This is a genomic window from Mesorhizobium sp. M7A.F.Ca.US.011.01.1.1, assembly GCF_003998295.1.
Taxonomy (GTDB): domain Bacteria; phylum Pseudomonadota; class Alphaproteobacteria; order Rhizobiales; family Rhizobiaceae; genus Mesorhizobium.
In genome coordinates this window covers 166794-224464 of the sequence record NZ_RZRT01000004.1, presented here as the reverse complement: position 1 = coordinate 224464, position 57671 = coordinate 166794, and the positions used below count along the sequence as shown (strand labels likewise).

General features: G+C 63.2%; 47 protein-coding genes and 1 riboswitch (2 of these 48 cut by a window edge). Of the genes, 19 read left to right on the top strand and 28 right to left on the bottom strand.

The genetic code is table 11. The annotated features are described in order from the left end of the window. Positions 1 to 589, bottom strand: partial view of a GntR family transcriptional regulator gene (locus EOA13_RS07900; protein WP_127291104.1) — the 5' portion only. The gene continues 110 nt to the left of window position 1, outside the view; only the first 589 of its 699 coding nucleotides appear in the window; it begins with the start codon at positions 587 to 589; its stop codon lies off the left edge, out of view. A gap of 385 nt (positions 590 to 974) precedes the next feature. On the opposite strand from EOA13_RS07900, the gene ftsZ reads away from it, so the two are divergent. The 6 genes from ftsZ (at position 975) to EOA13_RS07870 (ending at position 9620) form a co-directional block, all read left to right on the top strand. Continuing rightward, positions 975 to 2009: a cell division protein FtsZ gene (gene ftsZ / locus EOA13_RS07895; protein WP_127291102.1), complete on the top strand. Its 1035-nt coding sequence runs from the start codon at positions 975 to 977 to the stop codon at positions 2007 to 2009. Between the two features lie 218 nt (positions 2010 to 2227). Beyond that, a complete protein-coding gene (locus tag EOA13_RS07890; protein WP_245490326.1) occupies positions 2228 to 3613 on the top strand; it encodes an SWIM zinc finger family protein in 1386 nt (461 codons plus the stop codon). Then, positions 3610 to 5037, top strand: coding sequence for a DUF5691 domain-containing protein (locus EOA13_RS07885; RefSeq protein WP_127291098.1), 1428 nt, complete (start codon positions 3610 to 3612; stop codon positions 5035 to 5037). The genes EOA13_RS07890 and EOA13_RS07885 overlap by 4 nt, the downstream gene beginning before the upstream one ends. Before the next feature lie 30 nt (positions 5038 to 5067). Beyond that, positions 5068 to 6147: an AAA family ATPase gene (locus EOA13_RS07880; protein WP_127291096.1), complete on the top strand. Its 1080-nt coding sequence runs from the start codon at positions 5068 to 5070 to the stop codon at positions 6145 to 6147. Between the two features lie 4 nt (positions 6148 to 6151). Continuing rightward, positions 6152 to 8401 (top strand): DUF5682 family protein, encoded by a 2250-nt coding sequence (locus EOA13_RS07875; protein WP_127291094.1) that lies wholly within the window; start codon positions 6152 to 6154, stop codon positions 8399 to 8401. Beyond that, a complete protein-coding gene (locus EOA13_RS07870; protein ID WP_127291092.1) occupies positions 8394 to 9620 on the top strand; it encodes a VWA domain-containing protein in 1227 nt (408 codons plus the stop codon). The genes EOA13_RS07875 and EOA13_RS07870 overlap by 8 nt, the downstream gene beginning before the upstream one ends. A 60-nt stretch (positions 9621 to 9680) precedes the next feature. Here the strand turns inward: EOA13_RS07870 and fba are convergent, their stop codons facing one another. From fba to EOA13_RS07855, 3 genes are all read right to left on the bottom strand, one after another. After that, the gene (gene fba, locus EOA13_RS07865) at positions 9681 to 10745 is read right to left on the bottom strand and encodes a class II fructose-bisphosphate aldolase (RefSeq protein WP_013532928.1); all 1065 of its coding nucleotides are present in this window, start codon (positions 10743 to 10745) and stop codon (positions 9681 to 9683) included. Between the two features lie 162 nt (positions 10746 to 10907). Then, on the bottom strand, positions 10908 to 11381 hold the full coding sequence (locus EOA13_RS07860; protein ID WP_127291090.1) for a 6,7-dimethyl-8-ribityllumazine synthase: 474 nt from the start codon (positions 11379 to 11381) through the stop codon (positions 10908 to 10910). Positions 11382 to 11458: 77 nt separating this feature from the next. After that, a riboswitch (FMN riboswitch) is annotated at positions 11459 to 11603 on the bottom strand. Between the two features lie 66 nt (positions 11604 to 11669). Continuing rightward, positions 11670 to 12845, bottom strand: coding sequence for an MFS transporter (locus EOA13_RS07855; RefSeq protein WP_127291088.1), 1176 nt, complete (start codon positions 12843 to 12845; stop codon positions 11670 to 11672). Positions 12846 to 12893: 48 nt separating this feature from the next. Here EOA13_RS07855 and EOA13_RS07850 point away from each other — a divergent pair, with 48 nt between their 5' ends. Then, positions 12894 to 13433, top strand: a complete 540-nt coding sequence (locus tag EOA13_RS07850; protein ID WP_127291086.1) for an Lrp/AsnC family transcriptional regulator — start codon at positions 12894 to 12896, stop codon at positions 13431 to 13433. Between the two features lie 18 nt (positions 13434 to 13451). Here the strand turns inward: EOA13_RS07850 and mtnA are convergent, their stop codons facing one another. Together mtnA and mtnK are read right to left on the bottom strand one after the other, a co-directional pair. Next, positions 13452 to 14546, bottom strand: coding sequence for an S-methyl-5-thioribose-1-phosphate isomerase (gene mtnA, locus EOA13_RS07845; protein WP_127291084.1), 1095 nt, complete (start codon positions 14544 to 14546; stop codon positions 13452 to 13454). After that, the gene (gene mtnK, locus EOA13_RS07840) at positions 14543 to 15817 is read right to left on the bottom strand and encodes an S-methyl-5-thioribose kinase (protein WP_127291082.1); all 1275 of its coding nucleotides are present in this window, start codon (positions 15815 to 15817) and stop codon (positions 14543 to 14545) included. The genes mtnA and mtnK overlap by 4 nt, the downstream gene beginning before the upstream one ends. 135 nt (positions 15818 to 15952) lie before the next feature. On the opposite strand from mtnK, the gene EOA13_RS07835 reads away from it, so the two are divergent. From EOA13_RS07835 to EOA13_RS07825, 3 genes are all read left to right on the top strand, one after another. Further along, positions 15953 to 17464 carry a sugar ABC transporter ATP-binding protein gene (locus EOA13_RS07835; protein ID WP_127291080.1) on the top strand — a complete coding sequence of 504 codons (1512 nt, stop codon included), beginning with the start codon at positions 15953 to 15955 and terminating at the stop codon, positions 17462 to 17464. 79 nt (positions 17465 to 17543) lie between these two features. Continuing rightward, positions 17544 to 18539 (top strand): ABC transporter permease, encoded by a 996-nt coding sequence (locus EOA13_RS07830; RefSeq protein ID WP_127291078.1) that lies wholly within the window; start codon positions 17544 to 17546, stop codon positions 18537 to 18539. A 51-nt stretch (positions 18540 to 18590) separates the two neighbouring features. Further along, entirely contained in the window at positions 18591 to 19643 is a 1053-nt protein-coding gene (locus EOA13_RS07825; protein ID WP_023808755.1) for a substrate-binding domain-containing protein, read from the top strand. Between the two features lie 70 nt (positions 19644 to 19713). Here EOA13_RS07825 and EOA13_RS07820 read toward each other — a convergent pair whose 3' ends face one another. The 4 genes from EOA13_RS07820 to EOA13_RS07805 form a co-directional block, all read right to left on the bottom strand. After that, positions 19714 to 20001 carry a type II toxin-antitoxin system RelE/ParE family toxin gene (locus EOA13_RS07820; protein WP_127291076.1) on the bottom strand — a complete coding sequence of 96 codons (288 nt, stop codon included), beginning with the start codon at positions 19999 to 20001 and terminating at the stop codon, positions 19714 to 19716. Next, positions 19994 to 20269, bottom strand: coding sequence for a type II toxin-antitoxin system ParD family antitoxin (locus EOA13_RS07815; protein ID WP_127291075.1), 276 nt, complete (start codon positions 20267 to 20269; stop codon positions 19994 to 19996). Before EOA13_RS07815 ends, EOA13_RS07820 begins: the two co-directional genes overlap by 8 nt. 105 nt (positions 20270 to 20374) lie before the next feature. Then, the gene (locus EOA13_RS07810; protein ID WP_127291074.1) at positions 20375 to 22429 is read right to left on the bottom strand and encodes a bifunctional aldolase/short-chain dehydrogenase; all 2055 of its coding nucleotides are present in this window, start codon (positions 22427 to 22429) and stop codon (positions 20375 to 20377) included. A gap of 90 nt (positions 22430 to 22519) precedes the next feature. Further along, complete coding sequence (locus EOA13_RS07805) at positions 22520 to 23485, bottom strand: sugar-binding transcriptional regulator (protein ID WP_127291072.1); 966 nt, start codon at positions 23483 to 23485, stop codon at positions 22520 to 22522. 191 nt (positions 23486 to 23676) lie between these two features. Between EOA13_RS07805 and EOA13_RS07800 the strand changes: the two genes are divergently transcribed. The 4 genes from EOA13_RS07800 to EOA13_RS07785 all read left to right on the top strand — a co-directional run bounded on the left by EOA13_RS07800 (position 23677) and on the right by EOA13_RS07785 (position 30846). Next, complete coding sequence (locus tag EOA13_RS07800) at positions 23677 to 25329, top strand: acyl-CoA synthetase (protein WP_127291070.1); 1653 nt, start codon at positions 23677 to 23679, stop codon at positions 25327 to 25329. 358 nt (positions 25330 to 25687) lie between these two features. Further along, complete coding sequence (locus EOA13_RS07795) at positions 25688 to 26293, top strand: TetR family transcriptional regulator (RefSeq protein ID WP_127291068.1); 606 nt, start codon at positions 25688 to 25690, stop codon at positions 26291 to 26293. A 55-nt stretch (positions 26294 to 26348) separates the two neighbouring features. Beyond that, on the top strand, positions 26349 to 27500 hold the full coding sequence (locus EOA13_RS07790) for an efflux RND transporter periplasmic adaptor subunit (RefSeq protein ID WP_127291066.1): 1152 nt from the start codon (positions 26349 to 26351) through the stop codon (positions 27498 to 27500). Positions 27501 to 27699: 199 nt separating this feature from the next. Then, positions 27700 to 30846, top strand: coding sequence for an efflux RND transporter permease subunit (locus EOA13_RS07785; RefSeq protein WP_127291064.1), 3147 nt, complete (start codon positions 27700 to 27702; stop codon positions 30844 to 30846). Positions 30847 to 30914: 68 nt separating this feature from the next. On the opposite strand, the gene EOA13_RS07780 is transcribed toward EOA13_RS07785, so the two are convergent. The 16 genes from EOA13_RS07780 to EOA13_RS07695 all read right to left on the bottom strand — a co-directional run bounded on the left by EOA13_RS07780 (position 30915) and on the right by EOA13_RS07695 (position 48978). Next, complete coding sequence (locus tag EOA13_RS07780) at positions 30915 to 32624, bottom strand: APC family permease (RefSeq protein ID WP_127291062.1); 1710 nt, start codon at positions 32622 to 32624, stop codon at positions 30915 to 30917. Positions 32625 to 33014: 390 nt separating this feature from the next. Next, positions 33015 to 35384 (bottom strand): aminomethyltransferase family protein, encoded by a 2370-nt coding sequence (locus tag EOA13_RS07775; protein ID WP_127291060.1) that lies wholly within the window; start codon positions 35382 to 35384, stop codon positions 33015 to 33017. A gap of 330 nt (positions 35385 to 35714) precedes the next feature. Further along, a complete protein-coding gene (locus EOA13_RS07765; protein ID WP_127291058.1) occupies positions 35715 to 36341 on the bottom strand; it encodes a sarcosine oxidase subunit gamma family protein in 627 nt (208 codons plus the stop codon). Continuing rightward, the gene (locus EOA13_RS07760) at positions 36334 to 39315 is read right to left on the bottom strand and encodes a sarcosine oxidase subunit alpha (RefSeq protein WP_127291056.1); all 2982 of its coding nucleotides are present in this window, start codon (positions 39313 to 39315) and stop codon (positions 36334 to 36336) included. Before EOA13_RS07760 ends, EOA13_RS07765 begins: the two co-directional genes overlap by 8 nt. 241 nt (positions 39316 to 39556) lie before the next feature. Continuing rightward, entirely contained in the window at positions 39557 to 39832 is a 276-nt protein-coding gene (locus EOA13_RS07750) for a sarcosine oxidase subunit delta family protein (protein ID WP_127291052.1), read from the bottom strand. 17 nt (positions 39833 to 39849) lie between these two features. Continuing rightward, entirely contained in the window at positions 39850 to 41103 is a 1254-nt protein-coding gene (locus EOA13_RS07745) for a sarcosine oxidase subunit beta family protein (RefSeq protein WP_127270293.1), read from the bottom strand. A gap of 90 nt (positions 41104 to 41193) precedes the next feature. Further along, positions 41194 to 42501, bottom strand: a complete 1308-nt coding sequence (glnT, locus tag EOA13_RS07740; protein WP_023808741.1) for a type III glutamate--ammonia ligase — start codon at positions 42499 to 42501, stop codon at positions 41194 to 41196. A gap of 63 nt (positions 42502 to 42564) precedes the next feature. Continuing rightward, positions 42565 to 43893 carry an FMN-binding glutamate synthase family protein gene (locus tag EOA13_RS07735; protein ID WP_127291050.1) on the bottom strand — a complete coding sequence of 443 codons (1329 nt, stop codon included), beginning with the start codon at positions 43891 to 43893 and terminating at the stop codon, positions 42565 to 42567. A 6-nt stretch (positions 43894 to 43899) separates the two neighbouring features. Then, entirely contained in the window at positions 43900 to 44625 is a 726-nt protein-coding gene (locus EOA13_RS07730; RefSeq protein ID WP_127291048.1) for a GXGXG domain-containing protein, read from the bottom strand. A gap of 4 nt (positions 44626 to 44629) precedes the next feature. Further along, positions 44630 to 45526 (bottom strand): glutamine amidotransferase family protein, encoded by an 897-nt coding sequence (locus EOA13_RS07725; protein WP_127255241.1) that lies wholly within the window; start codon positions 45524 to 45526, stop codon positions 44630 to 44632. A 103-nt stretch (positions 45527 to 45629) separates the two neighbouring features. Then, positions 45630 to 45953, bottom strand: a complete 324-nt coding sequence (locus EOA13_RS07720) for a hypothetical protein (protein ID WP_127291046.1) — start codon at positions 45951 to 45953, stop codon at positions 45630 to 45632. Further along, entirely contained in the window at positions 45950 to 46639 is a 690-nt protein-coding gene (locus EOA13_RS07715; protein ID WP_164780011.1) for a hypothetical protein, read from the bottom strand. Before EOA13_RS07715 ends, EOA13_RS07720 begins: the two co-directional genes overlap by 4 nt. Before the next feature lie 45 nt (positions 46640 to 46684). Then, the gene (locus tag EOA13_RS07710; protein ID WP_023808735.1) at positions 46685 to 48088 is read right to left on the bottom strand and encodes an amino acid permease; all 1404 of its coding nucleotides are present in this window, start codon (positions 48086 to 48088) and stop codon (positions 46685 to 46687) included. A 14-nt stretch (positions 48089 to 48102) separates the two neighbouring features. After that, positions 48103 to 48264 carry a hypothetical protein gene (locus EOA13_RS07705; protein ID WP_013532900.1) on the bottom strand — a complete coding sequence of 54 codons (162 nt, stop codon included), beginning with the start codon at positions 48262 to 48264 and terminating at the stop codon, positions 48103 to 48105. Between the two features lie 36 nt (positions 48265 to 48300). Continuing rightward, complete coding sequence (locus EOA13_RS07700; RefSeq protein WP_013532899.1) at positions 48301 to 48678, bottom strand: hypothetical protein; 378 nt, start codon at positions 48676 to 48678, stop codon at positions 48301 to 48303. Positions 48679 to 48690: 12 nt separating this feature from the next. Beyond that, a complete protein-coding gene (locus EOA13_RS07695; protein WP_127291044.1) occupies positions 48691 to 48978 on the bottom strand; it encodes a hypothetical protein in 288 nt (95 codons plus the stop codon). A 286-nt stretch (positions 48979 to 49264) separates the two neighbouring features. On the opposite strand from EOA13_RS07695, the gene EOA13_RS07690 reads away from it, so the two are divergent. From EOA13_RS07690 to EOA13_RS07675, 4 genes are read left to right on the top strand one after another with little or no spacing between them, the layout of a single operon-like run. Further along, the gene (locus EOA13_RS07690; RefSeq protein WP_023808732.1) at positions 49265 to 50398 is read left to right on the top strand and encodes an aminomethyltransferase family protein; all 1134 of its coding nucleotides are present in this window, start codon (positions 49265 to 49267) and stop codon (positions 50396 to 50398) included. Between the two features lie 41 nt (positions 50399 to 50439). Next, on the top strand, positions 50440 to 51036 hold the full coding sequence (locus EOA13_RS07685; RefSeq protein ID WP_127291042.1) for a dimethylamine monooxygenase subunit DmmA family protein: 597 nt from the start codon (positions 50440 to 50442) through the stop codon (positions 51034 to 51036). Further along, on the top strand, positions 51033 to 51998 hold the full coding sequence (locus tag EOA13_RS07680) for a PDR/VanB family oxidoreductase (RefSeq protein WP_127291040.1): 966 nt from the start codon (positions 51033 to 51035) through the stop codon (positions 51996 to 51998). Before EOA13_RS07685 ends, EOA13_RS07680 begins: the two co-directional genes overlap by 4 nt. Positions 51999 to 52007: 9 nt before the next feature. Continuing rightward, complete coding sequence (locus EOA13_RS07675; protein ID WP_127291038.1) at positions 52008 to 53048, top strand: DUF3445 domain-containing protein; 1041 nt, start codon at positions 52008 to 52010, stop codon at positions 53046 to 53048. A 312-nt stretch (positions 53049 to 53360) separates the two neighbouring features. Here EOA13_RS07675 and EOA13_RS07670 read toward each other — a convergent pair whose 3' ends face one another. Continuing rightward, entirely contained in the window at positions 53361 to 54077 is a 717-nt protein-coding gene (locus EOA13_RS07670) for an XRE family transcriptional regulator (RefSeq protein WP_127270283.1), read from the bottom strand. Positions 54078 to 54332: 255 nt separating this feature from the next. On the opposite strand from EOA13_RS07670, the gene EOA13_RS07665 reads away from it, so the two are divergent. Further along, the gene (locus EOA13_RS07665; RefSeq protein ID WP_127291036.1) at positions 54333 to 55691 is read left to right on the top strand and encodes an NAD(P)/FAD-dependent oxidoreductase; all 1359 of its coding nucleotides are present in this window, start codon (positions 54333 to 54335) and stop codon (positions 55689 to 55691) included. Between the two features lie 11 nt (positions 55692 to 55702). Here EOA13_RS07665 and EOA13_RS07660 read toward each other — a convergent pair whose 3' ends face one another. Continuing rightward, positions 55703 to 57671, bottom strand: the 3' portion of a protein-coding gene (locus EOA13_RS07660) for an ABC transporter permease subunit (protein WP_127291034.1). It continues 14 nt past the right edge of the window; the window shows 1969 of its 1983 coding nt (coding positions 15-1983); the start codon falls outside the window, past its right edge; it ends in the stop codon at positions 55703 to 55705.

Genomic DNA, 57671 nt, shown 5'->3' with positions numbered 1-57671 from the left:
CAGCGACGACTTCCTCGTGAAAGTCGATGTCGAGGATGGAGGCGAGGTTATCCTCGAAACCCATGGCAAGGTTCCTGAGGAAAGGGCCGACCTGCATCCATACGGTTTCGATCAGGAAGATCATCTGCTCGTTGCCGCAATGGCGATAGATCGAGAATTTGAAGTCGTGGTTCTTGCGCAGATAATCGTCGATATCGCCTTTGCGGGCCGCCAAAGTCAGGTCGGTGGCGTGGCGTCGGATCGTGCGCAGATTGTTGCCATTGATGCGTTTTGTCGCCAGTTCGGTCGCCGAGCCTTCGAGGATAGTCCGCACCGCGGTCAACTGCGAAAACCGCTCGGCCGATATCGCCGGCACTTCGACGCTGCCGTTCGGCATCGGGCTGAGCGCCCGCAGCGCCTGCAGCCGCATGAAGGCGCTGCGCACCGGCATGTCGCTGGTGCCGAGTTCCCTTGCGAGTTTTCGCGACGTCAGCTTCTGGCCCGGCGTGAACTGGCCGGACATCAGCGCCCGCACAAGTTCCAGATAGACTTTTTCATGCAAGGGAACGGTGTCGACGGCGGTCAACCCGAATTGTGTTTTGTCGGCCATTGGCGGGGCGCTGCTTCATCGGTTCAGAAATCTGTGCGGCCGGCTGGTTTCACCGCTGGGAATTCTGCGTGGCCGAGCCCGGCGAGAACGCCGAAGTCAGCGACTTATCAAGCACATGATAGACGCTTCGATCGTTGCACGGCAAGCCGACGCGTCGCGCCAAGGCTCACGGCTGATTGTCAGGCATATGGCGTCTCTGCCACGCTGTGCAAAACGGTCATCACAAATCTTGACCTCGCATGCACTTGCACCTCTGGCCGCTGTCTGGCTTTTTGGGCTACCCATCGCAACGGAGTGATTCGCATCATGCCACTCGATTGCAAGGTTTCAAGGCAGTCTGCGGGTGGGTCGTGAAGCGCGCGCAATTGGCGAAGGAGACACAGGCATGGCCGAGTTCAAGAAGCCCGAAATCTCCGAGATGAGGCCCAAGATCACCGTGATCGGCGTTGGTGGCGGCGGTGGCAATGCCGTCAACAACATGATCGCGGAGCAGCTTCAGGGTACTGAATTCATCGCCGCCAACACGGACGCCCAGGCGCTGACCATGTCGAAGGCGTCCAGGCTGATCCAGCTTGGCGCCCACGTCACCGAAGGATTGGGCGCCGGATCGCTTCCCGAGATCGGCCGCGCCGCGGCCGAGGAATCGCTCGACGAGATCATGGACCATCTGGCCGGTACGCATATGTGTTTCGTCACCGCCGGAATGGGCGGCGGCACGGGAACCGGTGCGGCTCCAATCATCGCCCAGGCGGCGCGCAAGGCCGGCATCCTGACGGTTGGTGTCGTCACCAAGCCATTCGCCTTTGAAGGCCGGCGCCGCATGCAGATGGCCGAAGAGGGCATCGAGCGGCTGCGCGAGAGCGCCGACACGGTGATCGTCATCCCGAACCAGAACCTGTTTCGGATCGCCGATGCCAAGACCACCTTCGCCGATGCGTTCGTCATTGCCGACCGGGTGCTCTATGCCGGCGTCAGCTGCATCACCGATCTCATCGTCAAGGAAGGCCTGATCAATCTCGACTTTGCCGATGTCAAATCGGTGATGCGCGACATGGGCCGCGCCATGATGGGCACAGGCGAGGCCTCCGGCGAGGGTCGGGCGATGAAGGCGGCGGAAGCCGCGATCGCCAACCCGTTGCTCGACGAAGTGTCGATGAAAGGCGCCAAGGGCGTGCTGGTCTCGATATCGGGCGGCAGGGACATGACCCTGTTCGAGGTCGACGAGGCCGCCACCCGCATCCGCGAAGAGGTCTATGAGGATGCCGACATCATCGTTGGCGCCATCTTCGACAAGGGCATGGAGGGCCGCTTCAGGGTCTCGGTGGTGGCGACGGGTCTCGACCGTGCGTTTGGTGTGGAGGATGCCGAAGCCGGCATCGCGCGCGACCACGCCGGTCAGCCGGCGCGGACGCTTCAATAAGTCATATCGCGCGTTTATCCTCGCCAAGAGTAATTTCTCGGGGGAGACATCGCTGAATAGCAATTGCATTGCCGACGGATCAGATTGACTGGCGCAACTATTGTGTTCAGCTGTATCGATCTCTGGACGGTTGCTGCTACAAGAATCCGTCATAGGCGGCCATCTATACTGGCTCCCCGTATCGTTCGAGCGACGAGAGGCGCGGCTTGGAATTCGACTTGAAAACCATCGAAGCGCTTGCGCCCGATCAGGCGTCGTTGAGCGCCGCTTCCAGGTTGACCAGGCAATCGAACTGGCCACGGCTCGAGAAGAGCGATCAACTGGGGCTCTTCTGGGGGGAGTGCCAGGGTTCCGGCTCCAATCCCTATCGTGTGGTCGTCGACACCGGCGACCATGGCTACAAATGCACCTGTCCGTCGCGGAAATTTCCCTGCAAGCACACTTTGGCGCTGATGTGGATTGCAGCCACCACGCCGGCCAGTTTTGCCGCCGCAGGCTCGACCCCGGAATGGGTGAATGATTGGCTCGGCCGCCGCAGGAAGGCCTCGCCGCAGCCGGCGGCGCCAGCGCCCGGTGCGGGAGGCAAGAGCATTGGCGCTGCCTCGCGCGACGACGAAAGCGCAGACATCGAGGACGCCGCTGCGGTCGAGCGCCGCGAGGCAGCGCAGCGCAAGCGGACGCTGGATACGCAATCCGCGGTGTCGGCGGCGTTGGATGAGCTGGATCAATGGATCGCTGACCAGTTGCGGCTTGGCCTGGCCGGTTTTGTCGACAACAGCAGTGACCGTTGCCGCCGGATTGCTGCACGGCTGGTCGACATGAAGGCGACAGCGCTTGCCGGCCGCATCGACGAGATTCCGTCACGGCTGATGGGGCTGCGCAGCGAGGAGCGCCCGGACGCGGCGATCCGCGAACTCGGCAAGCTTGTGCTGGTGGCCAAGGCCTGGCGATCGACACCAGGCGACGCCGAACTGAGGCGGCTCGTATCGACGTCCGAAAGCCGTGAGCAGGTTCTGGCCAATCCCGATGCCAAACAGGTCGAAAGCGTCTGGGAGGTGCTTGGCGAGAAGATCGAGTCGCGCCGTGACGGTCTCGTCAGCCATTCGACCTGGCTCCTCGACCTGAAGAGCGCGAGCCCGCAATTTGCCCTCTTGCTCGACTATTTTCCGGCCTCGGCCGGTCGCCGGTCGAACGCCTTCACACCGGGCGACCGGTTCGATGCCAGGTTGGTCTTTTACCCGGCACGCCAGCCGCTGCGGGCCTTGGTGGCGGACCGCAAGGGCGACGTCCCGACAGGTGAGTGGCCCGATTTCGGCTTTCACACAGCCGATCCGCTCGCGGCGCATGCTGCTCACCAGAACGCAGCCCCTTGGCTCACCGATTGTCCTGTCATGCTGCCGCCCGGCGCGATCCTGCTGGACGATCGGGGTGCCGCTTGGTGGCAAGCCGCCGGCGATCCGCATGGTATCGCCTTGCCGATTGCCGACACCGTCAATCCAACGCTGCTTGGGCTGGACCTTATGGCAACGGCAGCACTTTGGAATGGCAGCCGGCTTGACCTGCTGGCGGCGCAAAGCGGTTTCGGGAGGCTTGACCTGTCGTGAACGAGATCGAGCAGACCGGCCTGGCGGCCATGCGCGACTGCTGGATCACCGGCGGGATCACCTTCGACCTGGCTCCGGGCGCGTGGAAGGAAATCGCCGGCGGTGCCAGCCCCGACGAGCGCGAACGCCGGCTGCTGGCGATCGCCGCACAAGCTCTCGACATCGCCTTGCGGCCAGCCGCGCCAAAGACGCTGAAACGCCGCCCGCAATTGCCCGAACTCGCCTTGCCGATGCTGCCGGAACGGCTGCGGCCGCTATTGCGAGCCGCGCTAAAGCATGCCGCCGACACAAGAAGCAAGTCGCGTGTGGTCACGCTCGTCGCCAGCCGCGGCTTCGTGCTGCATCCGATGGACTGGATGCCAGCCGCGTCGGATCAGAGCAGTCCGGACGTCTATGCACCCTGGATCGACTGGCAGGCAGGCGCGGACGGCGAAAAACCTGCAAGCCAGGAGCATCTGACGGTGGAAAACTGGGATGACTTCTATCCCGCCGCACGCCGCACCGCGCTCGCCGATATGCGCCGTACCGCACCGGCTTCGGCTAGGCAGCTGATCGAAACCAAGGCATCCGGCGAGCCGGCGGAGATCAGGATTGCACTCGTCGACCTGTTGCGCTTCGGCCTGGGCGCTGACGACGTGCCGTTCCTGAAGAGCCTCTCCGCCGATCGTTCCGGCAAGCTGCGCGAGCTCGCTGGCCGGTTGCTGGCAAGATTGGGAGAGCACGGCTCACCAGGCGATGGCGGGCCGGAAGATCCGACGGCCGAACTCGCTGCCTTCATCGCGGAAGGCAAATCCGGCTTCATCCGCCGCCGCACCAACTACACGCCGGCAAAACTCAAATCGCCGGCGCAGGAAAGACGTCGCGCCGAACTGTTCGAGACCTGCAACCTGGTCGACCTCGCCACGCGCTTCGGCACCACCGAATCCGAGTTTATCGGGGCGTGGCAATTCGGCGCTGAGAACAATGCCGATATCCTTGTTGCCCGAATGGTCGCCGCGTCGGGCAGCGACGCCGCGGTGACGCACATGGCGGATATGCTTGTCGCCGGAGGTGGCAAGCCCGCACTCTTCGTCCTCCACCTCATGGCGCGTCTGGACAGCCGCAGGAAGCGCGTCCTGGTCAGGTCGATCCTGAAGGACACGCAACATCTCGGCGCGCTCAATCTGGCCGAGGGCCTCGAAGCAAGCTGGCTGGAATGGGCCGACCTGACAAACGGCCAGACGCTCCCGGCGCTTCGCTCCGCTGTTGCAGGAAACGATGACGCTGTGAAGCGAGGCGTCGACCAGCTCCTGGAAACTATGGGCTTTCTCGCCACGGCGGCGACGGCGGAGAAATTGATCGGAGACGTCGTTGCGGCCGGTTTGGCGCCGGCAGCGCCGTCACTCGGTCTTCTGCGCCTCAACGCAGCGCTGGCCGAGCCTTAACCGACACATGATCAATCCGGAGAACAGCTAATGAACGCAGCCATCCGTCTTCCGGTCGAGCAGGCCTATGCCGCCGAATTGCAGGCGCTCTCGCGCAATGACGACCGGCAAAGGCCTGCCGGATGGAGCCTTTCGCCAAAGGCGGTCCTTACCTACCTGCTCGGCGGAAAGGCTGACGACGGGACAGTGATAACGCCCAAATATGTCGGCCGGCGCCGGCTGATGGAAACCGCGGTGGCGACGCTCGCCACCGATCACGCGCTGTTGCTGCTGGGTGTTCCCGGCACGGCCAAATCCTGGGTGTCGGAACATCTCGCCGCCGCCATCATGGGCGATTCGACCCTGATCGTGCAGTGCACGGCTGGTACCGACGAGAACCAGATCCGCTATGGCTGGAACTACGCACAGCTTCTGGCAAAGGGCCCAAGCCAGGACGCGCTGGTGCCGACGCCGCTCTACCGCGCCATGCAGGACGGCAAGCTTTGCCGCCTCGAGGAGCTGACGCGCATGGGCTCCGATGTGCAGGACACGCTGATCACCGTGCTGTCCGAAAAGATGATGCCGATCCCGGAACTCAACACCTCGATCTACGCGCAGCGCGGCTTCAACATCATCGCCACCGCCAACAACCGCGACAAGGGCGTCAACGAGCTGTCCTCGGCGTTGAAGCGCCGCTTTAACGTCGTCGTACTGCCCTTGCCCGAAGACATGGCGGAGGAAGTGGCGATCGTCTCCAAGCGGGTCGGCGAGATGGCCGGCGGTCTTGACCTGCCGGTGCCGAAGAATGTCGGTGAGGAGATCGCGCGCGTGCTGACCATTTTTCGCGAGTTGCGCTCCGGCGCTACAGCCGACGGCAAGGTGACGTTGAAGACGCCGTCCGGTTCGCTGTCCACGGCCGAAGCCATTGCCACCATGGTCGGCGGCCTCAGCCAGGCGGCCTGGTTCGACAGCGGCAAGCTCGGCGCCGAAGGTCTTGCCGCCAGCCTCGTCGGTGCGATCGTGAAGGATCCGGTGCAGGACAAACTGGTGCTGGAGGAGTATCTGGAAACCGTGCTCAAGAAGCGGCCAGACTATGCCGGCTACTACGCGGCCTTGGCCGCGGCGATCTGACGCTATGGCGCTTAGCGACGTTTCCTATTTCGGCATACGCCATCACGGGCCAGGCTCCGCCGACAGCCTGGTGCAGGCGTTGCAGGAGTTGAAAGCGGTCGCCGTGCTGATCGAAGGACCGGCCGACGCCAGCCCGCTGCTGCCGTTGCTGGCCCACCCCGAAATGCAGCCGCCGGTGGCGCTGCTCTGCTATCCCGAAGACGATCCGGCCTCGACAAGCTTCTGGCCCTTCGCCGAATTCTCGCCGGAGTACCAGGCGACGCTCTGGGCCGTCACCAACAATGCGGCAGTGCGCTTCATCGATTTGCCGTCTTCAGCCCGCACTGCGCCGATTGAGGTCGTGGGGGAAACCGATAGCGATGGAACGGAAGCCAACGTCGAGGCTGACTTGGCGCCGCATCTGCGGGACCCGATCGGAACGCTGGCACAAGCTGCCGGCTATGAAGATGGCGAAAGCTGGTGGGCTGATATCATCGAGCAGAACCCTGAGCCCGGCCCGATCTTCGCGGCAATAGCCGACGCGATGACGACGTTGCGCGAAGGCGAAGGTCCGCTTGCCGAATTCGAGGCAAAGCGCGAAGCGCATATGCGACTTGAAATCGCTGCCGCGCGCAAGGAATTCGAGGGGCCGATCGCTGTCGTCTGCGGCGCTTTCCACGTGCCGGCACTGCAGGCGACGCGACCGCTGAAAGAGGACCAGGCGCTACTCAAGGGGCTCGCCCGCCGCAAAAGCATGATGACCTGGGCGCCGTGGACGGGGCCGCGCCTGGCGCTGGGCTTCGGTTATGGCGCCGGCGTTGTCGCGCCCGGCTGGTGCAAGCATCTGTGGCAGACGCGCGGGCAAGGGGACTCCTCGGTCCTGTGGCTGGCGAAGATCGCGGCGGTCCTGAGGGCCAAGGGGCACATGGTCTCGACCGCCTCGCTGATCGAAGCCGAACGGCTGGCCCGCACGCTGGCTGTGATCCGTGAACGGCCAAAGCCCGGTTTCGAGGAATTGCGTGACGCCGCGATCGCCGCCCTGTTCAACGGGGAAGCGCTGCTGTGGGCGCTGGTCGAAGCCGAATTGCTGCTGGGCGCCGATGTCGGTGAAATTCCGCCGGACACGCCGCTGGCGCCGCTGATCGAGGACCTACAGCGTAACCAGAAGGCGGCACGGCTGAAGCCCGAGGCGCTGGAGCGCGAATTGTCGGTCGATCTGCGCAGCGAGAGCGGGCTGTTTCGGTCGACCTTGCTGCACCGGCTGTCCGTGCTTGGCGTGCATTGGGGCAAGCTGACCGACAGCGGCCGCAGCCGCGGCACCTTTCGCGAGCGCTGGATGCTGTCGTGGGAACCTGAATATGCCGTTCGACTGGTCGAGAACCTGGTCTACGGACCAACCATCGAAAAGGCGGCCAATGGCCGGCTGATCCAGATGATCGGCGCGGCGACGTCTCTTGATGCGATGGCCGCACTGGTCCAGGGCGCCATCACGGCAAACCTGTCGGAAGCGTCGGCGGCCGGTCTCGCGGCATTGGAGGAACGGGCGGCGCGCAGCAGCGAATGCCTGGAAATCCTGACATCGGTGCCGCCGCTCGCCGACATCATCCGCTACGGCGAGGCTCGCAAGACGGAAACCGCCCGTCTGTCCGGCCTCCTGGAGCGGCTGATCGTCGAAGGCGGGATCGCACTTGCCTATGCCGCCCGCGACCTCGATGCCCAGGCATCCACGACGCTGGTCGGCGCCATGCGCAAGGCCGACGAAGCGATCAGTCTGGTCGAGCCTGAACAGGACGTGCTGGACACCTGGCGCAATGGACTGGCTGCGGTGCTCGATGGATCGGGCTCGACGGCGCTGGTGGCAGGCTGTGCCGCGCATCTGCTCTACGAAGCCGGCCATTTGTCAGCCGACGCGGCAACCGGTCTGATCGCACGACGTCTGTCTCCAGGAACGCCGGTCACCGAGGCTGCAGGGTTCTTCGAGGGTTTTTTCAGCACTGCCGGCCAACGGCTGATCTACGACGAGGGCCTGCGCGGTGCGGTGGATGCCTGGCTCGCATCCCTCGACGAAGACGCCTTCATTGCTCATCTGCCGTTGCTGCGCCGGGTCTTTTCGCATCTGGACTCGATGGAGCGGCGGCGGTTGATCGAAGCGGTGCTCGGCCGCACCGCACGGCTGCCTGCCGGACTGACGCCGACTCCGGATGGCGGCGAAGCGTGGCGCCGGCATCTGGAACGGCTTGGACCCCTGCTGATGAGCGAGGCCAGCAATGGATGACGACGCCGAAATCAGCGAGCCAATCCAAGCCGGCGACGGACGGGAGCGCCGCTGGCGCATGGCGATCGGTGCCGATGAGGAAACCTCGTCAGCGCTGTCCGACACCGACAAGCGGCTTTCCGCGGCGCTCGATGCGCTTTACGGCGATGGTGCCGGCGATGCGGCTGCCGATCCGCGCAAGCGGCGCGGCGGCCTCGGCCGCTCGGCGCCAAGGGTGGCACAGTGGATGGGCGATATCAGGTCGTTCTTTCCCGCACAGGTCGTCCAGATCGTCCAGAAGGATGCCTTCGAACGGCTCAACCTGAAGCAGATGCTGATGGAGCCGGAATTCCTCAAAGCGATCGAGGCCGACGTCAATCTCGTCGCCGACCTGATTTCGCTCCGCTCGGACATGCCGGCCAAGACCAAGGACATTGCGCGCACGATCATCGCCGATATCGTTGCCAAGCTGATGCAGCGGCTGGAACAGAAGACAGCCGAGGCGATACGCGGCGCGGTCGACCGATCGCAGCGCACCAACCGCCCACGCCAGCGCGACATCGACTGGCCGCGTACGATCTCAGCCAACCTTCGCCATTACCAGCCCGAGCACAAGACCATCGTGCCGGAGAAGCTGGTCGGCTTCATGCGCAAACAGCGAAGGCTGGTCGACCTGGATGAGGTGGTGCTGTGCGTCGACCAGTCGGGCTCTATGGCAAGCTCGGTGATCTACGCCTCGATATTCGCGGCGGTGATGGCCTCCCTGCCGGTGGTGCGGACCAAGCTTGTCTGCTTCGACACGGCAATCGTCGATCTGACCGAGGAGCTTAGCGATCCTGTCGAAGTCCTGTTCGGCGTGCAGCTGGGCGGCGGCACCGACATCAACCAGGCCGTGGCCTATTGCGCGGACCGCATCGAACGGCCGACCAAGTCGCATATGGTGCTGATCACTGACCTTTATGAGGGCGGCAACGGGCAGGAATTGCTGCAGCGGCTTGCTGCACTCGTTCGCTCCGGCGTCAACGTCGTGGTGCTCCTGGCGCTGACCGACCAGGGCAGGCCGGGTTATGACCCGAAGATGGCAGGCTCGGTGGCCGCCCTCGGCATTCCGGTCTTTGCCTGCACGCCGGATCTGTTTCCAGACATGATGGCGGCGGCATTGCGTCGGGAAGATATCGGCGCATGGGCGGCTGGCGCAGATATCAAGCTGGTTCGTGCCGAGGCCGAGACTCCGGAGTAAAACAGCCATCGCCAGAGCTGCCAGGATGCTTCTGGCAGCTCTGGGATAAATCGCTGGAGCTCAGCCGAACTTCGGGTCGAGGCTGCCCGACTTATAGCGCTTGGCCATTTCGGCGACCGGCAGCGGCTTGATTTTCTGCGCGTTGCCGGCGGTGCCGAACTGTTCGAAGCGCTCTTTGCAGAGCTTGCGCATGGCCGCCATGGCCGGTGTCAAATATTTGCGCGGATCGAACTCGCTCGGGTTCTCGGTCAGCACCTTGCGGATCGCGCCGGTCAGCGCCATGCGGTTGTCGGTGTCGATGTTGATCTTGCGCACGCCGTGCTTGATGCCGCGCTGGATTTCCTCGACCGGCACGCCCCAGGTCGGCTTCATCTGGCCGCCATATTTGTTGATGATTTCCTGCAGGTCCTCGGGCACCGAGGACGAGCCGTGCATGACCAGATGCATGTTCGGCAGCCGGCGGTGGATCTCCTCGATGACGTTCATGGCCAGCACCGCGCCGTCGGGCTTGCGCGAGAATTTGTAGGCGCCGTGGCTGGTGCCCATGGCAACCGCCAGCGCATCGACATGGGTGTCCTTGACGAACTCGACCGCTTGTTCGGGATCGGTCAAAAGCTGGTCGTGGCTGATCGCGCCTTCGACGCCGTGGCCGTCTTCCTGCTCGCCGCCGCCGCTCTCCAGTGAGCCGAGCACGCCGATCTCGCCTTCCACGGACACGCCGCCCCAATGCGCCATGTCGACGACGCGCTTGGTGATGCCGGAATTGTAGGCGTAGTCGGCCGGCGTCTTGCCGTCTTCCTTCAGCGACCCGTCCATCATGACCGAGGTGAAGCCGTACTGGATAGCGGTGACGCAGGTGGCTTCGTTGTTGCCATGGTCGAGATGCATGCAGACCGGAATGTCGGGGTGGATTTCGACCAGCGCGTCGATCAGCTTGGCCAGCACCACGTCATTGGCATAGGCGCGGGCGCCGCGGCTTGCCTGCAGGATGACCGGTGACTTGGTCTCCTCGGCGGCCTCCATGATGGCGAGGCCCTGTTCCATGTTGTTCATGTTGAAAGCGGGCACGCCGTAGCCGTATTCGGCGGCGTGGTCGAGCAATTGTCTCAGTGTTATGCGAGCCACCCAATAGTCTCCCGTATCTGGTTTCAAGCGCAACGTCGCGGGCCGGCCGGTTGCCGGTCGGCCCTTGATGCTTCTGGCGGGATTTCAACGGAACCGCAACCTTCAGAGCTCTTCTCGATCGCAATTCTTGTTGCAGGGTTGAAATCCGGCCGTTTTGGTGACTTAAGCCGCGATCAACTCCCGCGCCGCCAGGAGTTGCACGCAGGCGTTCGCCGCTTCCTTGCCCTTGACCGTGAAGTGCTCGAAGAAGAAGCGGTGGTGCTCGGCGCTGTCGTGGTAGTTGTGTGGGGTGAGCACCGCCGACAGCACCGGCACGCCAGTCGACAGCTGCACGTTCATCATGCCGTCGATGACAGCACTTGCGACGAATTCATGCCGGTAGATGCCCCCATTGACGACAAAGGCGATGCCGAGGATCGCGGCATAGCGGCCGGTCGCGGCCAGGGTCTTGGCATGCAGGGGAATTTCATAGGCGCCGGGCACGTCGAAGACATCGACGGTGAAGCGCTCGCCTCCGATGCCGGCCAGTTCCGCCTCGAAGGCCTGTACGCACTGGTCGACGATATCGGCATGCCAGCGAGCGCGAATGACGGCGATGCGAGTCGTTTCATAGTCTTTATGGGAATGCTGATTCATGGGTCCATCCTTCCGTTTCGAACCAGAATCAGGACGCACGATACGGATTAAGCCCGCGAAAAGCGGGCCGGCTTCCGTTTCGTTCTCTTCCATCCGGACTCTAACCGTCGGCTCCGGAATCACACCGGATCTGCTGACCTTTCCGAAACCGGAAAGCGCTCGCGGGCTCAGGCCGAAACCTTTACCGCCGGTGGGGACTTTCACCCCGCCCTGAGAACATTAACGGCTTTGTATGAAAGGGCAGGGCGCTGCTGTCAACCGTGAGAAGGTTGGACCAAGTCCGTTCGATTACCGCGTGCGCCACGCCGCTGCCGAAGCGGCAACCAGCATCAGCAATGCCGCGACCATTGCGCAGGTGGCAAAACCAAAGCTGGAGTAGAGCGGCCCGAAGCTGGTGGTGCCGACGAAGACTGCGAGATAAGTCACCGCGCTGTTCAGGCCCATGATCGTGCCGCGCCGCGACGGATCGAGCGCCGACAGGCGCATCACCAGGACATTCAGGCCGAAATGATTGGCCAGTCCCCAGATCGCCACCATGGTCAAGGTCAGCCCGAAACTGCCGCTCGTCGTGGCCATTGCGACGTAGACGACGGCAACCAGAAGATAGGCGAACGGCATGACGCGCCGCGCACCCAGTCTGTCGATGACGCCGTCGAGCAGAGCAGCGGTGCCGAAGCCTATGCCGTAGGCAAGCGCCGCCAGGCCATTGGCGCTCACCGGCTGTCCGAGCCCGACATGAAGATGGTCGCCGAGATAGCCATAGACGCCGTAGAACGAAGTCATGAAGGCCGCGCATGCGACCAGCAGCGGCAGGATTCCGGGAATGCCGAGCGCTTCCAGCGGGGCGGGCGCCGGTCCGGCCTTCCTGATGTCGCTGAGCGACGTCACCGTCAGCCCCATCCATGCAAGGGCCGCAAGCACCGCGACCGCTGCGAAAACGGCGCGCCAATGCACAAGATCGGCAAGCACGGCCGAAAGCGAAACGCCGGCGACCATGCTGAGCGTCCATCCGGTCAGCACGACGCCGATCGTGCCGCTCTCTCTGCCCGGTGGAGCGATGGCCGCGGCGCTGGCATAGATCGCGGGCATGGCGATGCCGGCAGCGATGCCGGCGAGTAACTGTGCCGCGACCAGCATGATCACCGTGGGTGCGGCGGCACTCGCAACCAGCGCCAGTGCCAGCAGCAACAAAGCCCCCTGCAGCATCCGGCGTGCGCCGAGCCGGTCGATGTAGCGCGCCAGGAACAGGGCGCTTGCGGAGGTGCCGAGGCCGAACGCGGCCGCCGCAATCATCACGGCAGGCACGCTGGTTCCGAACGACGAGGCGACAGCCGGTGCAATCGGACCCAGCACAAGCGAGTTCGAACCGATGACGGCAATGCATCCGGTCAGCAGATAAGCCACCGCCGGGATCGGGGCGCGGGCGCTTGGCGCCAATGATGCAACTTGATCTGTGTTCGACATATCGTCATGATCGCCGTATTCTATTCAGCTGCAATCGAGAAATTGGCCATGGATGAAGAAACAGATGGTATTCCGCAGAACAAGGCGGCGACCCGCGACCTCGATGCGATAGACCGAAGAATATTAGGCGTCCTGGTCGACGACGCCACGATCAGCTACGCCGAACTGGGCGATCGCGTGGGCTTGTCGCCTCCTGCCGCGCACGAGCGCGTCAAACGCCTTCGGCGCAGCGGCGCCATCCGCAACACAGCGGCCATCATCGATCCCCGGGCGGTGAAAAAGCCGCTGCTGGCTTTCGTGCATATTGATACCAAAGGCTGGGGGAAGACTCCGGAACTGATGGCAGTTTCACAATATCCGGAAGTCGAGGAGATCCATTCGGTTGCCGGTGACAGCTGCATGCTGCTCAAGGTCCGCACCGAGGACACCAGGGCACTCGAAGGATTGCTGTCGCGCCTTTACGAAACGCCTGGCGTCACCTCGACACGCAGCTACGTGGTGCTGTCGACTTATCTCGAGCGGCCGGTGCAGCCCGGCACCACCACCGAGTGGCCAACGCCAAGGCATATGGCCAAGCCGCTGTATTGAGGGTTCGACGACCGGCTCCTACCCGCGCTCGGGAAACATCGCCTTCAAGCCTTCGCGCGATGCCTTGGCGACGCCGCGCTCGGTGATCAGGCCGGTGACCAGCCGCGCCGGCGTCACGTCGAAGGCCGGGTTGGCCGCAGGCGTCGTCTCCGGCGAAATGCGCACCTGGGCAATCTCGCCGGCAGCGGTCTTGCCCCAGACCAGCGAGACCTCGTCGGCCGAGCGCTGCTCGATCGGGATCTCGGCCAGTCCGTCATGCACGGTCCAGTCGATGGTCGGCGACGGCAGCGCGACATAGAACGGCACATCATTGTCGGCGGCTGCGAGTGCTTTCAGATAGGTGCCGATCTTATTGCAGACATCGCCGTCGGCCGTGGTGCGGTCGGTGCCGACGATGACCATGTCGATCTCGCCGCGCTGCATCAGATGGCCGCCGGCATTGTCGACGATCAGCGTGTGCGGCACGCCGTGCCCGGCCATCTCCCAGGCGGTCAGCTGGGCGCCCTGGTTGCGCGGCCGCGTTTCATCGACATAGACATGGACCGGAATGCCGGCTTCTGTGGCCAGGTAGATCGGCGCGGTCGCCGTGCCGTAATCGACTGTCGCCAGCCAGCCGGCATTGCAGTGGGTCAGGATGTTGACCGGCTCGCCCTTCTGCTTGCGCGCAGCGATCGCCTTGATGATGGCGAGACCGTTCTCGCCGATGGCGCGGTTGAGGCCGACATCCTCGTCGGCGATCTCACTGGCCCGCCGATAGGCGGCTGCCGCGCGTTGTTCGGGAGGCAAAGGCCGCAGGAAGCGCCGCATCTCGTCCAGCGCCCAGCGCAGATTGATCGCCGTCGGCCGCGTCTCGTGCAGGGTCTCCCACACGGCGTCGAGCGCTGCATCCGACGGATCGTCGGCCATCTGCATGGCGACGCCGTAGGCAGCGGTGACGCCGATCAGCGGCGCGCCGCGTACCCACATATCGCGGATGGCGGTGGCGATGCCGTCGACCGTGCCGATCGTTTCGATGCGGAAATCATGCGGCAGCCAGCGCTGGTCGATGATATCGACCGAACGGCCGTCGTCGCTCAGCCAGATGGTGCGATAGTGGCGGTCGCCGACGTTCAAATGCTGCTCTCCTGTTCGATCAGCGCGGCCAGTTGGTTGACCTCGTCGATGCTGTGGATCTGGCGCCGGTTGACGGCGAGGTGACGGCCGAATTTCAGCGCCTTTGCTTCACAACTGGCGCGCAGATCCTCATCGGCAATGGTCTCGAAATCGGCATTGTGGGCGAGGCCGAGGATGCGCCTGTGCACCTCGATGCCGGCAAAGCCGAGCAGGTCGGTCCACATCTGGTGCAGAACATGGTCGAGCGCCTGCTCCGCACCGAGCCTGTCGCCCTGATCCTCGAACAGGCTCCTCTGGTAGAGCATGCCGGTGCGTTCGGTCCGCCATAGATGCGAGAACTCGGCGCGGAACACCGCCCAGGTCTCGGTCGTCACCCCGAGCAGATAGGCGCGCATGGCGTCGCGCTTTCCCTCCTGCTCGTGGCCGCGCTGCGAGAAGAACGACATCCAGAAATTGGCGAGCAGCATGCCGACATCGAAGGCCATCGGGCCGTAGAAGGCAAACTCCGGATCGATCATCCGGGTTTCCGTGTCGGTGACCATGATCGAGCCGGAATGCAGATCGCCATGCAGCAGCGTTTCGGCATTGGCGGCGAAGATGTGCTTCAGCCGCTGCGCCTCGACCTTCAGGTCACGGTCGGCGCGCAGTTCGGCGACCAGGCCGTCGAGCTGCGGCGAGGTGTGCCGGTTCATCTTGGCGTCGAAATAGGGGTCGGAAAACACCAGGCTTTCGGTGATGTCGCAGAGCTCGACATTGTCGGCGAACAGCGCCAGATCGGCCTTGCGGTCCTTGGCGGCCATGTGCAGGTCGGAGCCGCGAAACAGCGTCCGGGCCATGAACAGGCCGATGTCCCGGGCAATGTTCGGCAGCTGGCGGCCATCGATCAGGGCGCGGCGCAGGATGATGTGCGGCGGCGCAAGATATTCCATGATGATCAGCGCCTGGCCTTCATCGAAATAATGGATCGCCGGCACCGAGCCTGGCGCGCGCGCCTCTTGCCTGGTCAGCGCGTGATATTCGAAGAAGGAGCGCTTCAACGGCAGCGGCCAGCTGTCGCCGACCAGGCGAACATAGGGCAGGGCCTGCTTGACGACGGCTGCACCGCTGGCGCCTTCGACGATGAACACCAGGTTGAGATTACCGTCGCCGACCTCGCGGACCTTCCAGGCGCCAGTGTCCTTGCCGATCTTCGCGCACAGCGCCTCGTTGCCGCCAAGGCGTGCAGCCAGGGTTTCGACCGATAGGGCTTCGAACGGCAATTTTTCAGTCATCGTCATCCTCCCGCTTATGCGCTCCGAACATAACGGACGCATGGCGGCCGGGCCAAGCTAAGAAGCGATCTGGCAATTGTCAATCGTGTTGACAATTGCCGATGCAGCCCATAGCGTCATGTCAGGGAGGAACGCATGGTCGGTAATGCCGTGTTCCGCGTAGAGGGACTGAGGAAATCCTTTGGCCATAACGAGGTGCTTGGCGGCGTCTCGGTCGAATTGCATGCCGGCGAAGTCACCGTGCTGATGGGCGCCAACGGCGCCGGCAAATCCACCCTCGTCAAGATCATCTCCGGTGTCTACGAACGCGGCGGCGGCACGATGGCGCTCGCCGACCAGGATTTTGCTCCGAAAACCCCGGCCGAAGCGATCCGCGCCGGCGTCGTCACCGTGCACCAGAATATCAACGACGGTGTCGTCGCCGATCTCGACGTCGCCACCAACCTGACCCTCGACCGACTGAGCGGCAGCGGTGCGCCGACTCTGTTCAATCCAATGCGCGTGCGGCGGGAGGCCAAGGCGGTTGCCGACCGCATGGGGCTGACCATCGATTTGAAGGCGCGGGTGAACGATCTTTCGCTGGCCGATCGCCAGATGGTGGCGATTGCCCGCGCGCTGGCGCACAAGCCGAAAGTGCTGATCCTCGACGAGCCGACCTCATCGCTCTCCAGCGCCGAGGCCGACCGGCTGTTCGTGCTGATCGACAGGCTACGCGAGCAGGGCGTGGCGATCCTCTACATCTCGCATCGCATGTCGGACATCAGGCGGTTGGCCGATCGCATCGTCTCGATGCGTGACGGGATCATCTCAGGCATTTTCGACAAGAAGCCGCTCGACTATGAAGGCGCGGTCAACGCCATGCTCGGCCGCAAGATCCATCTCGAGCAGATCGTCGTCAGGAATTCGGCCAAGGCCGTCCTCAAGATAGAAGGTCTGCGCATTGCACACGGCGCTCGGCCGATTTCGCTGACGCTCGGCGACGGCGAGGTCGTTGCCATCACCGGTCTCGTCGGCGTCGGCAAGACGGCGCTTGCCGAGACGCTGTTTGGCGTGCGCCAGCCGCTCGCCGGTACAATGGCACTGAACGGCAGGCCTTATGCACCTGAAACAGCCGGCGAAGCGATCGCTGCCGGCGTGTTCCTCGTCGCCAAGGACCGCGGCGAGAATGGCATCGTCCAAGGCTTCAACATCCAGGAAAATATCAGCCTGCCGTTTCACAAGCGCATGTCTCGCTTCGGCATCCTGAGGCGCCGCCTCGAACGCACCACGGCACGCCGGCAGATCGAGGAACTGAGCATCGTCTGCCGTTCCGAGAAGGACGAGATGTCGGAGCTGTCCGGCGGCAACCAGCAGAAGGTGATGGTCGCCCGCTGGATGGCGCAGGAGGCAAGACTGTTCATTCTGGATGAGCCGTTTCAGGGCGTCGATATCTCGGCCCGGCGCGACATTGCCGCCAAGCTCAGGGCCAGTGCCAACGGCCGCGCCACGCTGCTGTTCGTCACCGAGCTCGATGAGGCGCTGGAGACCGCCGACCGCATCCTGGTCATGTCGGAACAGACCATCGTCGGCGAGCACCGCAATGCCGATGTCGATCTCGACCGTCTGCTGGCCGAGGTCGCCGGCGGGCCCCTGCACAGTGCGGCCTGAGCGCGGGCGATAGGAATTGGAATGGAGAGAGCATGGGTTCGGATTGGGTAAAGACGGCAGCAGCGCGCGGGAGCGCCGGATGACATTGCGCGACCACGCCATCCGCTACGGGTTCATCGTGCTCTTGTTCGGGCTCGTCGCCTATTTCTCGATCGCCGCCGACGGTTTCGTTTCGCCGCAAAGTGCCGTCTTCATCTTCCAGTCGGTCGCCATCACCGGCGTGCTGGCGCTCGGCGTCACCGCCACGCTGGTCGTCGGCGGCTTTGATCTGTCGATCGGATCGGTCGCCACGTCAGCCATGATGGCGGCCGCCTATGTGATGGTGGTGCTGGAGCAGAACGCCCTTGTCGCGGTCGTCGTCTGCCTGCTGATCGGCGCCGTTGTCGGCCTGATCAATGGCTGGCTGATCGTCTACATGCGCGTGCCCGATCTGCTGGCGACGCTCGGCATGATGTTCCTGCTGGTCGGGCTGCAGCGCATCCCGACCGAAGGCCGCTCGATCGCCACCGGCATGACCATGCCGGACGGTTCGGTCGCCAACGGCAAATTCTCCGACGCCTTCCTGGCGCTCGGCCGCCACCGCTTCGACTTCTTCATCCCGAACCTCATTCCGGTGTCGGTAGTCGTGCTGCTCGTGCTCGCCGTGCTGATCTGGTTCTTTCTCGAATACACCCGCTTCGGGCGCATGATGTATGCCGTAGGCAGCAATGAGCGCGCCGCCGAACTCGCCGGTGCGCCTGTCAAGGCATACAAGATCTGGGCCTACGTTATTTCAGGAGTTTTTGCCTCGATCGGCGGTATTTTGCTCGCTGCCCGGCTTGGACGCGGCGACATCGCCTCGGGTAATAATCTGCTGCTCGATGCGGTTGCCGCGGCGCTGATCGGCTACGCGGTGCTTGGCGCCGCAAAGCCGAACGCCTTTGGCACCGCCATCGGCGCGCTGTTCGTCGGCATCTTGCTGCAAGGCCTGACGATGATGAACGCGCCTTACTACACGCAGGATTTCGTCAAGGGCGTGGTTCTGGTCGTCGCCCTTGTCTTCACCTTTGCGCTTTCGGGCAGGGGCAGGAGGTAGCTTTCGGCCGGAACAGGATTTTCGAGTTCAACAAGAGTGGAGGAAAACAAAGTGAGCATTACAAGAAGACTTCTGGGGAAGGTGGCGCTCGGATTGGCCGGCGCAACCATGCTGATGCAGGTCCCGGCTTTTGCCGCGGACAAGCCGGCGCCTTTCGACAAGCCCGGCGTCAAGATCGCGCTGGTGCGTTATCTCTCGACCGGTGACTTCTTCCAGGCCTATCTCTCGGGCGTCGAGGCACAGTCGAAGGCGCTCGGCATCGACCTGCGCGTCCTCGACAGCCGCCAGGATGCCGCCCTTCAGTCCGACATGGTCGATCAGGCCATCGCGCTCGGCGTGCAGGGCATCATCATCCAGCACGGCCTGACGGAATCGATGAAGGACGCCGCCCAGCGTGCGGTCGACGCCGGCATCAAGGTGGTGGCGTTCGACGTCAATGTCGAAAATCCCAAGATCCCGCAGATCGAACAGTCCGACCGCGACCTGGCGCGCCTCGCGCTCGAGCAGGCTGTCAAGGACAATGGCGAAAGCTGGAATGCCGGCTATGTCTATGTCGCCGGCATCGCGCCGCTCGACCGCCGCAACGAGACCTGGGTCGACGTCAAGAAGAAGTATGCCGGCATCAAGGAAGTCGCGATGTTCGGCACGCTCGACAATCCGATTGCCAACTCCGTCGCCAACCAGGCGCGTTCGGTGCTGACGGCGCATCCCGACATCAAGGTGATGTTCGCTCCCTATGACGAATTCGCCAAGGGCGTGAAGATCGCTGTCGACGAAGCAGGCTTGAACAAGGGCATCAAGATCTATTCGGCTGACATTTCGACCTCAGATATTGCTGCGATGCGTGAGCCCGACAGCGCCTGGGCCGCGACCGCCGCGACCAATCCGGCCGTCGTCGGCCAGGTCTCGGTGCGTGCGCTGGCGCAGCTGCTGGCCGGCGAAGATCCCGGCCACAACGTCGTCGTGCCGCCGACGCTGATCACCCAGAAGGACCTCATCGACAAGGACATCAAGAACATGGAGGACCTGTCGGCCAAGCTGCCGCAGTTCGCCCATGCCGATGTCGCGATGCCGGCCTGGATGCCGAACCCCAACGCGAAGTAAGTTGGACCTCTGACAAAGAAAGGGCGGCGCTCGTGCCGCTCTTTCCATGTGAATGCTCAACCTCTCCCGATTACAGCCAGTGTTCCGGATCGCGCATCCCGTGGACAATCGCCACCACCAAGACACCTTCCGGCTGCGGTTCGTAGATGACGATATAGCGGCCTTCGATGAGCACACGGGCCGTCGGGCTCAATTCCGGTCGGGCCGTGCCCATCTTTGGGTGCTGTGCCGTCAGTTCCAGTTTGTCAAAAATTCGCATGAGCAGCTTGTCCGCTGCCTTTTCGTTGTCGATTGCGATGGTATGCCAGATATCTCGCAGCTCCTGCGAGGCGCGTGGTGTGAGCCGATATCTAGCCACGGGCGCGGCGTTCTGCCTTCAGGCCGCGTAGAAACTCAGTGGGTTCGACTTCCAACGGCTTGCCGCTAGCCATGCCCTCGGCATAGGCCCGTTTCAAATGTTCGAGTTCCAAGGCTCGCAATTCTTCGCGCTGCTCCCACAGACGAAGGGCGTCACGAACAATCTCGCTGTTGGAGGCATATCCTCCGCCTTCGACGGCGCTTTGCAGGCGAGCAACCTGCTGAGGGGTAAGGGATATGGTAAGGGTACGCATTGGTTCGGTTTTCATTCCCAACCTGTAGCAGACCTAACAAGAATTAACAATTGTTGTTAGGGTTGCGCCTGCGCCTTGCCCCGCTGCCTCGCGGCAGCAGGGTGATCAAGGCAGGATTCCCTACCGCAACGCCGCCGCGATGTTGCCACCATCGACCGTCGTCACATCGGCGGTGGTGCGGTCGGCCAGCGCGTGATGCAGGAAGGCCTGCGCCACGTCCTGCGCCGTCACTTCCTGGCCGAGCAGATTGCCGGACATGTAGTCCTTCTCCGACACGCCGCGCGCGCCCGAACGGCTGGCGATCATGGCGTCGGTCAGAAGCCCTGAGCGGATGCGGTCGGCGTTGACGGCGTTGGAGCGGATGCCATGCGCGCCATAGTCGAGCGCGTATTGCCGGGACAGGAACAGCGTCGCTGCTTTCGGCACGCCATAGGCGCCGAACTTCGGACCTGGATTGACCGCCTGCTTGGAGGTGTTGAACAAAAGCACGCCGCCTGTGCCCTGCTCGAGCATGATGCGCACGGCATTCTGCGCCACCGATTGGTGGGCGAAGAAATTGAGCTCGAAACTCTTGCGCAGGAGTGCGTCGTCGAGCTCACCGATGCGGCCTTCCCAGGCCGCCCCGGCATTGGAAACCAGGATGTCGACACCGCCGAACACGGCGACGGCTCTGTCGAAGGCGGCACGCACCTGCGCCGGGTCGGTGATGTCGGCGGCGACGCCGATCGAATTGTTGCCGGCCTTCTTCGCCGCGTCGGCAGCCTTTTCGGCGTTGAGATCGACGACGACGGCATGGGCGCCATTGTCGGCGAACAATTTGGCTGTCGCTGCGCCGATTGCGCCGGCGCCGCCGGTGATCAGCACCACCTGGCCAGTCAGTGGCTTCGGCTTGTTGGAGGCGAGCTTGGCCTGTTCCAGCGACCAATATTCCAGCGGGAACAGATCGGCCTTGGAGAGCGGGTGGAAACGGCCGACCGCCTCGGCGCCGCGCACCGCCTCGATCCACATCTCGCCGACATCCGAGGCGATCTTCGCGTCCTTCAGCGTGCGGCCATGGCCGAACATGCCGAGGCCGGGCACCAGCGTCAGCCGCGGCATCTGGTCGAGCATGGTGCGCTTGACGTCGTCGAGCGAATCATTGGTTTCGAAATAGGCGCGATAATCGTTGGCGAACGCGTCGATATGGCTCTTGATCACCGCCTTGTAGTCGCCGGCCTTGTCCGCATCGGGCGCCGGCAGCGCCATCGGCCCGGTCTTGATGCGGATCGACAGATCGGGTGTCGACACGCCGCGCCCGGCATAGTCGGCGATCTCAGCCGAATTGATGAAATCGATAATTGCCGGCGAAGTGCGGAAATCAGAGATCATGCGGTCGAAGCGGCCTTCGCCGCGCGACACCGCCACCGCGCCACGCAGCATCGGCGCGATGGACGCCGGTGTCGCGAGCTTTGCCGGCAAGACTGCCTTTGCCGCCTTCGGCTTGCCGCTTGCGGCAATGAAGTCCTCGGCGACATTCACATAGTGGATCATCCGGTCGTAGGCCTGTTTGGCGTCGTCGCCGAAGGTGAAGATGCCGTGCTTGTCGAGGATCAGGCCCTCGACATCAGGGTCGGCATCGAAGATGTCTGCGGCCGCCTTGGCGAGGTCGAAGCCGGGCATGATATAAGGCACGTAGCCCATCTTGCTGCCGAACACCGTCTTCACCAGCGGCTTGGAGTCTTCCTGGTCGACGATGGCCAGGATGGCGGTCGAGTGCGTGTGGTCGACGAATTTGTGCGGCAGGAAGGCATGCAGCAGCGTCTCGACCGACGGGTTGGGCGAGGACGGATCGATGAGGTTGACGCGTTGCAAGGCAACCATGTCCTCGTCGGCCAGCCTGTTCAACGCGCGCGCCTTGAGCAGCGGCTTGAGCTTGACCGCCGGCAGGCCCTGCGGCTCGATGACGCCCATGTCCCAGCCGCTGCCCTTGACGCACAGCACGTCCCACTGGTCGCCGACGAGGTCGGTTGCCGTCGTCTTGCACGAGGTGTTGCCGCCGCCATGCAGGACCAGCCGTGGTTCGCCGCCGAGCAGCCGGGTCGTGTAGACGCGCAGCGCCAGGTCGCGGCCGACACCCTTTTTCGCGTAGTCGGCGACGAGTTTTTCGGCTGCTTCGTCATTCCACAAATTCTTCATGTTCGCTTCGTCCGGTTGCTGTCTTTGTTGGTGAAACAGGATTGCCGCGACGCTTTGATGACAATGCGCCGGCAGCGGAGAGGAGGATTTCTAGGAGGCCTTTTCTATGGTGGCAGCCGCATGGTCCAGGAGCCGCTGCGCCATGTGCGCGCCGACCACCAGATGTGTGCAAAGGCCGCCCGCGATCGCCGCGAGCAGCGGTTCGAACTTGCTGTCCTCCTGCACCACCACCAACCGCCTGGCGATGGCGCGCAGCGAGGCAAGCTCGGCGGAGATCACCCGCCTGTTATAACTGCAGTCGAGCACCTTGCCCTCGGCATCTATGATCTGCCCGGCAATCACGCCGGCAGCGCCTTGGCTGCGCAGATCCGCCATTTCACTGGGCGTCAGCGCGCCGCATTTGACCAGATGGCTGTCGGCGTCGACCGCGCCGACCGAGTATAATGCCAGGTCGCATTCGCTGACACCCGACAATTGTTCCCGGATCACCGGCTCGGCACGCAGCGCCCGCGCCAGTTCTTCCGTCGACAGCACCAGCGGCGCGTAGAAATTGAGCCCCTTGGCGTTGAGCCGCCGCGCGATCTCCATGGTGCATTGGTCGGGCCGATAGGAATAGGGTGCGCCGAGATTGCCGCAGAGCTGCACCACAGTGACGTCCTGCAGATCGGCATAGGACATGACGTCGGCGATCATGTAGACGGTTCGGCCCCAGGCGACGCCGATACGGTCGCCCTTCTTGACCAGTTCGAGAAAGACACTCGCCGCCAGCACGGCGATTTCCGTCGATGGGTCGGCAATATGATCATTCTCCGGTGCGATCCAGACGGCGTCGAGGCTCAACGCATCCTCGAGCTTGCGCGCCAGAACGTCGTCGGTGAAAAGCTGGGTCGAAGTCGAGATGTTGACGATGCCGGTCTCGCGCGCCTTGCGCAGATACATGGCGACCGAGGCACGGGAAATGTTAAGCTGGCTCGCCACCTGGTCCTGCCGCAGGCCATGGGCATAGTAGAGCCAGGCGGCCTTGTGGATGAGTTGTTCTGCCGGTCGGATCGCCATGCCGTCTCCTCGGCTGACATTATTCACGGCTCTCGACAAAAGTCAAACTGGGCAGAGGTATGCGATACTCCCGCTTACGCCGAATCTGGTTCATCATTGCGCCGAATGCGCTCTGTCGTGGCATCGTTTGTGGTGACGCGGCCCGAGGCTGTGATTAGAACGTCTGAAAGAAAACCGCGGGGGAGCATGGGATGGGCAGTCCTTACGAACAGGATCTCGACAAGAACGCGGCCAACCATCAACCGCTGACACCGCTCACCTATCTGGAGCGCGCGGCCAAGACCTATCCCGACCATCTCGCCATCATTCACGGCCACCAGCGTATCGACTATCGCACTTTCTGGCAGCGGTCGTTGAAGCTTGCCTCGGCGCTCGACAGGCGCGGCATCGGCAAGGGCGACACGGTCACCGTCATGCTGTCAAACACGCCGCCGATGCTGGAGGCGCATTTCGGCGTGCCGATGACCAAGGCGGTGCTGCATTCGCTCAACACTCGCCTCGATGCCGCGGTCGTCGCCTTCCAGCTCGATCATGCCGAGACCAAGGTGCTGATCGTCGACCGCGAATTCTCCAGTGTCGTCAAGCAGGCCCTGGAACTGACCAAGGTCAAGCCGCTGGTCATCGACTATGACGATCCCGAATACGCCGCCGACGCGCCGTATCCGAAGGGTGAGCGCATCGGTTCGCTCGACTATGAGGACTTCATCGCCGGGGGCGACGCGGACTTCGCCTGGTCGATGCCCGACGATGAGTGGGACGCGATCTCGCTGAACTATACCTCCGGCACTACAGGCAATCCGAAGGGCGTCGTCTACCACCATCGCGGTGCTGCCCTGATGGCCTACACCAACACCATTCATGCCGGCATGGCCAAGCACGCCGTCTATCTCTGGACGCTGCCGATGTTCCACTGCAATGGCTGGTGCTTTCCGTGGACGCTCGCAGTCCAGGCCGGCACCCATGTCTGCCTGCGCTGGGTGCGGCCGAAGCCGATCTACGATGCGATTGCCGATCACGGCGTCACCCATTTGTGCGGCGCCCCGGTCGTCATGTCGGTGCTGATCAATGCCAGGGAGGAGGACAAGCGCGAATTCCCGCAGACTGTCACCTTCAACACCGCGGCAGCCCCGCCACCGGAAGCCGTGCTGTCCGGCATGGCGGATGCCGGCTTTGCCGTCACCCATCTCTACGGCCTGACCGAGACTTATGGCCCGGCGGTCGTCAACGAATGGCACGGCGCCTGGGACGATCTCGAAAAGGGTGAGCGCAGCGCCAGGAAGGCGCGGCAGGGCGTGCGCTATGCAGCGCTCGAAGGCCTGACAGTCATGGACCCCGAGACGATGCGGACGACACCGGCCGATGGCGAGACCATCGGCGAGGTCATGTTCCGCGGCAACATCGTCATGAAGGGCTACCTGAAAAACCGCAAGGCGAGCGACGAAGCCTTCGCTGGCGGCTGGTTCCATTCCGGCGATCTCGGCGTCATGCACCCCGACGGCTACATCCAGCTCAAGGACCGCTCCAAGGACATCATCATCTCCGGTGGCGAGAACATTTCCTCCATCGAGGTCGAGGACGCGCTCTACAAGCACCCGTCGGTTGCCTCTTGCGGCGTCGTCGCCAGGCCCGACGACAAATGGGGCGAGGTGCCTGTCGCCTATGTCGAGCTGAAGCCCGGCAAGGTCGCGACCGAAGTCGAGATCGTCGATCACTGCCGCGCGCTGCTTGCCCGGTTCAAGGTGCCGAAGGCGGTCATCTTCGCCGAAATCCCGAAGACCTCGACCGGCAAGATCCAGAAATTCCGGTTGCGGGAAATGGCAAAGGACCTGACTTCGTCATCCTAGGGTGGAGCAGTCGCGAAGCGACGTCGCGGAAACCCTAGGATCCATGCCGTGACCTCTCAGCCATGCTCCAACGGTCGAGAATGAGGGCGCGCTTACCAGCGTAACTTCTTGTCCGCCACACTCTTCGGCAGACGTCGCGGCATGGATCCTAGGTCTGCGCCGCGTCGCTTCGCTCCTTGCTTCGCCTTGGATGACGAATTCATCAGGGCCAGCCGCTAATAGCGATCGTCGATTCCACCTCACTGTCACCATCTGTCACCATTCGTACGTGTACACCGAATCCGCATTGACAGGTCGCTCTTTTCGATTTACGAGTGACGAAAGTCGAAATTCGTCACTCGTAAATTGACAGTGGATCATGTCCGAAGCCACCACCATAGTCGCCGAAGCCGCCCGACAGGAAAATGTAACGCGCATTCTCGATTGCGCCGAGCGCCTGTTCCGGCACTATGGCTACGGCAAGACCAATGTCGCCGACATCGCGCGTGAGCTCGGCATGTCGCCGGCCAACATCTATCGTTTCTTCGCCTCCAAGGTCGAAATCCACCAGGCCGTCTGCGGCCGGATGCTCGGTGCCAGCTACAAGATGGCCTACGAGATTTCGCGCCTGCCGATCAGCGCCGAGGAGCGGCTCCGGCGTTACGTGCATGCGCAATACAAGATGACGATGGAGGTCATGCTCGACGACCAGAAGGTCCACGAGATGGTCATCGTCGCCCTCGAACGGGATTGGGGTGTGATCGACAAGCATGTCGACAGCATTCACGACCTGTTTGCGGAAATCATTCGTGACGGCATCGAGGCCGGTGAGTTCAGAAAACAGGATCCGGTGATCGCGTCTCGCTGTTTCGGCGCCGCGACCGTCATCCTGTGTCATCCGCAGATGGTGGCGCAATGCCTTGCCAAGACCAACCGGGCAATGCCTGACGACCTCATCGACTATGCAATCAAGGCTTTGAAGTAGCCGCCGCCCGCCGGGCGCCGGTTCAACGATTCATCTCCATTTCGGGAGTACGCGCGTGTCTTCGTTCAGTTCAATCATCGGCAGGCTGCCGGCTGTAGGCCCGGTGCTGCTTGTCACCGCCACTCTCGGGCTTGCCGGCTGCAGCCAGGAAAAAGCCGAAGTCAAGGATATCATCCGCCCGGTCAAGGTTGTCGAGATCGCGAAGGTGCATGACACCCGCACGCTCTCCTATTCCGGGTCGGTGCGGGCCCGCACCGAGAGCGCTCTGGCGTTCCGCGTCAATGGCAAGATCACCGAGCGTCTCGTCGATATCGGCCAGCATGTGGCCTCGGGCGATGTGCTCGCCCGCATCGATCCTATTGACTATGACCTCTCGGTCAAGAGCGCGCAGGCAGCGCTCGATGCCGCCGAGCGGCAGGTCGAGACTGTGGAGCTTGCCCGCAAGCGAGCCGAGCAGCTTTTTGCCAAGAATTTTGCCCCGAAATCACAGCTCGAACAGGCGACCTTGACCTATGACCAAGCGGTCGCCACGCGTGATTCCGCCCTTTCGACACTTGCTCAGGCGAAGAACCAGGTCGGTTATACCGATCTCAAGGCCGACAGGGATGGCATCGTCACCACGGTCAGCGCCGACGTCGGCCAGGTGGTCGGTTCCGGCACGCCGGTTGTCACTGTCGCTGTCGACGGTGAAAAGGAAGTGCTGATCGCCGTCCCCGAAATGGAAATCGCCGAATTCAAGCCGGGCAAGGCCGTCAAGGCGGGTTTCTGGTCCGACGATGCGCTGGCGCTCGATGGCAAGGTCCGCGAAGTCGCCGGCAGCGCCGATCCGCAGTCACGCACCTTTGCCGTTCGCGTCAGCCTGCCCAATGATCCGCGTGTGCTGCTCGGCATGACCGCCAGCATCGAAGCCTCGGCGGCCAATGAGCGGCAGCTGGTCTCGATTCCGCTGAGCGCACTGGCCGAGCAAGGCACCCAATCGATCGTCTGGACCGTCGATCGTGGCGCCGACACCGTTCATGCCCGTCCGATCAAGGTCGCCGAATTCGCCGCCGATGGCGTGCGTGTCGCAGAGGGTTTGAACCCCGGCGATGTCGTGGTCGCCGCCGGCACGCAATTCATGACGGAAAACCTGAAGGTGAAGCTCGCCGGTGAGACGGCGCTGCAATCGGCATCCGCGGCAGACGGCGACGCCAAGCAGGTGCGCTGACGACAGACAACCGGCTGCGCGTTCCCGCAGCCGCTGGTTTCCGGGCGGCAGGCGTCCGACCGAGACGCTCGATTGATGTAACCCCCACATCGATTTCGCGTCCCACCGCGATGAGCGTTTCTCCGCTCGGAGAGCCTTGCCGCCCGGAAGCCACTACGAACCCTCGATTTTGTTGCGCTAGATAGATGGACCAGCGTCGATGACCAATCCCACGGAAGAGAAGCGGCCCTTCAACCTGTCGCGCTGGGCAATCGGCCATCCCGCCATTGCGCGGTTTCTGTTCGGCCTGATCATCATTTCCGGCGCGCTCGGCCTGATGCGCATGGGCCAGAAGGAAGATCCCGATTTCACCTTCCGGATCATGGTCGTCCAGGCGATCTGGCCGGGCTCCTCGATCAAGGAGATGGAAGACCAGGTCGTCAACAAGATCGAACGCAAGCTGCAGGAAACGCCACATCTCGATTTCGTGCGCTCCTTCACTCGCGCCGGCAGCGCCATCATCACGGTGCAGATCAAGGGCGACACCAACACCGCCGAGGTGACCGACGCCTTCTACCAGGTGCGCAAGAAGGTCGGCGATATCCAGGGCGACCTGCCGCAGGGTCTGCTCGGCCCCTATTTCAACGACGAGTTCGGCGACACCTTCATCACCTTGCATTCGATCAGCGGCGATGGCTTCAGCTATCCCGAGCTGAAGAAGTTCGCCATCCAGGCGCACGACATGCTTTTGACGACGCCCGGCGTCGAGAAGGCCGTCATCATCGGCGACCAGCCGGAAAAGCTCTATATCGACGTCTCGTCCAAGGCCCTGGCCGAACGCGGCCTGACGCTGACCGATCTGCAGAATGCGATCAAGGGACAGAACAATGTCGACCCGGCCGGCTCCGTCGATACCGGCACCAACTCGGTGCGCATCTCCGTCGAGGGCGATGTCGGCAAGGTTGAGGACATCCGGAACCTGCGCCTGCGCGCCGGCGGCCAGGTCACAAGGCTGGGCGACATCGCCACGGTGAGCTCCGGGCTGGAAGATCCGTTCCAGCGCAAATACCGCTTCAACGGTCACGACAGCGTGCAGTTGGGCGTTGTCATGGCCAAGGGCTTCAAGGTTACCGACGTCGGCAAGGATGTCGAGGCCACCTACAAGCGCTTCGAAGAGGCGCTGCCCTACGGCGTTGCGGTCGACCAGATCTCCGACCAGCCGGGCGTCGTCACCGATGCGGTGGCCGAGTTCATGCATGCGCTTGGCGAAGCGCTGCTGATCGTGCTCGTCGTCTCGTTCCTGTCGATAGGCTGGCGTTCCGGCCTGGTCATCGCCATCGCCATCCCGCTGGTGCTGGCTGCGACCTTCGCCATCATGTACGAACTCGGCATCGACCTGCAGCGCATCTCGCTCGGCGCGCTGATCATCGCGCTCGGTCTTCTGGTCGACGACGCGATGATCGTCGTCGAGATGATGGAGCGCAAGCTGGAGGAGGGGATGGTCAAGGTCGAGGCGGCGAGCTTCGCCTATTCCTCGACCGCCTTCCCGATGCTGACCGGCACGCTGATCACCACGGCCGGCTTCATTCCGGTCGGCTTCGCGGCCTCGACCGCCGGCGAATATGTCCGCACCCTGTTCTATGTCGTCGGCATCGCGCTGATCGTCTCCTGGTTCGTCGCGGTCTATTTCACGCCATGGCTCGGCAACATGATCCTCAAGCAGCGCAAGCATGCCGGCAGCCATCACGATGTCTTCGACACACGTTTCTACCGCCGGCTTCGTGCTACCGTCAGCTGGGCCGTGCGCCATCGCATCATCGTCCTGGTGATGACGCTGGTCACCTTCGGCACCAGCCTGTGGGCTTTCCAGTTCATTCCGCAGAACTTCTTCCCGCAATCGTCGCGGCCGGAAATCCTTGTCGACCTTTGGCTGCCGGAAGGCACCAGCATCAAGGAAGTCGAGGCGCAGGCCAAGGCGCTCGAAACCAAGATGATGGACGACAAGGACAAGCGTTTCATCGCCACCTATATCGGCGAAGGCGCGCCACGCTTCTTCCTGCCGCTCGACCAGCAACTGAGCAACCCCAACTTCGCCCAGCTGCTCGTCATGGCCAATGACGAACCGGCCCGCGAACGGCTGATCGTCAAGTTGCGCACCGTCCTGGCGCAAGACTTCCCGTCCATCCGCGCCAAAGTCGATCGTCTGTTCCTCGGCCCGCCGACCGGCTGGCCGGTGCAGATGCGCGTCATGGGGCCGGATCGCCAGGAGGTGCGCCGCATCGCCGACCAGGTGAAGGCGAAGTTCCGTGAGGATCCGCTGCTTGGCGCCGTGCATGATGACTGGCTGGAGCCGGTTCCGGCGATGAAGCTGGTCATCGACCAGGATCGTGCCCGCGCACTCGGCGTCACCTCGCAGCGCATCCGCCAGATGCTGCAGGCGGCGATGTCCGGCGCGCCGCTCGACGACTTCCGCGACGGCGAGGAGACGGTGTCCATCGTCGCCCGCGAGCCGGATGCCAGCCGCAGCCTCCTGTCCTCGGTCGACTCGGTCTATATCCCGACCGACTTCGGTGGCTTCGTGCCGCTGTCGCAGGTTGCCAAGGTGGTGCCGGTACTGGAGCAAGGCATCGAGTGGCGCCGCGACCGTCTGCCGACCATCAGTGTGCGGGCAACGCTGCCCGACGGCGTGCAGTCCAATGACGTCGTCACCAAACTGTACAAGGATATGCAGGTCCTGCGTGACGGATTGGCGCCCGGCTACCAGGTCGAGATCCAGGGCGGTGCGGAGGATTCGGCGGAAAGCCAGGCTTCGATCGCCGCCAAGGCGCCGATCATGCTGGCCGTCATCGTCGTGCTCCTGATGATCCAGCTGCAGAACTTCGGCAAGGCGATGCTGGTGCTGGCGACCGGTCCGCTTGGCATTATCGGTGCTGCCGCGGCACTCTTGATCAGCGGCGCGCCGTTCGGCTTCGTCGCCATTCTCGGCGTCATCGCGCTGCTCGGCATCATCATGCGCAACTCGATCATCCTGGTCGACCAGATCGACCAGGACATCGCCGCGGGCATGGACCGCTACGAGGCGATCATCGGTTCGGCCGTTCGCCGTTTCCGGCCGATCACGCTGACGGCGCTGACGGCGGTGCTGGCGCTGATCCCGATCTCGCGCGGCGTCTTCTGGGGTCCGCTCGCCTACGCCATGATGGGCGGCATCCTGGTTGCCACGGTGCTGACCATCCTGGTCCTGCCGGCCGGTTACGCCCTGTTCTTCGGCCGGGAGCCGAAGAAGCGCGGCGCGGAGGGACGGACGGACGATCTGGAACTGAGCCAGGAAGCCGAAAAGCCGCAACTGGCGCTGGCCGCCGAATAGATCGATCACGCCAGTCGAAAAGGATCGGACGCACCGAAGCGCGCCCGATCCTTGTCACTTTTACGAGGTCAGATGACGAAGAACCAGTTGGCGAGCAGCATCACCACCACGCCGGCGACCAGCGTCAGATAAGGCAGTATGCCCGCCTTTTTGACCGAGAGGTCGGCCCCTGTCATGCCGAGATCGGCCAGCATGTGGTCGGGGAACTTGCCCTTGTCCTGGATGTAGTGGCGGAAGCAGAACACCGGGATGATCAGGGCCGCCGTGATCAGGCCGGCCCACAGCGCCATCGGGTTCCACACCTTGGCGCCGGCGCCCATGAAGATCGCGTTGACATAGGCGAAGATCGCCCCGATCCCAAGCAACCAGCTCGGCGCCTTCCAGGGCCGGGCGATATGGCCGTTGTCGATGCGGTGGATCCAGCCGGCGTTGAGGTTGAGGAAGTTGAAGATGATATAGCCGCAGTTCGACACGGCGAGGATGAAGAAGAAGCTCGTCGCGTCGGCCGAGGCAATGGCCAGCACGATCAGGTTGAAACAGAGATCGGTCCACATCGCCCGCGTCGGCGCGCCATGTTCGTTGACGTGGCTGAGATAGCGCGGCAGCCAGCCGTCGACCGAGCCTTGGTAGAGCGTACGCGAAGAGCCGGCCATCGCCGTCATGATGCACAAAACCAGCGCCAGGATCATCAGCATCACCAGGAGGCTGTGGATCAGGGCGCCGCCGCCGACCATGCCTGCCAGCGCGTCGGCGACACCGGAGCCGTCGACGATCGGTGTCGCCAGCATGCCGTTGAGGCCAAGCACGCCCTGGAAGGTGAACGGCACGAGGATGAACAGCAGCATGCACAAAAGGCCGGAATAGAAGATCGCCTTGAACGTGTCGGTGCCCGGGTTCTTGAACTCCGAGGTGTAGCAGACGGCGGTCTCGAAACCGTAGGTCGACCAGGCGGCGATGAACATGCCGCCAAGCACCAGCGTCCAGCCGGCAATGTTCCAGGCGCCGGGTTCGGGCGCATAGGCGGCCGCCAGCGGCACCAGCGGCGAAAAATTCGCCCAGTTGATCTGGCCGGTGACGATCGGCACGACGCCGACGATCAGCATCGGGATGATGACCAGCAGGCCGATGTATTTCTGCACATTGGCAGTGCCCAGGATGCCGCGATGCTGGATGGCGAAGATGATCAGCATCAGCACCGCGCCGATGACGAAGGTCGCATTGAACGTGAACGAGACCGGTCCCAGCGTGTGGCTGTAAAGCGTCCAGTTGCGGATTGCCGGCGTCGCCGCCGCGGTTACCGCCGTGATGGCGTCGGCGGCACTCGTCCCGGCATGCGCCGCGATATAGGCGACGACATCCGGCGAGGCATCGGTGAACAGCGGCACCGGCGCCAGCGCGTTGAGAATGTAAGCGGCGGCGATCGAGCAGCCGAGCGACAGCACCGGCGACCAGGCGAACCAGTTGCACCACACCGAGAGCGGCGCGATGAACTTGGAATAGCGCAGCCAGGCGGTGGCGCCGTAGATCGACGCGCCGCCCGACTTGTTCGGAAACAGGCCGGCGATTTCGGCATAGGTGAAGGATTGCAGGAAGCCCATGATCATGGAGAAGATCCAGATCGCGAATGCCAGCGTGCCGGTCGTGCCGGCAATGCCGCCGATCGAAAACAGGACCAGGGCAGGCACACCGCTCGCCACCCAGAAGGCGCCGCGCCAGTCGATATTTCGGTGCAGCTTGCCTTCGGCAAGTGGCTCCAGGGCAGTCGTTATCGTGCTCATATGTCTTTGTTCCCCATTTTGATGTTCCCCGTTCGTGACGGCCGCGGCTTGGCGAGGCTTCATCATCGACGCATGCCTTGGGCGACTGCCGGTGTTTCCACTCAGTCGCATTTTTTTCTTAACAGTGAAGATTGATCCGGCGCGCTTTCACGTCAAGCGAATTGTCGCGCCGTGCACATCACGCTTGCGAAACATGTCGGCTTCACACTGTCGCGGGCGGGATTGTTCGGAAAAGGACAAGGGGTCTGGAAACGAAAAACCCGCCGGAGGCGGGTCGCGGCGCAAATCAGCACCATGGACGAATATGTAGCATAGCTGCCCTCAGCAGGTCAAGAAAAAATTCCTATCTCAGACTGCCAGCACGGCCTCACTGGCTTGGGAGAAAGGCCGTCAGGAGCGTGGTTTGGTCTTTTGCGGATCGTAGTGGGCGAAGGCGACGACGCGCGCCGGCAGCCGCTTGGCATGGCCGTCGAGCTTGCCGATCTCGACCTCGGTACCGACAGCCGAATGGGTGACATCGAGCCTGGCCAGCGCGATGGTCTTGTTCAGCACCGGAGAACGCATGCCCGACGTGACCACGCCGATCTGGGCGCGGCCGACATGCACGCAGTCGCCATGGCCGACGTCGACATTGGCGTCGATGTCGAGGCCGACCAGCTTCGTCTGCGGGTGCTCCTTGCGGCGGATCAGCGCCTCGCGGCCGATGAAATCGTCGGTCTTGCTCTTCAGTGGCACGGTGAAGCCGATGCCGGCCTCGAACGGGTCGGTCTGGTCGGAGAATTCGTAGCCGGCAAAGATCAGCCCGGCTTCGATGCGCACCATGTCCAGCGCCTGCAGCCCCATCGGCTTCAGCCCATGCGGCTGGCCGGCCTCCCAGATCGCGTCGAAGACTTTTTCGGCGTCGCGCGGATGGCACCAGATCTCGTAGCCGAGCTCGCCGGTGTAGCCGGTGCGCGAGACGACGACCGGAATCCCGTTGCCGCCACCAATGCGGGCGACGGCGAAGCGGAACCATTCGAGTTCGTCGATCGACGGCTGCAATGGCGAAGTCCAGATCACTTCTCGCAGGATGTCGCGGCTCTTCGGACCCTGCACGGCGACATTGTGCATCTGGTCGGTGGAGGAGCGCACCAGCACGTTGAGGCCGAGTTTCGTCGCCGTCTCGCGCAGCCATTCGCCGGACAGATCGTCACCGCCGACCCAGCGGAAATTGTCCTTGCCGAGCCGCAGCAGGGTGCCGTCGTCGATCATGCCGCCATACTCGTAGCACATGGCCGAATAAACGACCTGGCCGACGCCCAACTTCTTGACGTTGCGCGTCAGCGTGTATTGCAGCAGCGCCTCGGAATCCGGGCCGGTGACCTCGAACTTGCGCAGCGGCGACAGGTCCATGATCACCGCGTCCTGCCGGCAGGCCCAGTATTCGGCGATCGGCCCGTCCTTGGCGAAGGAATTGGCCAGCCAATAGCCCCTGTACTCCTGAAAGTTGCGGGTGTGCTTGGCAAAGCTCGAATGAAAAGCTGTCTCGCGGGTCATTTTCGGTTCCGAATCGGGCGTCATGCGTCTGGCGATCGCTCGCGAGAATTTGTGCTGGCCGGAATAGGTCCGCACATGGATGTCGGTCGGGTTCCAGCCATTGGCCGGCGTCGTGTCGTCGGGGCAGGCGGAGGAGACGCAGACGATGTCGGTGAGCGCGCGCAGCAACACATAGTCGCCCGCCCGCGACCACGGCTCGTCGGACACCATGACGCCATGCGCGTCGATCGCCGTGTTGAAGAAGAAGTTGATCGCCATCCAGCCCGCGCGGGGCGTGACGCCTTTGTCCAACAGCGCGCGATTAAAGTTCTCAGAGCAGTTGGTGTGGCCGGGATAGCCGATGTCGTCGTAATATTTGGCCGCGCAGGCGAGCGCGAAGGCATCGTGCCGGCCGCATGTGTCCTGCACCACCTCGACCAGCGGCTCCATGTCCTGGTCGTAGTATTTCGAATGCAGGCCAGGCATCGGGTAGCTCGCACCCATCAGCGTGCGGGTGGTCGTGACGTCGAGCGGGTGGTCTAAACCCTTGTCCAGCTTGCGGGCCGAAAAGCACTGGAAGTCGGTGCATTGGCGCCCGTCGACATCAATGATCTGCAGATAGTCGCCCGCCTTGACGAAATAGGCCTCCGCCGTCGCCGAATGAACGCGCAGGTCAAGCATCGGGTCGGCCAACGGGTCCGCCAACCGCGATTTTGCCGTCGGACGGATCGTGGCGCGGCGGACGATGGCGGTCAGCGGCGTCGCTGTGTCGTGGCCATCGACCAGCATCGGCCCGCCGGGGGCCGCAATCAGCATCGCGCCGTCGCGTGCGACGGTGAAGGCCTGCTCGGTCCCGGCCGGCGTGGCTGCGCCGAAGACGCGCACCGCCTTGGCATGGTCAAGCTGCACTTGCCGGCGCGCAAGCCCGCCTCGCAGCGACGCGAGGCTATCGTCGCTCTCGGCAAGCAGCGCCTTGATGCCGGCAGCGTTGCTGTTCGATGCTTCACCAAAAATGCCGGGATCGGTCGCGCCGGTCTTATCCCAGGCCAGAAGTTCGCAGGCCTGGCCGCCCTCGACATTGCGCACGCTGATTGTGTCGCCGGCCTCGACTTCGATCAGCACCGAGCCGTTGCCCTGGATCGTATAGCGCTCCATGCCGGACGGCAGCGCGATCTGACCGGGCCTCAGGATGAGGCTCGGCCGCGGCGGTCCGGCTGCAATTGCGGGGTAGGGCGACTGGCTCATTTCAGCCTTGCGGTTCGAGAAACAAGTTTGCCTGTGTGTAAAATTATTTTAGCAGCAAGAATAGCAGTGCGCGTGCGTTTGGCAAGGCCGAGCTGGTCTCGGTAAGCAATCGTTCAGGACTGAATTCTCGTTCGCTTTCCTCTCCGAACGTTAGCGCCGCCCCTCATCTGGCTGCCGCCATCTTCTCCCCGTAAACGGGGAGAAGGACGCTGTCCTCGTTACTTTCGCCAATCACCAGCGATGCAAAAGGCGTCGGCGTTGCGGCCAGCCTCTTTCTCCCCGTTTACGGGGAGAAATGCCCGGCAGGGCAATGAGGGGCAGCGCCGAGATCTAAAGTTCCTCGGAATGGCTGACGTCGACGCCATATTCCGCCGCGGCATCAAGCATCGTGCCCCACAGGCTTTCGGCAAAGGTCGCAAACACCAAAAGACTAAACACCGCCAGCCCATCCGCCCTGTCACTCCCGCGCCAGAGCGTGACGCTGGTGTGGTCCATCGAGGTCGCAGCGGCAGCGCCAGTCGGGAACGATGCGGCATGCAGATCGATCGACGACAGTTTCGCCAGCATGGTGCGCGCCTCGATTCCGGAAATGCTGATCAGGACCCGCGCGTGCGACTGGTCCGACAGTGAGGCAAGGCCGGACAATGCCGGCGCCAGCGTTTCCATAGAATGCTTGCCGCCCTTCGACAGGACGAAAAACTGATCCGGACCGGACCAGATCAGCGTAGCGTCCGCAGCTTGGATCGCCTTGGGCATGTCCGGTGCCGCCGCGCCGAAACGGGCCTGGGCCGCCTTTGCCAGCTCGGCCGCGTGGCCGCGCCGCGCCATCACCTGGATCAGGCCGAAATTGCGGACCTCGGTCAGCGAAACGCCAGCCTCGATGCCGCGTCCGCCATGCGCGCCGGCGACAAGCGCATGCTCGAGCGGACTGCGAGGGGCCCAGGAAAACTCAGCCACGCTGGCGCCCTCCATCCGGATCGTAGAAGACGGGATTGCAGAGTTCGACAGCATAGTCCTCGCCGCGCAATGGATCATGCGCGTGGACGATCTCGCCGATGCGCTCGCGGCCGCGTTCGACAAGCGCGAGCCCGATCCACTGATCCAACGTCGGCGAGAAGCAGACCGAGGTGACATAGCCCTGGTCGTTGCCGGGGCCGGGCGTCTGACCCTTCGGGATGATGTGCGCGCCAGAGCGCAAGCGGCGGCCCTTGTCGGTCGGCTTGATGCCGACCACGACCTGGCGATCCGGGGCGATCAGTGCCTCGCGTCCGGCCATCACGCGGCCGATGAAATCCTTCTTGGTCGACATCATTTTGCCGAGGCCAAGATCGGCGGCTGTCGTCGTGCCGCTCAGTTCCGGTCCGGCGACGTGACCCTTTTCAACGCGCATGACACCGAGCGCCTCGGTGCCGTAGGGCGTCACACCGAAGGGCGCGCCGGCCAGCATCAGATTGCGTGCCATGGCATCGCCGAAGCGTGCCGGCACGGAGATCTCGAAGGCCATTTCGCCGGAGAACGAGATGCGGAACAGCCGCGCCTTGAGTCCGCCGCGAAGGGTCACCTCGCGGGCGCCCATGAACGGAAAGCCTTCGTTCGACAGGTCTTCCGACGGGTCGACGATCTCCTGGAGCAGGTCACGAGTCTTGGGCCCGGCGATGGAGAACTGCGCCCATTGGTCGGAGGCCGAGGTCAGTTGCACATCGAGTTCGGAAAACAGCACCTGGCGGCAGAATTCGAGATGCTGCATCACCAGCCCGGCCTTGGCGGTGGTGGTGGTCAGGAAGTAATGGTCCTCGGCCAGCCGGGATGTCGTGCCATCGTCATAGACGATGCCGTCCTCGCGCAGCATCAGCCCGTAGCGGGCTTTGCCCACCGCAAGACTGGAGAAGGTGTTGATGTAGACGCGATCCAGGAAGGCGCCGGCATCGGGGCCGTGCACGTCGATCTTGCCGAGCGTCGAGACATCGCAGAAGCCGACGCCACCGCGCACCGCCTTGACCTCGCGGGTCACCGATTCCAGCCAGTCCTTCTCGCCCGCGCGGGGGTACCACTGTGCCCGCTTCCACAGACCGGTGTCGACGAAGATCGCACTTTGTTCCACGGCCCAGTGGTGCGACGGCGTCAGCCGCGTCGCATGGAACGTCTCGTCGCGATGATGGCCGGCGAAGGCGCCGATGGCGACCGGCACGTAAGGAGGCCGGTAGATCGTCGTGCCGGTCTCGGGAATGGAGCGGCCGCTCACCGCGGCCATGATGGCGAGACCGGCGACATTCGAGGTCTTGCCCTGGTCGGTCGCCATGCCGAGCGTCGTGTAGCGCTTCAGGTGCTCGACCGATTCAAAGCCTTCGCGTTGCGCCAGTTCGATGTCGGAGGCGGTGACGTCGTGCTGGTAATCGACAAAAGCCTTGCCCTTGCCGGCGACGTGCCATAGCGGCGTCAGCGAGAATGCCTCGTCGTCGGCGACAGGCGCGGCGCCCGCCGTACTAGCGTGCCCCGCGTCACGCGCCGCTGCCGCGCCGGCGGCAAATCCCTGGCTCAGGCAGGCGCCAAGCCCGAAATCGCCATTGGCGGCGCCGGCGGCGACCATGCCGGGAGGCGCGCCGTCGGGCACGAAGGCGGCAATGTCGTCACGCCATTTCGGCCGGCCGCGATGATAGGAGGTCAGCCCAACCGCCGGGTTCCAGCCGCCCGAGACGGCGAGCCCGTCGGCTTCGACTTCGGCGCGCGCGCCGCCGGTCAGCGACACCGCGATTTTCCTGACGCCATCCTTGCCGCCATCGACGCCGCTGACAGAACCGTGCAGCACCGGGAAGCCGCCCTTGGAGGCCAGCGAACGATGCGCCGGCGACACTTCGGACCGTGCATCGATGACCGCCGCGATCTGCAGACCGGCGCCGAGTGCCGTCTCGACAGTGCGCCAGCCATCCTCATTGTTGGTGAACAGCGCGAGGCGCTTGGCCGGCGTCGCCGCATAGCGTGCGACATAGGTCCGCATGGCAGAGGCCATCATCACGCCGGGCGTGTCGTTGCCGGCAAACACGATCGGCCGTTCGAGGGCGCCGGCAGCAACCACGCAGCGCTTGGCCACGATCCGCCACAGCCGCTGGCGCACCTGATGCTGAGGCGGCGAGGGCAGGTGGTCGTTGACCCTCTCGATCGCGCCATAGGTGCCGCCGTCATAGACGCCGAACAATGTCGTGCGGGTCATGATGCGGACATCGGGCATTGAGCCCAGTTCGGCCAGCGTCCGCGACAGCCATTCGGCTGCCGGCACACCATCGATCGTGCCGCCATCCGACAGCAGGCGGCCGCCGGGGACAAAATCCTCTTCGCACAGGATGACGCGGGCACCAGCGCGGCCGGCTGCCAATGCCGCGGCCAGACCGGCCGGACCTGAACCGGCGATCAGCACATCGCAATGCGCCCATGCCTTGTCGTAGTGGTCCGGATCGGCGACGCCTGCGGCGCGGCCAAGGCCGGCGGCGCGACGGATCGCCGGCTCGTAGATCGCTTCCCAGAATTTCGCCGGCCACATGAAGGTCTTGTAGTAGAAGCCGGCAACGAAGATCGGCGCGAACAGCTGGTTCACCGACATCACATCGTGGCGCAGCGACGGCCAGCGGTTCTGGCTGGCGGCCTCAAGCCCGTCATAGAGTTCGGCCGTCGTCGCCTTGGTGTTCGGCTCGCGCCGTGCGCCGGTGCGCAGCTCGAGCAGCGCGTTGGGTTCTTCCGAACCGGCGGTGAGAATGCCGCGCGGGCGATGGTATTTGAACGAGCGGCCGACCAGCTTGACGCCATTGGCGATCAGCGCCGAGGCGAGCGTATCGCCCTGGAAGCCGGAGAAAGCCTTGCCGTCGAAACGGAAGTTCAGTGGCGCCGAGCGGTCGATGAGACCGCCCGACGTGAGACGGTGGGATTGGCTGGAAGTCACGATTGCCGACCCTTCGTCGCTTCGACCTCATGCGGCAGCGTAGCGCTGCCCCTCATCGCCCTGCCGGGCACTTCTCCCCGTATAGAGACGGGGAGAAGGACGCTCTCGTCCACGATTTCGCTAATCATCAACGTTGCAGGAATAGCGGCCAGGTTGCGGCCAGGGTCCCTCTCCCCGTCTCTATACGGGGAGAGGATGCCGGCAGGCAGGTGAGGGGCGGCGCTGACTTGCACAAGAAAATTCATTTCGCGACCTGCCTCGCCCCAGCACCGGCCGCCGCCTCCACCGCCGAAATCTCGTGCGTCAGCGTGTTGCGGGTGACCTTCAGCCAGGCCCGGCAGCCGCCGCCATGGTACCAGTGTTCGCTGGTCTGTCCGGCGACATTGTCGCGCAGATAGACATAGTCGAAGACCTCGTCTTCCGAGGCGCCGGCTTCGGGCCGCACAGGCTTGGCGTCGCCGAGATAGGTGAACTCGCCGAGTTCGCGTTCGCCGCAGAAGGGACAGACAATGCGCATTTTCTTCTAAACCGCCTTCAATGCAGGTTCGGTTGGGCGCCCTGGCCCTTTTCGTCGATCATGGCGCCGGTCCGGAACCGGTCGAGGCGGAACCGTGCGGCCTCTTCGTGCGATTCATCGCGGGCCAGAAGGTGGGCAAAGACAAAGCCGGAGCCCGGCGTCGCCTTGAAGCCGCCATAGCACCAGCCGGCGTTGAGATAGAGCCCGTCGACCGGCGTCTTGTCGATGATCGGCGAGCCGTCCATCGACATGTCCATGATGCCGCCCCACTGGCGCAGCAGGCGCACGCGGCCGATCATCGGCATCAGCGCCATACCGCCCTCGCAGACGTCCTCCATGACAGGCATGTTGCCGCGCTGGGCGTAGGAATTGTAGCCGTCTATGTCGCCGCCGAACACCAGCCCGCCCTTGTCGGACTGGCTGACGTAGAAATGGCCGGCGCCGAAGGTCATGACGCCGGGGATGAGCGGCTTGATCGCCTCGGAGACGAAGGCCTGCAGCACATGGCTTTCGATGGGCAGGCGCAGGCCGGCCATCGCCGCGACGCGCGATGAACTTCCGGCAACAGCCATGCCGACCTTGCCGGCGCCGATCTTGCCGCGGGATGTCTCGACGCCGGTCACCTTGCCATTGGCGTCCCTGACGAAGCCGGTGACTTCGCAATTCTGGATGATGTCGACGCCGAGTTCGCTCGCCGCATGCGCATAGCCCCAGACCACGGCATCGTGCCGCGCCGTGCCGCCGCGTCGCTGCAACAGCCCGCCTTGTACCGGAAAGCGCGCATTGTCGAAGTTCAGGAACGGTATCATCTTCTTGACGGCAGCGAGGTCGAGCAGTTCGGCGTCGATGCCGTTGATGCGCATGGTGTTGCCGCGCCGCGCATAAGCATCGCGCTGTGCGTCGGAGTGGTAGAGGTTGATGACGCCGCGCTGGCTGACCATTGCATTGTAGTTGAGGTCCTGCTCCATCCGCTCCCACAGCTTCATCGACAATTCGTAGAAGCCGGTATTGCCGGGCAGGCCGTAATTGGAGCGGATGATGGTGGTGTTGCGGCCGGCATTGCCGGAGCCGATCCAGCCCTTTTCGAGTACGGCGACATTCTTGATGCCGTACTCGCTGGCCAGGAACCAGGCGGTGGCAAGGCCATGGCCGCCGCCGCCGATGATCACCACGTCGTAGCGATCCTTCGGCGTGGCGTCGCGCCAGGTGCGTTGCCAGTTCTTGTGGCCGGAGAGGGCAGCACGGGCGAGCGAGAAGATCGAATATTTCATCAGTTCATTCCGAGGTCGCTCGCGTCACGCTGGGTCTTCCGACGCATCGGATTCATCCGAAAACCGCTACGCACTTTTCGGTCCGATGCTCTAGATGTCCAGCGTGTGGTCGCGCTCCCATTGCGTGAAGTGCGAAGCATAGGAATTCCATTCCTGGTGCTTCAGCTTTAGGTAGGCCGACGAGAATTCCTCACCCAGCGCCGCCTTGAGCGATTTGTCCTTGTCGAACTCGCGCAACGCATCGAGCAAATTGAGCGGCAGTTTTGGCGCGCCCTTCACCGTGTGCCCATGCTGGTACATGTCGATGTCGTAGCGCTTGCCGGGATCTGCCTTCGAGCGGATGCCGTCGAGGCCGGCGGCGATGATAACCGCCTGCAGCAGATAGGGGTTGGCAGCACCATCCGGCAGCCGCAGTTCGAAGCGGCCGGGGCCGGGCACGCGCACCATGTGGGTGCGGTTGTTGCCGGTCCAGGTCACCGTGTTCGGCGCCCAGGTGGCGCCCGAAATGGTGCGCGGCGCATTGATACGCTTGTAGGAATTGACCGTCGGGTTGGTGATCGCGGCAAGCGCGGAAGCATGCTTCATGATGCCGCCGAGGAAATTCCGGCCCTTGGCCGACAGGCCAAGCTCCATCGCATTGTCGGCGAAGACGTTGGTCTTGCCCGATTTGTCCCAGACCGAGATATGGGCATGGCAGCCATTGCCGGTCAGGCCCTGGAAGGGTTTGGGCATGAACGTCGCGCGCAGGCCGTGCTTCTCGGCGATCGACTTGACCATGAATTTGAAGAACGAGTGCTTGTCGGCGGTCGCCAGCGCGTCGTCGAAGGCCCAGTTCATCTCGAATTGGCCGTTGGCATCCTCGTGGTCGTTCTGGTAGGCGCCCCAGCCGAGCGCCAGCATGTGGTCGCAGATTTCGGCGATGACGTCATAGCGGCGCATCACCGCTTGCTGGTCGTAGCAGGGCTTTGAGGCCGTGTCGTATTCGTCGGAAATCGTCTTGCCGTCGGGCGAGATCAGGAAGAATTCGGCCTCGACGCCGGTCTTGACGTGCATGCCGTCGCTGGCAGCTTCCGCGATCAGCCGATTCAGCGTGTTGCGCGGCGCCTGGTCGACCTCCTTGTCGTCCATGATGCAGTTGGCGGCGACCCAGGCGACCTCCGGCTTCCACGGCAGCTGGATGACCGAGTCCGGGTCCGGCACCGCCAGCATGTCGGGATGCGCTGGCGTCAGATCAAGCCAGGTAGCGAAACCGGCAAAGCCGGCGCCATCCTTCTGCATGTCGGCGATTGCCTGCGCCGGCACCAGCTTGGCACGCTGGCCACTGAACAGGTCAGTGTAGGAAATCATGAAATATTTGACGTTTTTCGCCCTTGCGAATTCAGCAAGATCAACTGTCACGGAAGTTCCCCATTTTTTTGTCGATTGTGGCCCCAGAGCGTGTGGGCTTCGGCCCTTCATTGATTAGAAGCCGTTCTTCCCCGGTATCCAGTTGGTGCCGGCCAGCGGTACGCCGGCCATGGCGGCTGCCTCGATCGTCAGCGCGACGAGGTCCTCGGGTTCCAGATTGTGCAGGCTGTTCTTGCCGCAGGCACGGGCGATGGTCTGCGCTTCCAGCGTCATCACCTTGAGGTAGTTCGCCAGCCGGCGTCCGGCGGCCACCGGGTCGACCCGCTTCATCAGTTCGGGGTCCTGCGTGGTGATGCCTGCGGGGTCGCGCCCCTCGTGCCAGTCGTCATAGGCGCCGGCCGTGGTGCCGAGCTCGTTATACTCCGCCTCCCAGCGCGGATCGTTGTCGCCGAGCGCGACAAGGGCAGCCGTGCCGATCGAGACCGCGTCGACGCCGAGCGCCAGCGCCTTGGCGACATCGGCGCCGTTGCGGATACCGCCGGAGACGATCAGCTGCACCTTGCGGTGCATGCCGAGATCCTGCAGCGCCTGCACCGCCGGCCTGATGCAGGCAAGCGTCGGCATACCGACATTTTCGATGAACACTTCCTGCGTTGCCGCAGTGCCGCCCTGCATGCCGTCGACGACGACGACATCGGCGCCGGCCTTCACGGCAAGCGCCGTGTCATAGTAGGGCCGCGCACCGCCGACCTTGACGTAGATCGGCTTTTCCCAGTCGGTGATTTCGCGCAATTCGAGGATCTTGATCTCGAGATCGTCGGGCCCGGTCCAGTCGGGGTGGCGCGAGGCCGAGCGCTGGTCGATGCCTTTCGGCAGCGTGCGCATTTCGGCGACGCGATCGGAGATCTTCTGGCCAAGCAGCATGCCGCCGCCACCTGGCTTGGCGCCCTGGCCGACAACGACTTCGATGGCATCGGCCCGGCGCAAATCGCGTGGATTCATGCCGTAGCGCGACGGCAGATATTGATAGACCAGCTGCTTGGAATGACCGCGCTCTTCCTCGGTCATGCCGCCATCGCCCGTCGTGGTCGAGGTGCCCGATAGGCTTGCGCCACGCCCGAGCGCCTCCTTGGCGGGCCCCGACAGCGAGCCGAAGCTCATGCCGGCGATGGTGATCGGGATCTTCAGCTCGATCGGCTTCTTGGCATGGCGTGAACCCAGCACGACTGATGTGTCGCAGCGCTCGCGGTAGCCTTCGAGCGGATAGCGCGAGATCGAGGCGCCGAGGAACAGCAGGTCGTCGAAATGCGGCAGCTTGCGCTTGGCGCCGGCGCCACGGATATCATAGATGCCGGTCGCCGCGGCGCGGCGGATTTCGGAAAGCGTATAGTCGTCGAAGGTCGCGGATTTGCGCGGCGTCGTCGGCGGGTTCCTGTAGGTCATGCTGCCTCAATACGCGTCGGCGTTGTCGATATTGAAATTGTAGAGGGTACGCGCCGAGCCGTAGCGCTTGAACTCCGCCGGCTTGACGCCGGTGACGCCGGCGCGATCGAGCAGGCCCTGCAGCAATTCCAGATGCTCGGCCCGCATCTCCTTGGCGATACAGTCGGCACCCAGGCTGTCGACCTTGCCGCGCACGAAGAGCCGCGCCTCGTAGATGGAATCGCCCAGCGCGTCGCCGGCATCACCCAGCACCACCAGATTGCCCGACTGCGCCATGAACGCCGACATGTGGCCGATATTGCCGTGCACGACGATGTCGATGCCCTTCATCGAAATGCCGCAGCGCGACGAGGCGTTGCCTTCGATGACCAGCAGGCCGCCCTTGCCGGTGGCGCCGGCATACTGGCTGGCGTCGCCTTTGATGGTGATCGAGCCCGACATCATGTTCTCGCCGACGCCAGGGCCTGCCGAGCCATGCACGGTAATGGTGCTGCCGGAATTCATGCCGCCGCAGTAATAGCCGACGCTGCCGCGCACATCGATGGCAACGGGCCGGTCGACGCCGACGGCGACCGAGTGGCTGCCTTTCGGGTTCAGCACTTCCCATGCCGTTTCGTTCGAGCCGGGCGCCAGATTGTGCAGCGCCTGGTTGAGTTCGCGCAACGACAGCTGGTCGAGATCGAAGACCCGAGGGTCGTGCGCCGCGGTCTTTGAAAGCGTGGTTGCCGGCATGAACTCAATGCTCCCAGAAATAGACGGTTGCGGGTTCGGGTTCCCAGACCCTCGCATTGTCTATGCCGGGCAGTTTGGTCAGCGCGCGATATTCCGAGCCGAAGGCGACATACTGGTCGGTTTCGGCCATCACGGCAGGCTTGCAGGCGATCGGATCGCGCACCACGCCAAAGCCGTTCTTGGTGCCGACGACGAAGGTGAAGAAGCCATCGAGGTCGGAGAGCGTGCCCTCCAGCGCCTCGCCGAGATTCTTGCCATGCGCCATCTGCGACGAGAGATAGGCGGCAGCAACCTCGGTGTCGTTTTCGGTCTCGAAGGTCATGCCTTCGCGGATCAGCTCACGGCGGACATTGTTGTGGTTCGACAGCGAGCCATTGTGCACAAGGCACTGGTCGGCGCCGGTCGAGAAAGGATGCGCGCCCATTGTCGTCACAGCCGATTCCGTCGCCATCCGGGTATGACCAATGCCATGCGTGCCGGTCATCTTGCGGACATCGAAGCGATCGACGACCGCCTCGGGCAGGCCGACTTCCTTGTAGATCTCGACAACGTCGCCGGCGCCCATGATGCGGATGTCGGGGCGCAGCGTCTGGATGGTTTCGCGCGCTTCATCGATCTTGGCGGGCGTGGTCCTGACGACCGCATGGGTGGATTTCACCGCGATCGTCACCGGCGTGCCGATGGCCTTGGCGAGCTCCGCCTCGAGGCCGCGGAAATCGCGGTCCGGCTTGGCCGACTGAATGGTGATCTTGGCCTCATTTTTGGAAGGCGCGCCATAGATGGCAATGCCGGCGCTGTCGGGACCGCGATCGCTGAGCGAGATCAGCATCTGCGACAGCATCGCGCCAAGCTGGGGCTCCAGCGACTTGTCCTTCAAAAACAGTCCGACAATTCCACACATGTCAGCCTCCCGATGTTTGTAGCTAAGAGATCGTTTGTAGCTAAGAGAGGATGTATCGAATGAGTTGCACAAATTCAATCGTATGAAAAAAATATTCCTCTTGTTACCTATGCGGCTCAATGCCGCTCTGCGCACTGTCGCCGTCTCGCCGGGCATTGTGAACCCATTTGGCGGTGCGGATGCGAGCGATCTTGTAGGCGTCGAGAATCGACAAGGCATAGATCAGGAAGCCGCCGGCGTGACGGCCGGCAAAGCTGGCATCCGACGGTGCGATCTTGGCCGTCACCCATGCCAGGATCACCATGAAGAAAAGGAACTGAAGGCCGCGCACCGGCACGCCGAGAATGACATGCCCGCTTCCCGGCAGCACGATTGCGGCACCGAGAACCAGATAGGGGTTGGTGGGTGCAGTGGTGGGAATGGTCATGCGGCCTGCCGTTCGCTTTTGTTGATGGCGTCGCGAAGCGCCGACATCGATACCAGCAGTCTTTCGATCAGTGCGGGATCGAGTGTGGCGTCGCCGAATTCGGCCTGCCGGAACACACCGTAGCGCGCCCGTTCGGCTTCGGCCAGCAGCCACACGATGCGTACCCCTTTCGGGGTGATCAGCAGTTCCTTGGCGCGCCCTTCGGAAAAAATCCCGAGGTGGCCGGCGATGGTCTCCAGTGGGAAGTAGACGCCCCTGCGATCCGTCCGCAACACGGCCTCAGCCGGAAATGCTGAGCTCTTCGGCAGCGTGTGCTCGAGATGATCGAAATTGGAGAAGGTCGTCGGCGATCCCGGCCGCATCATCATGTCGAACGTCGCTGGCACCGCGACCTCTTCGGTGATCGAAACACTGAGCCAGCGCGCCGGCAGTTTTCGCGTCGCCAGCGTATCGACGATGGTGCGCACCTGGACACGTTTGCTGTTCCAGGATCCTTCCCAGGTGATGACGCCGGCGGTGCCATCCGAAACATTGGCAGCGTCGGCGATGACTGTGCGGATGCGGCCTTGCTCAACGGCGAGCGCCATCGATGCCCTGCTGCGGCTGGCACGCGCCTGCCGGGCAAGGTGGAGAACGACAGCCAGGACAATGGCCCCGGCCAGCAGTGCTGATGTCACCTCGGACATTTTCTCATGCCAGGCCCGCCCAGGCTATGGACGGGCCTTCTCCCATCAATAACCCTGCGGCTTCGGCCACGGCATGGTGAACTGATCGCCGCGCCGCACGAATTTGTAGCGATAGAAATGGAACCACAGTGAGATCAGGAAGTAGAAGGCGACCATGGCGATCAGCTGCGAGCCGAAGCCGAGGAAGATGGCGAAGAAGGTCACCACGCACAGGCAAAACAGCACGATGGCCGGGATCGGGTGGAAGGGGTGCGTGTAGCCGCGCCGGATCGAGCCCAGCGGCCACTTCTTGCGGAACATGATGATGTTGATGCTCATGAAGGTATATTGCAGCACGCCCGACAGGATCGAGAAGGTGATCGCTTGGTTGAGGTCGGCGATGAAGGCGAAGGCCAGCGCGATCGGCAGCAGGAACAGGATCGAACGATAGGGCGTGCGATATCTCGGATGCACGGCCGAGAACCATGTCGGCAGATAGCGGTCGCGGCCGAGCGAGAACCAGGCGCGCGCCGCATCGTTGATGCAGCCATTGGCGGAGGCCATTGCAGCAAGCAGCGTGGCGACGAACAACAGGTTCTCGAGCAGCGGGCTGCCAGTCAGCTTGCCGGCGTCCCACAGCGGATAATAGGTGATGCCGAGATACTCCCATGGCATCATCGAGGCGCAGACATACCAGGTCATGGCGGCTGCGATCAAAAGCGTGATCATGCCGGCCATGGTGCCGTAAGGCAGCGAGCGGGCCGGCGAGCGCACTTCCTCGGCGGCCTGTGTGGTGCCCTCGATGCCGAGATAGTACCAGATGCCGAACTGGAAGGCGGCGATGACGCCGATCCAGCCATAGGGGAGCGCATTGCCGGGAGTGACCAACTCGTTCAGCTTCAGCACGGCGCCTTGCGTCCACGGGCTGACCGAAAAGAACAGGATGACAATCGAGATATAGGCGACTGCTGTGATGACGAAGTTGACGTTGAGCGTCATCAGCACGCCGCGATAGTTCAGCCACGCCAGCACGACGATGGTCGCGGCGATGAAGGAATTGTGGGTGAGCCCTTCGACCCCCGCCTTGGCGACGATGGTGTCGCCGAGCAGGATGGCGTCGGACACTTCGAGCATGGTGTAGGCAAAGACCAGGAACAGCGCGACGTTGAACGCCATCAGCGGTCCGACGATGTGCTTTGCCTGCGCATACTGGCCGCCGGCGGCGGCCACGGTCGATGTCACCTCGGAATCGATCATGGCGACCGAGGTGTAGAGCAATCCCACGACCCAGCAGACGATCAGCGCAGCCAGTGCGCCACCCTTGTCGGCCGAGAAATTCCAGCCGGTGAATTCGCCGACCAGGACGATGCCGACGCCGAGCGCCCAGACATGGGCCGGTCCGAGCACGCGCAGGAGTGAAACTCTGTCCCCTTGGGCAGCCGGGGCAGCCGGTTCAAGTGCGATCGTCATTGTTCAATCCTCACTCAGATCCGGTGTTTTTCGGAAGTGGCTTCCAGTTCGCCTTCGCGCGAGGAGGTCAGCACCTCTTCGGAGAAGGTCGTGTCGACCTTGAACCAGTCGTAGAGCATCCACAAAGCGAGCACGATCGAGATGCCCCAGCATGCGTAAGAGAGTGCCACCCACATGATCGTGTCCCCCGAATTAGATCGTCCTCAGAACTCTTACTTGTCGTCGAATTTTTCGTTGATGACGTCGCGATATTCGCGGTCTGATGCACGAAACAGGAAGACGAAATAACCGATCAGCACCGCCGCCATGATGATCAGCGTCGGCCAGTCGATGACATAGTGGAAGCGGTTCTGGATGATGTCGTGCGCGGTCTCGGGCGTATAGCCGAGCTTTTCCCAGATAGACGCCATGGTCGGGTTCTGGCCTAGCGCTTCCCAGGTCTTGGCGTCGAGCGCGTCGATGGATTTCGCCGCGCCGGCGAGGCCCAGCTTGAGCGGTAGCCACAGTGCCACGAAAATGGCGACGACGACGACGGCGATGTCGAAAACCTGCCCGGCCTTGCTTTGCTCCGGCGGCGTGTAGCGGGACATTTCTTCTACCCCTCAGGACTTGCGGTTGCTGAACGCGTCGGCGTTCTTGATGTCGAGCCCGTAGATGAATTCCTTGTCTTCCTTGTAGTGCTTGACCATCGCCAGGATGGCCGCCGTGTTGAAGATCAGCACGGCGCCAGCGGCGATCGCGACGACGGCCTTGATGCCGCTGTGCGGGATGTAGGGCCATGTCATGAGGAGGACGAAGAGGATCGTCGCCCACAGGCAGACGATCAGGAGCGCGGCTCCGCGCAGGTCGGAACGGTACAGCGCTTCGATGCGCTGCTGCATGTCTGACATCGGTTTCTCCCCTTTTCCGCCGTCCGGTTCCGAATCTCCCGTCCGCCGTCCTCTTTCAACAGAGTGAAATTTTTTTCATAAACTCGGTCCGAATTCCGCAATTGTCAAGCGCGATTTACGCGGGGTTAACCGTTTGCTTGGCGCAACGGATTTTGCCTGACAATGAAATTAATTGCTTATGGGTATTGCGGCGCCCGGAGGTTTGCGATCAATATTCGGCCAAAGCTCCCGCCGCTGCGCAGGGGGCAGGGAACAGCAGAGCATTATCGAAACGGAGGACGAGCGGATGACGGCATCCTGGAGATTTTCGACCCTGGCGGATCGCCATCGCGCGCTCGGTTCGAAGCTCGAAGACTGGAGCGGCATGGGAACCGCCTGGACCTACGACAAGGACGCCGACGAGGAGTACATCGCCATCCGCACGAAGGCTGGTCTGATGGATGTCTCCGGCCTCAAGAAAGTCCATATCACCGGGCCGCATGCCTCACACCTGATCGACCTGGCGACGACGCGCGATGTCGAAAAGATCTATCCCGGCAAGTCTGCCTATGCCTGCATGCTGAACGAGGCGGGGAAATTCACCGATGATTGCATCCTCTACCGCACCGGCCCCAATGCATGGATGGTCGTGCATGGTTCGGGCACCGGCCATGAGGAGTTGCAGCGTGCTTCGGTAGGACGCGACGTGTCGCTGCGCTTCGACGACAATCTGCACGATCTGTCGCTGCAGGGTCCGACAGCGGTCGACTATCTGGCCAAGCACGTGCCGGGTATTCGCGACCTCAACTATTTCCATCACATGCAGACGCAACTGTTCGGCTTGCCCGTCATGATCTCGCGCACCGGCTATACCGGCGAGCGCGGCTACGAGATCTTCTGCCGCGGCCAGGATGCCGGCACGATCTGGGACAGGATCCTCGACGAGGGCAAGAGCGCCGGCATCATTCCGTGCCGCTTCACCACGCTCGACATGCTGCGCGTCGAAAGTTATCTGCTCTTTTATCCCTACGACAACTCCCAAAAGTATCCGTTTGAGAATGAAGGCCCAGGCGACACGCTGTGGGAACTCGGCCTCGACTTCACCGTCAGCCCTGGCAAGACCGGCTTTCGCGGTGCCGAGGAGCACTATCGTCTGAAGGGCAAGGAGCGCTTCAAGATCTATGGCGTCTTGCTCGACGGTAAGGAGCCGGCCGATGAAGGCGCGCCGGTCTATCGCGACGGCAAAAAGGTCGGCGTGGTGACCTGCGCCATGTATTCGCCGCTGGTCGAGAAATCGATGGGCATCGCCCGGCTCGACGTCGACTGCGCGGTCAAGGACACCAAGCTCGAAATCCGCAACAAGAGCGGTGCCATCAAGGCCACGGCGCAGCCACTGCCATTCGACGATCCCAAGAAGACCAAGCGCACGGCGAAAGGTTGAGGCATAGTCAACGGCGAGGGGTTCGAGGCACGAAGACTTAAATGGCAGCCAAAAGCATCATCAGCCGGCCGGTTTACGGAACCTTGTCTCCGCAGCCCGGCAAGCATCATCTTTTCATCGCGGATGCGGAAGGGGCGCTGGCAATAGCGGAGATGGCCGGGAGGGCGCCGCCCGGGTTTTTCGACGACGCCGAAATCGTCTTCATTCCCGGACCTGACGGCAAACACGTCGCCGCCCTCGAAGCGCTGAAGCCGGCGCAGTTTCATCAGGCGCCGTCCTTCGCCAGCCTGCTGCCGCGGCTCAAGCAGACGTTGGCTAACGCGCATATGGGCTTGCGCCTCTATCTCTCGGGCACCGAAGGCCTGATCGGCCAGGCGATGCAGGTGGCGCTGGAAGCCGGCATCGACCACACCTCGATCCAGACCGAGCATCGCGGCTCGCTGGCGCGGCGCATGCAATGCGTCCACTGCAAGGGCATCACCGAAAATGTCACGACGCAGCCGGCAACCTGCGCGCATTGCGGCCTGCTGCTTCTGGTGCGCGATCACTATTCCAGGCGCATCGCCGCCTTCCAGGGCGTCTGCATCAATGCGGAAGATCGCAGCGAAATTCCTCCTATGGAGGAGATTTTCCGATGAGCACCGGCACCACCAAGCTCGATGTCGTTGTCAGCGATGTCGTCCCGGTCAACGACCTCGTGACCCGCTTCCATTTTCGCCGGCGCGACGGGCAGCTTTTGCCGACTTTTTCCGGTGGCGCCCATGTCGTGGTCGAGATGCGCGACGGCGAACGCACCAGGCTCAATCCCTATTCGCTGATGGGCTCGCCGCTCGATACGCGCGAATACACGATCTCGGTACGCCGCGACGATGTCGGCCGTGGCGGCTCGCTGTTCATGCACCGGAGCGTCAAGCCCGGCATGGAGATGGTGGTCAGCTATCCGGTCAACCTGTTCTCGCTTGATCTGCGCGCCAAAAAGCATCTGATGCTGGCCGGCGGCATCGGCATCACGCCGTTCATGGCGCAGACCGCGCAGCTGGCGGCGGAAGGCGGAAATTTCGAACTGCACTACACCTGCCGCACCGCTGCACTCGGCACCTATGCGGACGTGCTGCGCGAGCGCTACAACAGGCGGGTCAGGCTCTATCATGATGACCTCGACGAGCGCATCGAACTCGACCGGTTGCTGTCGACGCAGCCGCTCGGCACGCATCTCTATGTCTGCGGCCCGGCCGGCATGATCAACTGGGTGCGAGATCGCGCGGCAAGCCTTGGCTGGCCGGCGGAAACCGTGCATTTCGAGCATTTCGCGGCACCCCAGCCTGGGCTGCCGTTCGACGTGACGCTTGCCGTCAGCGGCAAGGCGATCCGCGTCGATGAACAGCAGAGTCTCCTGGAGGCGATCGAGGCGGCCGGCGTCGATCCACCTTACCTCTGCCGCGGCGGCGTCTGCGGCCAGTGCGAAACCAACGTCATTTCTTGCGACGGCAAGTTCATCCACAACGACCACTGGCTGAGCGAGGAAGAGCACCGTTCGGGCAAGAAGATCATGCCGTGCGTGTCGCGCTTCGAAGGCCGGTCGCTGGTCCTGGAACGGTAGGAGAAGATCATGGGCATCACCTTTCGCAAGGAAACGTTCCGCGACGACTTCACCTTCAAGAACAGCCCGGAGCAAATCAGGCGCTTCCCGTTCCCGTTCCACGAAGACGCCTACATGTATGCGGTCAACATCGAGCCGCATGTCGTCGGGCCCAGGGGCAGCGTCTTGGAAAATCTGATCGACGTCGACGAGCACTATGTCGCCGAGATGCAGGACCGCGCGCTGGTGCTGGCCGAGGATCCGCTGCGCTGCCAGTCGCTGCCGCACATGACGCTGGCCGGCTGGGATCTGCTCGAGCTTTTGATGGAGCAGCAGGCGCTGGGCTATCCCGAGCATTTCACGCTGACGCGCGACGGCGATCGCTGGCGCTGGATCAACCGGCCGCTCGGCATCGACGACACCTTCACCTTCGGCGACACCTCGACGCTGCCTTACGGCCCGATGGAATACATCACCCGCCAGAGCCAGGGCGATTTCTGCATCCTCGACCAGCGCGACGGCAATCTGTGGATGGACGCCGGCATGGTCACGACCCAGGCCGACTGGTCGCTCGATTTCGACATCGGCATGAACTTCTTCGAATGGCACGCGCCGGTGCCGCTGGCGCATGAGAAGGGGATTTTTGTCAGGGCGCTGAAGTTCCTCACCAACATCCAGCAAGGCAAGCCGGCCCGGCGCCTGAACTGGACGATGACCGTCAACCCGCGCCTCGACACCAGCCCGGAGAATTACCACAAATGGGGTCCGGACCGGGCGACGGTGACGCCGGAGAATGTCGGCGACAAGGTGCATCTGCGTGTCGAGCTGCAGAGTTTCTGGCGCCTGCCGCGCTCGAACGGCATCGTCTTTCCGATCCGCTGCTACCTGATCAAGATGGATGAACTGGTGACGCAGCCGAAATGGGCACGGCGCCTGCACCGCGTCATCCGCGACCTGCCCGACGAACTCGCCAACTACAAGGGCTTGACCCGCTATCGTCCGGCGTTGGTCGAGTGGCTGTCGAAGCTGGATGATGGGAGTGCGACAAGTTCGGGCTTTGGGCCGGATTAGAGCCTGCTGGGAGAGAAAGAAAGGAGCCCGGCGGGACGGTTTCGCTCCTTCCTCTACCCCGTCGATCGGGGGAGAGGTGTCGAGCGAAGCTCGACGGAGTGGGGGTCGACCTGATTCGGCGGTTGTGAGTTCACGCCCAGGCGATGCTTCCGATTGTTCAGCTGCCTGCCGAGATTTCAGGCCGGCTCGGTCGTGCCACTTGTCGGCGGCTTCGCGTTTGAGGACCGCCTTCCCCCACTCCGTCGCTGCTTCGCAGCGCCACCTCTCCCCCCTCCGAAGGGAGAGGAAGAGAGTTTTGCGGGACAGCTAACCTCACCCCGCGCTCTGCGGATAGCAGATGATCGACAAGTACCGCATCGGCAGTTTCGTGAGCTGTTCCGGCCCGTGCGGCGCGTCGGCGTCGAAGAACAGGCTGTCGCCGGGCTTCATCGGGTAAAGGTTGCTGCCGTGCCGGTAAACCACCTCGCCTTCCAGCATGTAGAGGAACTCCATGCCCTCGTGCTGGAAGGTGGGAAACACGTCGGAATCTTCGGTCAGCGTGATCAGATAGGGCTCGACGACCACACCGCTGGTGTTCGAGCCGATATGGCCGAGCAGATTGTATTGGTGGCCGGCGCGGGTGCCGCGGCGCTCGACATCGAGGCCTTGGCCGGCCTTGACGAAGACGGCGCTGCGCTCTTCCTCGAAGCGGCGGAAAAAGGCGGTGACAGGAACGCCGAGCGCCCGCGACAGTGCCTGCAAGGTGGTCAGCGACGGCGAGGTGATGCCGTTCTCAATCTTCGACAGCATGCCCAGAGAAATGTCGGTGGCGACCGCCAGATCGGCGACGGTGATACCGAGTTTCTTGCGGAACGCCCGCACCTCGCGGCCGATCGCCACCTCCAGCACTTTTTCGCGCGTGTCGCGAATGGCATGCGGGTTCTGCGTCAGCGGCGCGCGGATGGTCTTGCCGTCGGCCGAAACCTTTGGCAGCGGCTTGGCCGTGGCACCGGCGAGACCAGCCTTGGGATCGGAAACCTTCTTCGCCATGTCGCCCCCGGCACTCCTGGGATTTATTTCACTCTAGGTGAACATGGTGCCGATACAGGAGCGCAACTGCGACGGCAAGTCGCGTGAACGCGCATGCGGATGATAATGATGTTTGGCAGCGTCCGATTTTTCGCGGGAAATCCACATCGGCGGAACCTTGTTTCAGCATCGGGCTGTTGACAGCACGAAAGGGCCAATTACTGTCCTGTGAGTGAAATTTGTTTCGTAAGAGCAATTCAGATCGGGAGGCCTGCCATGAAAAGTCGCGTTGCCGTCATCGGAGCCGGCCCGTCCGGCCTGGCACAGCTCAGGGCCTTCAAGTCGGCGGCCGACAAGGGCGCTGACATTCCCGAGATCGTCTGCTTCGAAAAGCAGTCGGACTGGGGCGGCCTGTGGAATTACACCTGGCGCACCGGCCTCGACGAGCATGGCGACCCGGTGCACGGCTCGATGTACCGCTACCTCTGGTCGAACGGACCGAAGGAATGCCTGGAATTCGCCGACTACACTTTTGAGGAGCATTTTGGCCGGCCGATCGGCTCCTATCCGCCGCGCGCCGTGCTGTGGGATTACATCAAGGGACGCGTCGAAAAATCAGGCTTGCGCAAATGGGTGCGCTTCAACAGCCCGGTGCGCATGGTAACCTTCTCAGAGGCGACGAAGAAGTTCACAGTCACCGCGCATGACCGCACCAACGACGTCACCTACTCGGAAGAGTTCGACAATGTCGTCGTCGCTTCCGGGCATTTCTCGGTGCCCAACGTGCCCTATTTCGAGGGCTTCTCCACCTTCAACGGCCGCATCCTGCACAGCCACGATTTCCGCGACGCGATGGAATTCAAGGGCAAGGATATCCTGATCATCGGCCGCTCCTATTCGGCCGAGGACATCGGTTCGCAATGTTACAAATACGGCGCCAAGTCGATCACCTCCAGCTACCGCTCGAAGCCGATGGGCTTCAAATGGCCGGAGAACTGGAAAGAGGTGCCGCTCTTACAGAAGGTCGTCGGCAAGACCGCGCATTTCAAGGATGGCACCACCAGGGATGTCGACGCCATCATCCTGTGCACCGGCTATCTGCATTCCTTCCCGTTCCTCACCGAGGAACTGAAGCTCAAGACCGCCAACCGTATGTGGCCGGACGGGCTCTATGAGGGCGTCGTCTGGGAGAAGAACCCGAAACTGTCCTTCATCGGCATGCAGGACCAGTTCTACACCTTCAATATGTTCGACGCGCAGGCCTGGTTCGCCCGCGACGTCATCATGGGCCGCATCAAGCTGCCGTCCGCCGAGGCGATGGCCGAGCACGGCGCAAAGTGGCGCGCACGTGAGGAGACGCTGGAAGACGCCGAGCAGATGATCTGGTTCCAGGGCGACTACACCAAGGAATTGATGGACCAGACCGACTATCCGGGCTTCGACGTCGAGGCGGTCAACCAGACCTTCATGGAATGGGAGCACCACAAGGCGGAGAACATCATGGGCTTCCGCGACCACGCCTACCGCTCGCTGATGACCGGCACCATGGCGCCGCTGCACCATACGCCGTGGCTGCAGGCGCTGGACGATTCGATGGAGAGCTATCTCGAGATGAAGGGCGTCGCGGCGGAGTAGGGCGGCGCCTGCTATCCCAGCCTCGCCCTGGCCTTCGCCGTCCAGGCGCCGAACAGTCGGTCGGCGACGATGCCGATGAAAGCGATTGCCAAGCCCGCGACGATGCCGCGGCCGGAATCGGCCTTGGACAGCGCGATGAACACTTCCTGGCCGAGATCGCGCGTGCCGACCATGGCGCAAATGATGATCATCGCCAGCGCCATCAGGATCGTCTGGTTGACGCCGAGCATGATCTCCGGCAGCGCCAGCGGCAACTGCACGCGAAAGAATGTCTGGCGCGGCGTGCAGCCCGACACCTTTGCCGCCTCGATCAGCGCCGGCGGCACCTGCCTGATGCCGTGATTGGTGTAGCGGATCGCCGGCACCACGGCGAAGGCTACCGTTGCGATCATCGCGGTGACGTCGCCGACCCTGAACAGCATCACCACCGGGATGATGAAGCAAAAGGATGGCAGCACCTGCAGCGTGTCGATGATGGGCGTGACGATCTTCTCGAAGCGGTCGCTGCGCGAGGCCATAAGCCCGATGGGGATGCCGATCAGGCAGGCAATTAAGGCAGAGATGCCGCAGAGATAGACCGTCGCCATGGTCTTTTCCCACAGGCCGGTGATGGCGCAGAAGGCGGTCAGTGCGGCTACCAACGCGGCCAGACGCAGGCCGGAGAGCTGATAGCCGGCGAGGCCGAGCAGGAACACCGCGCCCAGCCAGGGAAACCCTTCGCAAAAGGCACGCAGCGGGTTCAGCAAGTTAAGGATCAGCGCCACGCGGAACGCTTCGATCGTGTCGAAGAAATTGATCGTCACCCAGTTCACCGCTGCTTTCCACAGCGGCGCGGTGGTGAAGGTGATCGCCTTCGGCACCGCCGCGAAGGCCGGCACGAACAGGCCGAGCAGCGTTGTCACGATGAGGATGGCGATGGCCAGCATCAGATTGGGATAGCGCTGCCAGAGGCTCGGGCTCATCTCCTGATGGGCATGGCCTTTGGCCTGCTTGTGCGCGATGGCCTGGCTCAGCCGGTCGAGCGCAATGGCCAGTGCCACGATGGCAAGGCCGGCTTCCATCGCCTCGCCGACCTTCAGGGCGCGCAGTGCCAGAAGCACGTCATAACCGAGTCCACCGGCGCCGATCATCGAGGCGATGATCACCATGTTCAGCGCCAGCATGATGACCTGGTTGACGCCGACCATCAGTGTCGGCCGCGCCGACGGCAGCAGCACTCGCCACAGTTTCTGCCGCGCCGTGCAGCCGGCCATTTCGCTGAAATCGTCGATCTCCGACGGCACCCGCGACAGGCCCAGCATCGTCGCCCGCACCATCGGCGGCGTGGCGAAGATGGCGGTCGCAATCATCGCCGACACCGGGCTGTTGCCGAACAGCAGCAGCATCGGGATCAGGTAGGCGAAGGTCGGGATCGTCTGCATCAGGTCAAGGGCAGGGGAGACGATGAGCCTTTCCGCCCATGGCTTGCGCCACGCCCAGATGCCGGCGAACAGGCCGGTGACGATGCAGAACGGCACCGCGATGGAAATCAGCGCCAGCGTCAGCATGGCGCTGGTCCATTGGCCGAACAGGGCGATGTAGAGGAAGCAGCCGCCGACCAGCAGGCTGAGTTTTCTGCCGCCAACGGCATGACCGGCGAGGAAGGCGGCGGCGCAGACGCCGACCCAGGACAGGCGCGGCAGGACATAGGCGTCAGCGCCGTGGCCGACCTTGAAATTCTTGGCCAGCAGATTGAGCGCGAAATCGAGGGGAACGCCGAGCACCGCGGTGATCGAGCGCGTTAACCAGGACAGGTTCGACTTGATCCAGCGCATCAGCGCGCTGACCCAATCGGCGACCGGCACAACGGCGCTTGCCGGATAGTTGACGGCCCAGGGCAGGCGGTCCTGCAGCAGGAGCACGACAAGCACGGCGGCAAGCGCGAACACCCAGACCAGCAGCCAGACCTGAATCGGCCGTGGCCTTGCCTCGCTGGCGCTT

Bases quoted from the DNA above. Each gene is read 5' to 3' on its own strand.
- EOA13_RS07860 (WP_127291090.1), bottom strand. From the start codon at position 11,381: ATGAATCAGCATTCCCATAAAGACTATGAAACGACTCGCATCGCCGTC.
- EOA13_RS07785 (WP_127291064.1), top strand. From the start codon at position 27,700: ATGACCAATCCCACGGAAGAGAAGCGGCCCTTCAACCTGTCGCGCTGG.
- EOA13_RS07880 (WP_127291096.1), top strand. From the start codon at position 5,068: ATGAACGCAGCCATCCGTCTTCCGGTCGAGCAGGCCTATGCCGCCGAA.
- EOA13_RS07780 (WP_127291062.1), bottom strand. From the start codon at position 32,624: ATGAGCACGATAACGACTGCCCTGGAGCCACTTGCCGAAGGCAAGCTG.
- EOA13_RS07830 (WP_127291078.1), top strand. From the start codon at position 17,544: ATGACATTGCGCGACCACGCCATCCGCTACGGGTTCATCGTGCTCTTG.
- EOA13_RS07800 (WP_127291070.1), top strand. From the start codon at position 23,677: ATGGGCAGTCCTTACGAACAGGATCTCGACAAGAACGCGGCCAACCAT.
- EOA13_RS07680 (WP_127291040.1), top strand. From the start codon at position 51,033: ATGAGCACCGGCACCACCAAGCTCGATGTCGTTGTCAGCGATGTCGTC.
- EOA13_RS07670 (WP_127270283.1), bottom strand. From the start codon at position 54,077: ATGGCGAAGAAGGTTTCCGATCCCAAGGCTGGTCTCGCCGGTGCCACG.
- EOA13_RS07745 (WP_127270293.1), bottom strand. From the start codon at position 41,103: ATGAAATATTCGATCTTCTCGCTCGCCCGTGCTGCCCTCTCCGGCCAC.
- EOA13_RS07675 (WP_127291038.1), top strand. From the start codon at position 52,008: ATGGGCATCACCTTTCGCAAGGAAACGTTCCGCGACGACTTCACCTTC.
- EOA13_RS07855 (WP_127291088.1), bottom strand. From the start codon at position 12,845: ATGTCGAACACAGATCAAGTTGCATCATTGGCGCCAAGCGCCCGCGCC.
- EOA13_RS07685 (WP_127291042.1), top strand. From the start codon at position 50,440: ATGGCAGCCAAAAGCATCATCAGCCGGCCGGTTTACGGAACCTTGTCT.
- EOA13_RS07805 (WP_127291072.1), bottom strand. From the start codon at position 23,485: ATGGCGATCCGACCGGCAGAACAACTCATCCACAAGGCCGCCTGGCTC.
- EOA13_RS07705 (WP_013532900.1), bottom strand. From the start codon at position 48,264: ATGTGGGTGGCACTCTCTTACGCATGCTGGGGCATCTCGATCGTGCTC.
- EOA13_RS07735 (WP_127291050.1), bottom strand. From the start codon at position 43,893: ATGACCTACAGGAACCCGCCGACGACGCCGCGCAAATCCGCGACCTTC.
- EOA13_RS07730 (WP_127291048.1), bottom strand. From the start codon at position 44,625: ATGCCGGCAACCACGCTTTCAAAGACCGCGGCGCACGACCCTCGGGTC.
- EOA13_RS07725 (WP_127255241.1), bottom strand. From the start codon at position 45,526: ATGTGTGGAATTGTCGGACTGTTTTTGAAGGACAAGTCGCTGGAGCCC.
- EOA13_RS07795 (WP_127291068.1), top strand. From the start codon at position 25,688: ATGTCCGAAGCCACCACCATAGTCGCCGAAGCCGCCCGACAGGAAAAT.
- EOA13_RS07710 (WP_023808735.1), bottom strand. From the start codon at position 48,088: ATGACGATCGCACTTGAACCGGCTGCCCCGGCTGCCCAAGGGGACAGA.
- EOA13_RS07715 (WP_164780011.1), bottom strand. From the start codon at position 46,639: ATGTCCGAGGTGACATCAGCACTGCTGGCCGGGGCCATTGTCCTGGCT.
- EOA13_RS07870 (WP_127291092.1), top strand. From the start codon at position 8,394: ATGGATGACGACGCCGAAATCAGCGAGCCAATCCAAGCCGGCGACGGA.
- EOA13_RS07815 (WP_127291075.1), bottom strand. From the start codon at position 20,269: ATGAAAACCGAACCAATGCGTACCCTTACCATATCCCTTACCCCTCAG.
- EOA13_RS07690 (WP_023808732.1), top strand. From the start codon at position 49,265: ATGACGGCATCCTGGAGATTTTCGACCCTGGCGGATCGCCATCGCGCG.
- EOA13_RS07720 (WP_127291046.1), bottom strand. From the start codon at position 45,953: ATGACCATTCCCACCACTGCACCCACCAACCCCTATCTGGTTCTCGGT.
- EOA13_RS07750 (WP_127291052.1), bottom strand. From the start codon at position 39,832: ATGCGCATTGTCTGTCCCTTCTGCGGCGAACGCGAACTCGGCGAGTTC.
- EOA13_RS07695 (WP_127291044.1), bottom strand. From the start codon at position 48,978: ATGTCAGACATGCAGCAGCGCATCGAAGCGCTGTACCGTTCCGACCTG.
- EOA13_RS07775 (WP_127291060.1), bottom strand. From the start codon at position 35,384: ATGAGCCAGTCGCCCTACCCCGCAATTGCAGCCGGACCGCCGCGGCCG.
- EOA13_RS07700 (WP_013532899.1), bottom strand. From the start codon at position 48,678: ATGTCCCGCTACACGCCGCCGGAGCAAAGCAAGGCCGGGCAGGTTTTC.
- EOA13_RS07665 (WP_127291036.1), top strand. From the start codon at position 54,333: ATGAAAAGTCGCGTTGCCGTCATCGGAGCCGGCCCGTCCGGCCTGGCA.
- ftsZ (WP_127291102.1), top strand. From the start codon at position 975: ATGGCCGAGTTCAAGAAGCCCGAAATCTCCGAGATGAGGCCCAAGATC.
- EOA13_RS07835 (WP_127291080.1), top strand. From the start codon at position 15,953: ATGGTCGGTAATGCCGTGTTCCGCGTAGAGGGACTGAGGAAATCCTTT.
- EOA13_RS07810 (WP_127291074.1), bottom strand. From the start codon at position 22,429: ATGAAGAATTTGTGGAATGACGAAGCAGCCGAAAAACTCGTCGCCGAC.
- mtnK (WP_127291082.1), bottom strand. From the start codon at position 15,817: ATGACTGAAAAATTGCCGTTCGAAGCCCTATCGGTCGAAACCCTGGCT.
- EOA13_RS07875 (WP_127291094.1), top strand. From the start codon at position 6,152: ATGGCGCTTAGCGACGTTTCCTATTTCGGCATACGCCATCACGGGCCA.
- EOA13_RS07850 (WP_127291086.1), top strand. From the start codon at position 12,894: ATGGATGAAGAAACAGATGGTATTCCGCAGAACAAGGCGGCGACCCGC.